Source organism: Pseudarthrobacter sp. AB1, assembly GCF_014926485.1.
Lineage (GTDB): Bacteria > Actinomycetota > Actinomycetes > Actinomycetales > Micrococcaceae > Arthrobacter.
This window is the reverse complement of the sequence record NZ_PZKO01000072.1, coordinates 1-57,008: the sequence shown is the minus strand read 5'-3', so window position 1 is coordinate 57,008 and position 57,008 is coordinate 1. Positions and strand designations below refer to the sequence as shown.

The following is a 57,008-nucleotide window of genomic DNA, read 5'->3' as shown; positions in this document are numbered from 1 at the left end:
GCCGCCGGCGGGCATCTTCATCTGCCCGGCCGTCAAGGTCCCGCACAGGGCAGGGGACGTCGCGGCCAGCGGCAGGGTCGGTGCCAGGTCTGACTTGGCGGCCTGGCCGGCCGCGCTGAGCGCGGCGGGGTCAAGGCCGTGGACCACAACAACGGCCGTACCGGCAGCCAGGGCGGCCTTGGTCTCGGCGTTCAGCTCAAACGTGCGGTCAACGGTGTAGGAGGCGCCCTGCCCGGCGACCTTCAGATCCAAGCCCGCTGCCGGGCTGGTGTCCCCGCTGGTGGAGAGAGTGGTGACGATACCGCCGTAGAACGGGGCACCTTCGGTGGTCGAAACCACCGCGTCGCCGTCCTTATCCGCCGACGGTGCCGGACAGGTGCCCTGGGCTCCGCCATGAATGTGCTGGACGTGCGGGTACGGTGCATCCATAAACGTCGAGGCCAGGCCCGAAACGTTCAGGACAACGTGGGCCTGATTGCCGGTAACGTCAACAGTGACGGTGCCCGAACCTGTGCTGCCGTTAATCTGGCCCAGGGTCGACTGGTAGGACTGATCCGCTGCCATCGCGGGGGAACTGGAAAGGGCCAGTGCGGCCAACGCCAGGGTGGGGACAGCCATAAAGCGAAGTGTCTTATTCATTGAAAGATCTCCTCATACACGCGAGTGTGACGTTGGCACCCCCCGGAACGGGGATACCTGTACTTCGGAACAACACGCGGACCGGATGGGCGCGGATGTGGCAGTTCAGTAAATCCGTGGTGCCCATCGCAGCGTCTGTCGGCGGCGTAGCAGTTCCTGCCGTTATGTATGCGCTGATCAATCTGGCCAGTCCTGAGACCCTGCGGTGGCCTGCGCACCTCGGACTCGCTGAGGCGGTTCCTGCGCAGCTGTTTATGCGCCGCCGACCCTTCACAGAAGGCGACGGTGACGATGAAGTCGAAAGCGTTCAGCTGCCCCAGGGTGCTTTTGCTCGAGGCCCCCAGAAGGGCCACCAAGGTCCCGTACTACACCGAGCCGATGATCATGACCCGCAAGATCTCCGCCCAGGAATCAAGCCACATGCGATTCCTGCCCGGTCTCCAGCACTGCTCGGGCTTCTAATGGCATGGGTACTCCTGTGGCGTTGGAGGGTTTTGGGGTGCTTTATACGGACACCGGGACGTAGTGGACAGTACGCTTAATATTTCCGGTTCGGCGAGCTTCGTTATCAGTACCCAGGGTACTGATAACGAAGAAAAGGACTCTCCGTATCTGATCCTCTGATGGGAGTGAAGACAATGACTGAAGCACCTGTAAGGCTGGGGGCATGTTCCCGATGACTGGGCGTGTCGATCATTGGATGGATGCGTTGCGGACACAGCTGTGGCCTCTTCCGGTGTTGGCGGTTGCGCTGGCTGTGGGTCTCGGGACGGCGGTGCCCGCCCTGGATGCTGCAGTTGACGGCAAGTTGCCAGAAAGTGTCACAGTTGTTCTCTTCAGTGGAGGGCCGGAGGCGGCCAGGGCTGTATTGCAGGCGATCTCGGGTTCCCTGATCACGGTGACGTCCCTGACGTTTTCACTCACCGTGGTCACGTTGCAGCTGGCCAGCAGCCAGTTTTCCCCGCGGCTGCTGCGGACTTTTACCTCGGATCGGTTCGTCCACGGGACGCTGGCCCTCTTTCTGGCTGCCTTTGCTTTCGCGTTGACCGTCCTTCGAAGCGTCCGCGGCGAAGGCAGCGGAAGCAGCCCGTTCGTACCTGAAATTTCCGTCACTGTCGCGTTCGTTCTCGCCATAGGCAGTGTTATCGGGCTGGTGCTCTTTTTGGCGCATCTCACCCGGGAGATCCGGGTGGAAACCATGATGCGCAGGGTCAACGTGGAAACCCAGGAGACCATCGACCGTGTCTTCCCGGCGGACCGCTCCCTGCCGGTACCGGATCCGGTCCCGGCAGAGGGGAAGATCCTCATCAACTCCACCAGTTCCGGATTCCTGACCTCCGTTGACAAGGGCGCACTGAAGCGGGCCGCCGAAGATGCGGGGGCAGTGATAAGGATTGACCGGGAACCGGGCAGTTCCCTGGTGGCTGGTGTTCCCTTCGCCACCGCCTGGCCCGTTCAGCCGGGCACAACGCTCACATCCTCAGCCCGGGAAAGGCTGACTGAGGCGGTTAACGCCGCTGTGGCCACCGGGTTTGAACGCACCAACGTCCAGGACGTCGGATTCGGATTTCGCCAGCTGGTCGACGTCGCTGCCCGTGCACTCTCGCCAGGCATCAACGACCCCACCACCGCAGTGCACGTCATCGGGCACCTTTCCGTACTCCTGTGCCGGCTGGCGGAGCGAAACCCTGGCCCTGAGCAGCTCACGGACGACCGCGGGCGGGTGAGGGTTGTGGTTTCGCTTCCGGAACTCGAGGACCTTCTCGACATGGCGATGAACCAGCCCAGGCAATACGGAGCGGCAGATCCGGCCGTTGCAGGCCGGCTCCTGGGCTTGCTTCGGGAACTCACCTGGTGCGACCGGAAGGACAAATACCGGATGGCTGTCCGAGAGCATCTGGGCCGAATGCGCAACGCGATCGGTGCCGCTGACTATTCGCCGGGAGAACGGCGGAGCCTGCTGGAGCAGGCAGACTCCATAAACCTCTTGCAGACAGAGAATCTGCACCCCGGCAACAAGGAGAGCCCGTGAGATTCCCGGCCCGGAACGGGACAGTCAGTGCCCGGCCGGGGCTTGGTGCCCTGCGCTTGAGATTGCCAAGGCGGCAGCGGTACTCGTCGCAGCCTTGGCATGCTGGCAAGGCGCGTTCCGCAGCGTGGCCTTCCAAGCCGACGCAAAAAGTAATGCACGTGTGATGGTTTGAACGGTGGCCGGAGATTAGTCTGGACAGATGGTGTCCACCAGGAAGTGGAAATGGCCGCGCTGAGTTGGTCTTCACGAGGAATGCTTCGCTGCCCGTTCCCGGTGCGCGGCGTATTCGTGTGGTTCCTTCTGGCCCTCCTCCTTGCGGGGGCTGCCACCTACACTCACGGCAGCCGGTACGCCATCGTCCCGGGTCACAGTTCCTTCCAGTCAATGGAGAAACGGGACGTTGAGGCAATGCCGCCGGAAACCGCAGCCAGCCATGCCGGCCCTTCGGCATCGGCGTCCCAGCCCGTCAGCGTCGTCCTCGAGGCCGGCCCGTCCGTTGAGCCTGAGGATCTGGATCAGGAATGCTGTGAACGGCGTCTGGCTCCCCGGAGCGAACCGGCACCGGTGAGGACTGGCGCAGTGGACCCGCCGTCCTTGACACACCAGGAGCCCGGTGACGGAATTCTTTATAGCGTTGTACCTTCGGAACCGGCTTTGCCGGCGCTGACGGTGGTCAAGCTTTCCATCAGCAGGACGTAGAAACGGTTCGCTGTTCCACTCCGTCACGACCCGCTGTTCAGATCCGGAAAGAGAAACCAATGACACATGTACAGTCCATGCTGGACGCCCATCCTGAGGACCTCGGAAACATTGATAAAGCCAAGCTCGTGGAATGCATCCAGGCGTGCTTTGAGTGCGCTCAGACGTGCACCGCGTGCGCCGACGCCTGCCTCAGTGAAGAGATGGTCGCCGAGCTGACCATGTGCATCCGCACCAATCTTGACTGCGTCGATATCTGCGTGGCGACCGGGAAGATTCTCTCGCGCCACGGCAGCTACGACGCTGACATCACCCGCGCAGTGCTGGAAGCGTGCCGTACCGTCTGCAAGGCGTGCGCCGATGAATGCGGGCAGCATGCGTCGATGCACCGCCACTGCGAGGTGTGCGCCGAAGTCTGTCGCCGCTGCGAGCAGGCGTGCGCTGATCTGCTCACCTCTTTGGGCTGAGGGGGTAATAATGACACATTCACAGACTTCCCGGGCGGATCGTGGTGCCCGGCAGAAGGCGCGGCCAAGCACCGCAGCGCGGGGCGGGCTCTCAGAGGATCCGCAACTGCGCCGGATGCTGATCACACACATCCACTGCGGTGAGCCCATGCAGCCGGTAACCGTGGACCCGGGACTGCCTATTGGGTCCCCAGGAAGGAATGACGGCGGCCTGCTGACGTACAGGTGCGTGTGCGGGTTTAGATTCGATCAACGGCGGGACTGACCGGGCCGGTGTCCAGCGGTCATGGTTGCAGGAGGCTCCTGCCCGGTCGCTGATGGTGAGACGTTCGGGCGGGACCGCCCGCGGGGAAGGAGTGAGGAATGATCCGGCGGGTGTTGACGGTGCTCCTGTGCTTGCTGTCAGCCCTCTTCAGCCTGCCATATCTGATCGGTGGAGGCAGGACATGAAGGCGGTGATTGTCGGGGCAGGCATTGCGGGCCTGGTCGTTGCCCGCCAGCTCGGCGTGGCCGGTTGGGATGTCGAGCTCCTCGAGAAATCGGCCGCTCCGCGCCCCGATGGCTAGGCCGCTCCGCGCCCCGATGGCTACATGATGGACTTCTTTGGCGGCGACCTGCTTGTCGATCCGCTTAAGGTGCCCGGCGAGCAGTTCGGCCTGCTTGAGATCGGCCTGCTAGGTGAACTGCAGCGCCGGTTCTTCAAAGCGCTGGCGGTGCAGCCACAGGCTGTGTTCTTTCGTCCATCTGGTCTCTTTGGGGTAGCGGATGCCGTGGCGCAGCAAGATGGCGTTCAGGTGCCGGCGGGCGTGCGCGAGGTCCCTGGCCGTGCCGGAACGCAGCCGGGACAGGTCCCGGAGGGCTTCTTCCTCGGGGTCAGGGATCCGCACCTCGGTGACCGAGCCGACCGCGAGCATTTCGGCCAGCACCCGGGCGTCGCGCCGGTCGGTTTTAATCCGGTCCCCGGGTGCGCGGAGCAGTTTCGAGGACGCCGTGATCACGCAGCTGATACCTGCGGTCTGCAGGTATCGGGCCAGGACGAACCCGGTGGGGCCGGATTCGTAGACGCGTGAACATCCAGACCGATGAAAGTATGCTGATACATAGCCGGGACCTCCCAAACTTCACATGTGGCACTACCATTGCACCCCCGCCAAGCCGCCGGGCCAAAGGAGCCGTCAATGGCAACCCACGGACCTCTGTGAAACAGAAGGCCCCGGCCCCCTCACACTTCTCCCCGACATCACCTGCCCGTCCGGGATAAAGGACATCACCGCCGGGGATCCGGTCCCGCACCGCCGCATTCCTGAGACCGGAAACGGATCACACCAAGCCGGCGCTGAGGGACCGCCCGGCGATAATGGCCGGCCCGGACGGGCAAGTTCAGCACCACACTTCATATTGTCTAGGGCCGTGCGCTGAGCCTCTGGATGAACTCGTCCGCTTGGGCCAGGTTCCGGGCTATCTTGGCCCGTTGATGGACCGCTTTCTCCAGGAACCCGCAGAGTCGGGCGTGCGCCTCCTCCGTGGCGCCCATGGCCTCGTCCGGGGCCAGGATGCCGAGGATCCCGGCCATTTCCTCCAGCGAAAACCCCAGCGGCTTCATCTGCTTGATGACCATGAGGCGCTCGAAATCAGCCTCCGAATAGACCCGGAAGCCCCCGTCGGTCCGCGCAGTGGCCGGCAACAGACCGACGTCGTCGTAGTGGCGAATGGTCCGCAGGGACAGACCCGTCCGTTCTGCCAGTTCACCAATGTGCATCGTGCCCGTGCTTGTTTTTGCCGTCATCAGGGGCCTCCGTCCTGTTCTGATTTCAAACCCTACCATCACGTTAGGGTAGAGTTTCTGGTGAGTGGTGAGACCTGCAAGGGCAGTTCCCGCTCTTCCCGGCGCGGCGTTGCGCCCCTACATTCTTCGACAAAGCGAAGCCGCATGCGCGCGTCTTCCTGACCATGAACGGAGCCAGCAATGGCCGTCAAGACCGCCGGGGATAACCCGGCCTATACCCCTGAACAACTGCAGTCTGTCCGGGAAACCCTCAAGTCTCCGCGCCGGCTAAAGACCGAAGTCCTCGCCGGACTGGTCGTCGCCCTCGCGCTGATCCCTGAAGCGATCGCCTTCTCGATCATCGCCGGCGTCGATCCGCGGATCGGGCTCTTTGCCTCCTTCACCATGGCCGTGACGATTGCCTTCGTCGGCGGCCGTCCGGCCATGATCTCGGCGGCGACCGGTGCGATTGCTTTGGTGATCGCACCGCTGGTGAAGTCCCACGGCCTGGACTATTTCGTCGCCGCCGTCATCCTGGCCGGAGTCTTCCAGATCATTCTCGGTCTGTCAGGTGTGGCGAAGCTGATGCGCTTTATTCCCCGCTCGGTGATGGTGGGCTTCGTCAACGCCCTGGCCATCCTGATCTTCATGTCCCAGGTTCCCGAACTCATCAATGTTCCGTGGCTGGTCTACCCCCTCGTTGTGTTGGCGCTCGTGATCGTGTTCGGCCTGCCGAAGCTGACCAAGGCTGTGCCGGCCCCGTTGGTCGCCATCGTCGTGCTGACACTCATCACGGTTTTCGTCTCCGTGGCTGTCCCGACCGTGGGAGATAAGGGAGAACTCCCCGAGTCGTTGCCGACCCTGTTCATCCCGAACGTGCCGATCAACCTGGAGACCCTGCAGATCATCTTCCCCTTCGCCCTCGCCATGGCCTTCGTGGGCCTGCTCGAATCCCTGATGACCGCCAAACTGGTTGACGACGTAACCGATACCCGCTCGCACAAGACCCGCGAGGCGTGGGGCCAGGGCGTGGCAAACATCGTCACCGGGTTCACCGGCGGCATGGGCGGCTGCGCGATGATCGGCCAGACCATGATCAACGTCAAAGCCTCCGGCGCCCGTACCCGGATCTCCACCTTCCTCGCCGGCGTTTTCCTGCTCATCCTCGTCGTCGCCCTCGGGGATTTCGTCTCCGTTATACCGATGGCCGCCCTCGTCGCGGTCATGATCTTCGTTTCCTGGGCCACCTTCGACTGGCACAGCATCCAGCCCCGGACCCTGAAGATGATGCCCAAGAGCGAAACCCTGGTCATGGTCGCCACTGTCATCGTGGTCGTCGCCACTCACAACCTAGCCATCGGCGTCGGCGTCGGTGTTCTTGTGGCGATGGTGCTGTTCGCCCGCAGGGTCGCACACCTCGTCACAGTCGAACGCACCGTCAGCTCCGTTGGCGGGCACGAAACCGCGACCTATGTGGTGGACGGGGAGCTGTTCTTTGCCTCCTCGAACGACCTCTACACCCAGTTCGAATACGCTCTGGACCCGGCACACGTGATCATCGATATGCACGCCTCCCACCTCTGGGACGCGTCCACGATTGCGGCCTTGGACGCGATCACCGAGAAGTACCGCCACCACGCTATTGACGTGAAAATCATCGGCCTCAACGATGCCAGCATCCTGATGCGTGAACGCCTCGGAGGCAAACTCGGCGGCCACTGACCCCCGCGGCCTCCCTTACGCAGAGGGTCCCCTACCGCATAGCCGGTAGGGGACCCTTCAGGTGTGTGTTTCGGGTGAGGTCAACGGTGGCGGTCTTCCTGGTAGACGTCCGGGATGCCGTCTTGGTCTGTATCGATGGCTTCTTCGGCCTGCACGGCACGGTACTGACGGTTCCGCGTGACCAGTACTGCCGCCGCCAGGAGGGCGGCCAACAACGACGCGGCGAGGATTCCGACCTTGGCGTGGTCATCATGAGCGCTGCCCTGTCCGAAGCTCAGCTCGGCCACGAGGAGTGAAACCGTGAAGCCGATCCCAGCCAAAAGCGAGACTCCGAATACATCGATCCACTTCAGGGACTTGTCCAGAGACGCGCGGGTGGCCTTGGTGAGGAGCCAGGTGGTGCCCAGGATTCCGATTGGTTTGCCCAGCACCAACGCCACGATGATGCCGATGGCTACAGGATCGGTCAGAGCCGAGATCAGACCGTCCCAGCCACCCACGGAGACACCGGCGGCGAAGAAAGCGAAAACCGGGACTGCGATGCCGGCGGAAATAGGCCGGAACCGGTGTTCGAAGATCTCAGAGAGGCCAGGTCCGGCAGCGGGGCCGCCGCTGGCCTGGGACCGGATGACAGGGATAGCGAACCCCAGGAGTACACCGGCGACGGTGGCGTGGATACCGGAGGCATGCACCAACGCCCAGGTGATTACGCCCAGAGGGAGAAGGATTACCCACGCCGCGGCGGGTCTGGTGCCAAAGAACCGGCGGTACTTCTGAGCCAGGAACGTGTAAACCGCCAGCGGAAGGAGGGCCAGCAGCAGCGGCCCGGCCTGGATATCGGAGGAGTAGAACACCGCGATGATGCTGATGGCCAGAAGGTCATCGACCACGGCCAAAGTCAGCAGGAAGATCCGCAGCGCACTGGGCAGGTGCGACCCGATGATCGCCAGCACAGCCACTGCGAAAGCAATGTCGGTTGCCGTAGGGATGGCCCAGCCCCGCAGGGTCTCAGGACTGGCCAGATTGATCAGCGCATAAATAACGGCAGGAACTGCTACACCGCCGACAGCCGCTGCGATGGGCACCACAGATTTACTGAACTGGCGAAGGTCTCCGGCCACGAACTCACGTTTGAGTTCCAGCCCCACAAGAAAGAAAAAGATCGCCAACAACCCGTCTGAAGCCCAGGCCCCCAAGCTGAGTTCCAGATGCCAGGGCTCGAACCCGACGCGGAAGTCCCGCAACGCGAAGTAGCTATCGGAGACCGGGGAATTGGCCCAGATCAGGGCAATGACTGCTGCGGCGACCAGTAAGATCCCGCCAACGGTTTCCTTCCGCAGGATTTCACCGATTCGCAGGACTTCGCCGTAGCTCCCCCGTCCCAAAACGGAGGAACGCGGAGGAGCAGAAGGTTTTTTACTCATGAAGGTGTCCTAAACTTTGGGGCGACAAAGAACGTGCCGACCAGACTTCCCGGCTCACCTCCAGTAAGTCTACACATTTTGTAATGGTCGCTGACGCACACTGGACCTTGGCCGGCCTCCAACGATATACGGGAACCATGCAGGGACCGGCCGTTACCCGGGACCGTGCCGCGGCCACCAACGCTGTTATACCCGTCGGCCGTGAGAGTGCCGGGGTAGAGGACGAGTGTCTGCGGAAGGAGTACGCTGTGAGATATCCGTCAGGTACGGGACGGACTACTCCGGATTTAAGGGGCTGAAACCGTGGCTGCTAACCCAGCGTCGAATCCTTCAACCGGCCCAGACCACCTCCCGCGCGCGAACAATAGATCCGTACCTTCCAAGCCGAAGCGTGCCCCTCGGAGTCCATTCCCGTCCTCGGCCCGGGTCCGAGGCGCGGTCCGGGATTCGGCAGTGACGCGGGCCGGGATGATCTGGGTTGCTGTCAGCGCCGGGCTGATCCTTCTGACATTGCTGATCATCTTCATCCTGCAGAACCAGGACCGAGTGACCGTACACTACCTTGGCGTGGCCGGGGAGCTTTCCCTGGGTATGGCGCTGTTCATCGCCGCGGTGGCGGGCGGGATTCTGGTGGCCGTTGCCGGAGCAGCGCGGATCCTCCAGCTGAGAAGCCAGTCCCGGTCCCGTCGCGGCCAGCCGCAGGCCGTGCCGGGACCGGGAAGCCCGGACCTAGTAGGACTTAATTAGGTCGTGCCTTGTGGTTGGCAGTACGGGGCAGTCTCAATCCTGATCTCGGCAACCTCATCGGGTTTCATGCCTCGAAAAAGATCAGGATCGATCTGGATTAAAAGCCGCCACGCCGACCAACCTAAGTACTACTAGACCCCTACCGTAAGTCTTCGCCGCCGCTTCGACGTGCAGCGGCGGGAGCAGTGATTTTCCGGCGTGGCCGGTGTCGGCGCGGTTTTAGAGGGTCGCTGGCCTTGCGGCCGCGGCATCGGCCAGCCTGTGGAGGGCTTCGCGGAGTTTGGCGTCGGCTTCGTCGGCGACGGCGCGGACGACGAGGCTGTCGCTGAGCTGGACCATGGTTTGTGGGTCTATGGCTTCGACGGTGGTTTCGCGCGCGTCCTTGCCTCGCCGGACTACGACATTGCACGGCAGCAATGCTCCGAGCGCCGGATCGGCTGCGAGGGCACGGCTCGCCAGCATGGGGTTGCAGGCCCCGAGGATTATGTAGTCACCGACGGCATCCCCGGCGTCGATCCCGAGTTTGGCCTCAAAAGTGGAGCGAACATCAATTTCTGTAAGGATGCCAAAGCCCTGTTCACCGAGCACCGCACGCGTGCGCTGGACTGCGTCCTCCCAGGACAGCGGGACGGTAACGGTATGCGTGTAGCTCATCGGTTTGCTCCTGATGTGTCGTGACATGTTCGGGTCCGGGCCAGTCCGTGGCCGTGCCGTGACAGTTTGGGGGAACTCCCCCGGCACCGGGGTCTTGGGGTCCTGCCTGTCAGGCGAGGGAGAGGAAGAGCTTTTCCAGTTCTTTTTTGTCCATGGTGGTGTCTTCGCGGACGATGCACTGCTCCAGCCCGCTGGCGATGATCGCAAAGCCGGCCCTGTCCAGGGCTTTCGAGACGGCAGCCAGTTGCGTGACGATGTCCTTGCAGTCCTTCCCCTCCTCCAGCATGCGCGTGACAGCAGCGAGCTGGCCCTGGGCGCGCTTGAGGCGGTTGACCACTGGGGTCAGTTCAGTCGAATCGAGTTGCATGAAGTCTCCAATAACGTGAGCATGTGCCATTCACTATATACCCCCTCGGGTGTTTCAGATACCCACTGGGGTATCTATAATACTCAGCAGGTTATACACCGACGACCTTTTCGAGAGGCCCCCAGGACTTCCCATTCCCCCTCCACCGCCTAACGCCCTGGCCCCGGAGAACTTACGCTGCTGGCACGCCGAGCATCAGGACCATATGGGCATCGACGTACGCTCTGCCGCTGAGCTCGAGTCGATGCACATCCGGGAGGGTGAACTTCCCGTCCTCGTCGGACAGGAACCGGTGCCGTAGTCCAGGGCTTTAGCCGCAGTGAGGTCCTCGGCTTCCCCGAAGGAATGGCCGGCCCCTCTTGATAAAGATGAATCTGCTACCTGTCCCTCTATTGTGTGTTCGCCGTTCGTGCGGCCTGGCGTGGACGCTGCTGCCTCCCCTGCCGGCTCGGATTTCGGCCAGCGTCTCGCGCTCGGGGAAGCAGGCCGAGCCGATGACCAAGGCGCCTCCGGAGCTGGGCTGGCCGGAGGGCTGAGGGTTGTTCAGCGGGCTCCGCGCCGGCGCCGCGGGCGGCCAGCCCGAGCGCGAGTCGGGTCCCTGCTGCCGGGGCAACGGTCCCTGTCAGGCGAGGACTCATGTTCATGTTCGTTTTCCTACCCCGGCAGTTCCCGGGCGGGATGTTCGGAGACGTCGACCGTGGGCGCCGGACCGTCAGGTTCTGCCGGTGGCCATGACTGCGGCGGCGGTGTCTCCCGTGGTGGGTCCGTTGGTGCCCGGCGGGTCGGGGATGAACGCCCGCGCGGAGATCGGGATCGTGAGACGAATGGCATCACCGACGCCCAGCAGACGGCCCCAGGGCGCCTCTGCCTGGAGGGCGATACCGGACACATCGACGGTGACCAGCCGGCGGGGTCCCAGCACCCGGATGTCCGTCACGATCGCGGGCACGCCGTGCCCTGCGGGGCCCCGGGCATTCTCCTGGATGCCGATGCTTTCCTGGCGGATGACCATCACGCCAGGGCCGTCTGGCCAGTCGGTGTCCGCCGGCAGGTCAAGGTCGCCCAGGGCCGAGTAGTGGACCCCGTCCCGGACAGTTCCTGCAACTTCGTTTGTCCCGCCCATGAGCCGGTGGACTTCCAGGGACGCGGGCCGGGAGTATACGAGGTCGACGCGGTCGTGCTGGAGCAGCCTGCCGTGGCTGAGGAGCGCGATGTGGTCGGCGACGGCGGCCGCTTCGTCGCGGTCATGGGTGACCATGAGGATGGTGGGGGCCAGCCGCTCCCGCAGCTGTGCCAGCAGCTCGTGCATGCTGGAGCGCAGTTCCTGGTCAAGGGCGCTGAACGGCTCGTCCAGGAGCAGGATGGCAGGCCGGGCGGCAAGGGCACGGGCGATGGCCACCCGCTGGGCTTGCCCGCCGGAGAGGGCCGTCACGGGACGGCGGCCGTACCCTTCCAGCTGGACCAGGTCCAGGAAATGGGCGGCATCGGCGCGGGCGACCCGGCGGCGGACACCGCGGACGGCAGCGGCGAAGGCCACATTGTCCAGGACGCTCAGGTGGGGGAACAGCAGTGGGCGCTGGGAGACCAGGGCCATGCCGCGGTGTTCGGGGCTCACTCGGGCAAGGTCGGTGCCGCGAAGAACGATCCGTCCGGCGTCCGGGGCTTCGAGTCCGGCCACGGCGCGCAGCAGCGTACTTTTCCCTGACCCGGACGGCCCCAGGACGGCAGTGCATGAACCGCTCTCCAGAGTGAGGTGCACGTCATTCAGGACGTGCGCTGACGAGCTACTGAAAGACTTCGAAAGTCCTTCGATAACCAGATCGTTGCTCATGATAGATCTCCCGGGGGTTTGCGGGCGAAGAAGCCAAGACCCAGCAGCATGATCAGGGGTGGAAGGACTGCTGTCGCTGACAGCACCGCAACGACGGAATCGTTGCCCGTGCCCGAGGCGGCCGAAGCGACGAGCAGCGGAACGGTGGTAAATGCGCCGCCGCCGACCAGAAGCGTGATGAGGTAGTCGCTCCAGCCGACCAGGAAGGCCAGGAACGCACTGCGTGCCAGTGCCGGGGCCAGCAGCGGCACCTGCACCCGGGTAAGGACCTGCCACCGGGTGGCTCCCAGGGTGCGGGCCTCGTCTTCAAAGCCACGGTCATGCGCCCCGTAGGCCACACGCATGGTGTACGTCGTGTACGGCAGGGCGTAGGCGCTGAGGATGAGGATCACCCCGGCCAGGGGCGCGACCTGCAGCCTCAGGAGCAGCACGTTGAGCCCGAAGGCCGCCGCGAACGCCGGGAGCGCCAACGGTGCAAACAGCACGGCGTTGACGGCCGCGGGGAAGGGGACCCGATGGTAGGCCAGGGCCCGGGCGGCCAGCGCGCCGAGCGGGGTGGCGACGGCGCTGACCGCCAGTCCCAGGCCCAGGGAACGGGCGAAGGCCGGGACCGCGCCCTGGGCCAGGGCCGACCGGACGCCGTCGAAGCCCCAGACATCGGGCATGGCGGCCGGATAGGACCAGCGGTCCGCGAAGAGCCACAGTCCCAGCGGTGCCAGGGGAAGGAGGAACCACGACGCCAGCGCCAGGGTCAGCACTGTGCGTCCCGCCCGGCCCGGGGCGCGGGAGGCCCGCAGGGCCGAGCCGTCCCCGCGCGGCGGCGTCCAGGGTGTCCGCGGGCCCGCAGGAAGCGTCACCGCCATAGCGGAATCCTCCTCAGGAGGGCGAACGCTGCGGTGGCGGCCCCGAAGGACACGATCGTGGTCACCATCGCGAGGGCTGCGGCCTCGGGCCGGGACGTCAACGACGCGGAGCCGAAGACCCGCAGCGCCATCACCGGAAGAGGTTCGGGATAGGGCCGGCCGAGGAGCCAGGCGACCTCGTAGGAGCCGAAGGTGTAAACGAAGACGATCGTTGCGGAAACGGTCAGCGCCGGAAGGCTCAGCGGCACCAGGACGTGCCGGATGCGCCGGATGCGGCCGGCTCCCAGGAGGGCCGCCGTTTCGTCATAGCCCGTTGAGCGGGTGATCAGGGCGCCGGTGACGACCAGGGCGACGAAGGCTGATTCCTTCCAGCTGTAGTCGGCAATGACCGCGATCCACCAGGGGCCTCCAACCAGCCGCGGCCAGGCCTCCCCCGCCCCGGTCAGCCGGGACAGCAGGCCGGAGTCCGAGAGCAGCAACCCGACGGACGCGGCCCCGACGATGTGCGGAAAAGGGATCGTGAGGGTACTGACGGCGGCAACGACCCGGCCGCACCAGCGGCCCTGGACGATGACCAGGGCCGCCGTGAACCCCACGACGGAAGCGGCGATGGTCGACGCCAACGCGATGGCCAGGGACAGGCCGATAGCGGCTGGAAGGTCCGGGGCCACCGCGGTGTATGCCCCGAGGGTCAGTGACGGGCTGCCGGCCAGGGGCAGCAGGCCCAGGCTTTGGGCAGCTGCGGTCAGCAGCCCGCCCAAAACGACGAAGGATGCCGTCAGCACCGCCGGGGCAACCACCAGCGCCGGCGGCAGGGGTCTGCGCGGGCTCAGCGGGGCACTGCTGGAGACCACTGCGTCACCGGCCCGTGAGGATCTGACGCCGCCAGGCGTCGTCGAGTTCCGGCACCCACGCGGCCGAAAGTTCCGGGTTGGCGTTTTTCGACAGCACATCGTAGGCGGGAACCACCGGCGATGGCGGCAGGGCATCAAACATGGCCCGCTGAGCAACGCTGAGCGCGGCCGGGTCAAGAACCGGGAACTGCCCCCAGATTCGCGGGTCCGCTTTGGCGGCCTGCTGTTCCGGGGAGAGCGCCAGGTTCGCGACTACCATTGCCCCCGCCTGGTGCCCGGAGGTTGACGGGATCGCCAGGAAGCTCGCGTTCCCCACCGTACCTTCGTCCAGGGTGAGGACTCTCGTGGCCGCCGGGTAGGTGCCGTCGGCGACGAGTTTGGTCAGGGTGGCCGGGCCGTAGGTCATGGTGAAATCGACCTGTCCGCCGGCGAACAGGGCGTTCAGTTCCCCGGATGTTTTCGGGTATGTCTTCCCTTCGCGCCACAGCGACGGGGCAAGGCCGGTGAGCGTGTCGAACAGGGCCGGGGTGAGCCTGTCGAATGAGGCCCGGTCGAAGCCCAGCGGCACGTTGGTGTGTCCGCCGGAGACGCTGTAAAGCACCTGCCGGGTGAAGACGGAGCCGGTGAAGTCCGGCGGTGCCGGGTACGTGAAGCGGCCCGGGTGCGTCCGGGCCCACTCCAGCAGCCCTGCCAGGGTCTTCGGCGGGTCGGCGACGGTGGCGGAGTTGTACGCGAAGCTGAACTGGGCCTTGCTCCACGGCGCTTCGCAGCCCTCGACCGGTGTCCCGAAATCGTTGGCCAGCAGCGGATCCGACGGCGCGGTGAGTTTCATATTGGGCAGCATCGGGGTCCAGCCGCACCACCATGCCCCGGCTTGCTTGCCGGTGCCGAAGTTGTCGCCGTTGACCCAGACAAGGTCGACGCCGCCCTCTCTTGTTCCGGCCTGCACTTCGGTCAGGACCCGGTTCAGGGCATCTTTCGTGTCGGCGACCGGGACGCGTTGAAGCGTGACCCCTTCTTTCGCCGCCGCGGGTGCCAGGGTGTTATCGACGTAGGAATTGGCCTGCTCGTCGCCGCCATACATCCAAAGGCTGACGGTCTGGCCCTGGGCAGCTGCGGTGACCTGGTCCCAGCCTGTGAAGTCGGTCTGCGCCGCCGGTGGGGCGGCGCAGCTTGCCAGGGCCAGCGCAGCGACCGCGATCGCGGCCGTACCGGTGAGCATATTTCTGGCGCGGAGGGTAAAAGTCATGGGCGGTGTGACGGTCCTGTCGGGGTGGTGATCGGCTACGGCGGGGCCTCTTCGCCGGGTGTTGGCTGTTCTCACGGCTGCGGCTCCGCGGCCGCCGGTGTGACGGGGCGGAGAGGGAGCATTTTGCGCAGCCCGGCGTTTTCTGCCGCGTCCAGGCTCGAATGCTGGACGCAGGCCGGGACCAGGCGCCCGGTGTCGGGGTGGCTCATCGCGTACATGCAGGAGCCGAGGCGTTCCTGGGTTTCCCGGATCTTGGGGTCAGCGCTGGTCACGCCGCGCTCCATTAGCGCCCATGCCGGTGCGACGTCGGCGGCGTCCATGAAGTTGTGCACCACGAACGTTTTGAACGACAGCCGGTGGCTCCAGGCTGCGGACGCCACCGCACCCAGGCCGCCGGCCCGGCGCACGAGGCGGCGGGCAAAGGACACGATGACGGGAAGGTCGTCCGGGTGGGCCAGGAGTGCCCGGAGGATTTTGGTGCCGACGATCCACGCAGGGGTGCCGCCGAAATACATGCCGCCGTGGTGATTCAGGAGCCTGTCGCGCGCGGCGAGGTCCCGGGGATCGTCCGGGTCCAGCAGTGGGGTGAGCACGGATCCGGTGCTGAGGGCGACGGCGGTCCGGTTGCACCGGGTGTCCCCGAACTGGGTTCCCTGCCACGGAATGGGTTGGCCGGCGCCTGCTTCGATGCGGGACCAGACGGCGTCGATGGTGATCTCCTCGAAGTCCTCGGACCATCTCCGGTCATCCCCGATGTAAGCAGCCGGCTGGAAGGAGAGCATGTCGTACGGCATGCCCAGCACCGCGTGGGTCACCTCGGCGACCTGGTCGACGTTGGCGGGGGTGACGGTCATGTTGTGGGCAATATAGGAGCTGACGCCGTGGTCGTGTTTAAGGGCAACGAACATTTCCGCGAACCGGGCACGGAACGGGTTCAGTTCGGTTTCATTACGGGGGCGTACGGCCCCGCGACGTCCCCGCATCAGGGAATCGAAGTGGGCGGCAAAGGACACTTTCCGGAACCGGGGGCGGCCCTCGTCGTCCAGGACGACGTCCAGGAGGTAGTCGTAGTCGAAATCGCCGTGGGTCATGGACATGGGTTCGCGGCCGTTAGCGTGCATGGCTTGCAGTGCTGCGGCGTGGTCGTTGGCCGGGAGCAGGCTGACTTCTCCGCCGATCAGCTGGGCGTGGGCGCGGGGGCCGCGGACCCGGCGCAGGAACTCCATTTGTTGTGTGACGGCTGTGATGGTGTGTTCGCCGTCGATCCGGACTTTGTTCGCGTCCGCTGAGTGGTAGCACGGTGAGCAGGTCAGATTGCATTTGGGAAACACGCCGTGGGTGCCTTCGCACCCGACGGCGCTTCGTCCCAGCAGCTGCGCCGGGGTCTTCACGTGTCCGGGGAGCCCGGCCCAGCGCTGATCCATCGCGGCCCTGCTCTCCGGGTGGACCGGGCGTGTGAGGAGCTCGACGCTCCGGAGGAGGGCTGCGATCTTCATAGTTCTCCTGCTGTGCTGGTGTGAGGTGTCTTAGGCGGTCAGATCCGGGACGGCCGGCAGGTCCAGTTCGGTTCCGGCGTAGTGGTTGAAATAGTTGGTGAACAGGTTGGCCGCGATGTGGGCGAACGCCTCCGAGAGTTCCGCGGTGCTCCAGCCGGCGTTCAGGGCGGCCTGCCAGGCCGCGTCGGAGACGTTCCCGGTCCTGGCTGCGGCTTCGCGGGCGACCGAGGAGATCGCTTCGAGTTTGTCGTCGAAATCCACTTCGCCGGCGCGGACCGCGATGATTTGCTCATCGTCCAGCCCTGCGCGGCGTGCCGAGAGGGTGTGGGCGGCCTGGCAGTAGTCGCAGCCGTTCTGGTTTCCGACGGCCAGGGCAATCGCTTCGCGGGTGCGGGCGTCAAAGCTGCCGTGTTCGGCGATGGCGGCGGACATCCCCATGTAGGAGGCGATCACGGCCGGTGAGTGGGCCATCCCGGCATGGATGTTGAGCAGTTTGCCCATCTTCTGCTCCAGTTTCCGTGCGTTGCCTTGGGACGCTTCGGGGGCTGTGGCAACGGTGTGGGCGGGAATGCGTGGCATGCGGAAACTCTCTTATCTATTGGGCTTACAGGACAAAAATATGTGGGGCGGAGGAAGCGGCAGACGCGACCGGTCAGGGCCGGGCGCCGCTGACGATGACGCCCCCGCCGGGGGCGAAGGCCACATGCCCTCTGATCATCCGGGCCAGGGGCGTCGGCCGCGGGTAGGACCAGGCGGCGTTCGACGCCCGGTGGTCCCCGGCGCGGACGTGGTGGTAGCGGGCAACACCCTTCCAGAAGCACAGGGTGCGGACCCAGCTGTTTTCCAGCGTGTCCGGCACCAGCGACTCCCGGGGGAAGTAATGGTTGCCCTCCAGATACACCGTCTGGCCGGAGCGGGCGATCACCTGGCCGTGGAACGTGGCGGTGATCATGAGGAGCTCCGGGCCAGTGTGCGCAGGACGTCGCGGTCCTGGATGACGATGCGTCCGCGGCCCTGGCGGATGGCTTTTTTGGCTGTGAGGTCACCCATGATCTTGCTGGTGGCCTCCCGTGAGGCGCCCAGGAGGCCGGCAAGCTGTTCGTGGGTCAGGTGGATGGTCCGGGCCTGCCCGAAGCGCGGCGGCCCCGCGGCGTCACCGAGTTTGAGCAAGGTGGACGCCACCTGGGCCGATAGCGGCCGCAATGCCAGGTCGGTGAGGCGTTCTTCGAGGCGGGCTACCTGTTCGCCCAGGAGCCGCGAGATCCGGATCGCGATGCGCGGATCCGAGAGCAGGAACCGTTCCACCTCCTCCACGCTGAGCTGGCAGATCGCCGCATCTTCGATGGCCTCGGCGTAGTTGTCATACATCCGCTGGCCCACGAGCATCATTTCCCCGAACACCGCGCCTGGCTCCAGGATGGCCATGGTCAGGGCCTTGCCATCCTCGGCCACCCGGAAAACACGCACCCGGCCTGACTTGAGGATGAACAGGGCCGTGACGGGCTGGCTTTGGCTGAACAACAGCTCGCCGCGGCGGAACAGCCGGGCCGGGGCCATAAGGTCCATGGCCTCGATCTCCTGTGCACTGAGGTCAGCGAACAGATCAACTTCATTCAAACAACTGAACGGGTCAGTGGGTCCTGCCATGAGGGAGTCGGCCTCTCGTTGCCGCGGGGCCCACGGTCGCAGGTCTCCGGAGACGGTGGCCCCCACATCGACCCGGCAGGAATCGGTCATGCCCGGCTCTTGAGGACGCGGACCGCCACCACTCCCAGAATAACGCCATAAATCATGTGGCCCATGAGACTCATCAGGGCGGTGAGATCAATAGCAAAAAGGGGCATGCCCATCATGACCGGCATGATCATCAGCGGGCCCAGGACCCACCAGATGGCCCCGTAGCCGAGTCCGACGAGGGCGCCGCGGCCGTACCCGGTGAGAAACCGGTTACCGAAGAGCACCGTCAGGCCGAGCCCGATCATCACCGAAATCATCAGATGGACGCCGAACCCGATCACCGCGGAGGTGGAGCCGACCATGGACGCGATGACGGGCAGCATGCCCATCATGGCCATGAGCATGCCGAAGACGATACCGCCGGAGATGCCTCCGGCGACCCCGGCGAGGACGCGACGTCCAATGCCGGTAGCTGAGGTGGGACGGGAAAGAGCTGATGCAGAAGCCATGACGGCGACCTTCCATGGAAGAGGTTTTGCTGACGTCTTCAAGGTAGGCCCGGGCCGGGACACCGTTCAGTAATCTGAACTACACAGCAGAAACTATGGCGGCAGCGGTACATTGCGCCCTGCAAAGCCGGGATGGGATCGTGGGCGGCAGCTGCGCTTATTTTTCGCGTGTCGTCTTCCCGGCCCGGATCTGGAGGTGTCCGCCCCGGGCGGAGGCGCGCACGACGTCGACGCACCGTTCCTCCACGGCCTGCCAGGGGGCGGCGGTGATGTCGGATCCGCCGACCGCGCACGCCAGCCGCGCCAGCGGAGTCAACCACCGTGCCCATCCCTCAGGTTCCTGCAGGTCCACAACACCGACGCGCGCCTGTGTGGCCAGCAGCCTTGTCATGTTCGTCCACGCCTGCTCCCAGTCCCCCATCAGGGACAACGAATAGGTCGCCAGGGCTGCATCCGAAACCCCGGCTCCCCCGCTTTCTTCAATCCGGGCAGCGATGCTCCCGGGATCGAGCAGCACCATGTCGGCCTGGAGCAGGATCACGTTCTCCCAGCCGCGGGCCTGGGCGCGGCGCCGCGCCTGGCGGAGCATTTCGGCGCTGCGGTCGATGCCGACGATGGTCCCGGAAGAACCAACGCGCTCCTGCAGCAGGGGAAAATTCAACCCGGTTCCGCAGCCGATGTCCAGCACCTGCTGGCCCGTTGTGGGGGCCAGTGCGTCGATGCCCAGCACCCGTCCGGCATGATAGACAGGGTATTCGCCCGAGAAAAGATCATAAAACGGGGCGAACAGCGTGTATTTATCGCGGATGGCGGGCTCCTTCTGGTTTAATCCGCCGGCACGGTCCCGGTAGACCGCTCCGCCGGGCGCTTTTGTTCGGCATTGCACATCACTTACAAGGAGTCCATCATGGCAGTCGAGAACCCGATCGTTGACCTCCTGGTCGTTGGCGGGGGAACCGCGGGAATCGTGGGCGCCAAAACGGCGGCCGGGTTCGGAGCGCAAACCCTGCTGGTCGAACAGGCCCGCACCGGCGGTGACTGCCTGTGGACCGGATGTGTGCCGTCCAAGACCCTCCTCTCGGCAGCCGAACACGCCACGACAGCCCGCGCACTGACCGGCCGCCCCCCGGAATTCGCCGCGGTGCGCAAGCGCATCTTTGCCGCGATCAACACCATCGAACCTGTCGACTCGCCGGAGGCACTCGAAGCCGCCGGAGTTGAAGTCCTCAAGGGCGCGCTGACGTTTCGCTCGCCCGGGGTGGCCGAGGTTGATGGCAGGACGATCCGTTTCCGGCAGGCACTGATCGCCACCGGCGGGGCCCCGGTCAGCACCGGAATCCCGGGCCTGGACCCGGGGGCCGCCGTGACCTCGGACACGATCTGGGAACTCGACACTCTTCCGAGGCGGCTGGCGATTGTTGGCGGCGGCCCGATCGCCTGCGAACTCGGGCAAGCCTTCGCCCGCCTCGGATCCAAGGTCACCATGATCGTCCGCTCCCGGATCCTCTCCAAGGAAGATCCCGACGCCGCGGACCTCGTCCGGGAGAGCCTGGCATCTGATGGTGTCCGCATCCTGGAGAACGCCACCGTCGAGAACGCGGTCACCACGGACAGCGGATCCCGGCTCCTGCTGGCGGACGGCGCTTCCGTTGACACCGATACGGTCCTACTGGCAACCGGACGCGCGCCCCGCACCGCGGGTCTGGGCCTGGAACGGATCGGGGTAGGCCTGGACAAGGCCGGCCAGGTGATCACGGACACCCGGATGATGACCTCCAACCCGCACATCTGGGCCGCGGGAGATGTAACCGCGAACCCCCAGTTCACCCACCTGGCCGGAGTCCACGCGTCTGTGGCGGCGTCGAACGCCGTGCTCGGGCTCAAACGCCAGGTCAGCAGCACCGTGCCCCGGGTGACGTTCACCTCCCCGGAGGTGGCCGCCGTCGGGCTCACCACCCCCGACGGCGGTCTGCAGCACCGCGCCCGGACTGTACGCCATACCCATGTCGACCGGGCCGTCACGGAGGACTCGACGGGCGGGTTCACCCGGCTGATCGTGGACCGGCGGGGAAAAATCCTGGGCGGCACGATCGTCGGCCCGCGGGCGGGGGAATCCCTTGCTGAACTGACCCTGGCCGTCCAAAGAGGGATGACGACGTCTGACATTGCCGGAACGACCCACCCCTACCCGACCTTTTCGGACGGGGTGTGGAATGCCGCCGTCGCCGACGTCAGGGAGCGTCTGGCCTCGCCAATCATGCGCGGGGCAATGGCGGGGCTGGTCTGGTTCCGGCGCCGCTGGCTGGACCGGCCCGTACCCCGCCTAGGGACCGGTAGCCGGCGATGATCCGCTGGACGCCGCTGGCGGTCACCAAAAGCGCCCAGACAGCCGCGATTTCCCAGGCGGCACCCGGCAAGACCAGCCAGAGGCTGTGTACGGCCACGGTCTCGGCGCCTTCGGTCAGGCCGCCCAGGAACGACAAGGACCGGCCGTCCCGGAGCTGGCGCCCGGACTTTTCGGCGATGGAGGAGAAGGCCAGGAACGCCGTACCGTTGATGTAGTAGGCGAAAAGGACCAACAAGAACGGCAGCCACGGGGCACTGAAGCCCGCAGTCGCGCCGATCCCGACGCCGACCACCGTGGCGCCGTAGACGATGAAATCGGCGCAGATGTCCCAGAATCCGCCCCGCCCGGTGTCTTCAGTCCCCGCGCGGGCGTTCCGGCGCCGGGCCAGGGGGCCGTCGAGGCCGTCGGCCACCCGGCAGAGCAGCCACGCGGCCAGGGCCGGCACCCACCATTGCACCGCCGCAAGGACCGCGCTGGCAAGGCCAAGAACAAGGTTAAGGCCCGTCAGCCGGTCCGGAGTGATCCACGGCCGGTCCAGCCAGCCGGCGGCCCGCCCCAGAGCTGGCTCCATGACCCGCCGCAACCGGGCATCAAACATCGGTGGCCCTGCCCTTCCGGCGTCGCCGGACCGCGACCGCCAGCCCGGCCACCGTGAGAATGCCGAGTGCCACGAGGGCGAGGTTGAGTTGCCATCCCGGCTGCAGGCCGAACGCACCCAGGGTCACGAAACTCACCGTTCCCGGAAGTATGCCGATGGCGGTTCCGAGGAAGTAGGGCCACCACCGGATGGAGGTCAGCCCGGCGGTATAGTTGATGGCCGTAAACGGCAGCACGGGTACCAGCCGGACACCGATCATGGCCGCCAGGCCGCGGCGCCGCAGCAGCTCATCGACTTTCTCCACCCGCGCCCCGGTGAATTTCTCCACCGCCTCCCGGCCCAGCCAGCGGCCCAGCCAGAACGCGGCGACAGACCCCAGGATCGCGGCGATAAAGACGACGGCGATGCCGCCGGCGAACCCATAGACCAGCCCCGCGGCTACTGAGAGGACGTTTTTGGGCACCGGCGCCAGCGTCAGCACGGCGTAGCCCAGGATGAAGGCCGCCGGCCCCCACCAGCGGGCGGTTCCGAAATAGCTCCGGATGTCCTCGACCGGCGGAAGCGGAAAAACCAGCGCCACCACGGCGGCGGCGGCGACGAGAACCAGCAGGATTCCGAGCCGAATCACGGCCCTGCGTCTGCTGCCCGGGACAGAACCCGTCACGGGGCGTTACCCCCGACGGCGGCAGTGGCCCGGGTTTTGTCCTCGGCGGTGCGGATGGCCCAGGCGGCATTGACGAGGCCGATATGACTGAAGGCCTGCGGAAAATTGCCGAGCAGCTCGTTGCTGTCCGGGGCAACCTCCTCGGCCAGCAGGCCCAGGTCCGTGGCGTAGCCTGCGGCATGCTCGAAGACAGCGCGGGCGCGCTCAGTCCGCCCGGCCAGGGCCAGGGCGTGGGCCAGCCAGAACGTGCACAGCAGGAAGGTCCCTTCCTCACCGGAGAGCCCGTCGTCGGCCAGGTACCGGTACACCAGGCCCCGGCTGTCGGTGAGCCTTTCTTCGATGGCATCGATCGTCGCGAGCATCCGGGGATCATCGGCGGGCACGAACCCCACGATGGAAAGCATCAGGACCGACGCGTCGAGGTCTTCGGAGCCGTAGGCCTGTGTGTAGGCGTTGACTGTTTCGTTCCAGCCGTTCATCCGGATCGAGTTGGCGAGCTGTGCCCGGGTCTGTTCCCAGCGGGGAACCCGGTCTTCGGCGTTCAGGACCCCGGCGAGGCCGATGGCCCGATCCACGGCCACCCAGCACATCAGCTTTGAGTGAAGGTAGTGCCGGGGAGCGCCGCGGACCTCCCAGATGCCCTGGTCCGTGGACTGCCAGCGTGATGCTGCCGCGTCGGCCGCGTCGGCAAGGAACTGCCGCGTCCCGGGCTCCAGATCGTTCAGATACTCCGGGAGGGTGGCGGCGGCGTCGAGGAGTTCGCCGTAGACATCGAGCTGGCGCTGATCCCAAGCGCCGTTGCCCACCCGGACCGGGGCGCTGTCGCGCCAGCCCGGAAGGTGGGCCAGTTCGCGTTCGGACAGGTCGCGTTCCCCGCCGACACCGTACATGATCTGCAGTTCGTCGCCGCTGCTCAGCCGGCCAGCGGCTGCCGAGGCGAGGAACTGGAAAAACTTTCCGGCCTCATCCGGGCAGGCGGCCACCCACAGGGCCTGTAGGGTCATGCTGGCGTCCCGGATCCAGGTGTACCGGTAGTCCCAGTTCCGGGTGCCGCCGGCGACCTCGGGCAGGGAGGTCGTCGGGGCTGCGACGATCGCGCCGGTCGGATAGAAAGTCAACGCCTGCAGGATCCTGCCGCTGGAAGCGACCAGCTCCTGCCAGGGTCCGTCGTAGCTTTGATGCATCCGGGACCAGCTGCCCCAGCCCTCCAGCGTGTCCTCAAGCCGGCGCGCAATGTCCTCCTGGTCCCAGAACGCCGGCGGTACCGGCCCGGCGTTGCGGTGGTGAAGCGCGAATCCCAGAACGTCTCCTGCCTGGAGAACCGGCTTCGCACGCGCTTCGCCATCCTCGAATTCGAAGGGGACCGGGGTGGAGAAGGCCAGCATGTCGGCCCCGCCGTGGACGAGGATTCCGCCAGCGGTGTCCTCAAGGAGCGGCAGGACGAGGCCGTAGTCCGGCCGCGGCGCGAAGACCACCTCCATCTCGACTTCGCCGGCGAGGCAGGCCACCTGCCGCAGCAGCGTGCCTGGAGCCCCGGCGCCGAGTTCGTGGCCCCGGTTCCCGTCTCCCAACACCAGGGCGTCGGTGACTTTCACGGTCCCGCCGGCTGTGGTGTGGAGTGTTTCCAACACCATCGTCGGCCCGAGGTACCTCCGCTTCGAAGTGTGCGGGCCCGCGGGCCGGATCGACCAATAACCCGCGTCCTCGCCCAGGATCCGTCCGAACACCGAGGGGCTATCAAAACGGGGGAAACACAGCCAGTCCACGGAACCTGCGGCGCTCACGAGCGCGGCTGAGCGGCAATCGGAGAGCATGGCGTAGTTGGCGATGGGCTCACTGGTCATCGGGACACCTGCCTGATTCACTCAAGACGGTCCAGTGCGTCTTCAATGGCGCGGTGGAACGTCGGATAAGCGTAGATCATCCGCCGCAGTGTGCTGACCGGAATCCTGGCGTGGACGGCAAGAGCCAGGGCAGAGAGCACCTCTCCCCCGGCGGGCCCGGCGGATGTCGCACCGACCAGCACCCCTTGATCGGCGTCTTCGACGAGTTTGATGAATCCCTGATTGCCGGACTTGTGGAGCCAGCCGCGGGCGGACGTGGCCAGGTCGGTGAGACCGACACGCACGTTCAGGCCTTTCCCACGGGCCTGGGCCTCGGTGATGCCGACGGAACCGATCTCGGGGTCGGTGAACGTCACCCGCGGAACCGCATGGTATTCGGCCGGGGCCGGGTCCTGGCCCAGGATGTGCGCGGCGGCGATGGATGCCTGGTACATGGACACGTGGGTAAAGGCGCCCTTGCCGGTGATATCGCCGACGGCGTAGACGCCGTCGGCGATCCGCATGTGCCCATCGGGGTCCAGGAAGCGGGCGGCAGGATCCAGGCCCAGGGCGGCAACGCCGAGAGGCTCGAGGTTGGTGGTTCGTCCCGCCGCGACCAGAAGCCGTCCGGCACGAAGGGTTGAACCGCCGAGGTCTACCGTGAAGGTGCCCATGGAGTGCTGGATCCTTTCAATTCGTGCCCCGGCGTGGACGTCAATGCCCTCTCCGCGCAGCACGCTCTCAAGGAGCCTGCCTGCCTCCGGCTCTTCCGGAGGCAGCAGGCCCGGCGCCGCTTCCAGAACGGTAACCCGGGTGCCGAAGCGCGCGAAGGCCTGTGCCAGTTCCGCGCCGATCGCGCCTCCCCCGATGATAATCAGGGATTCCGGGACCTCGACGGCGGCGATGGCTTCCCTGTTGGTCCAGTACGGCACGTCGGCCAGACCCGGAATCGGGGGAAGCATCGGTTCCGTCCCGGTATTGATCACGATGGCGCGGCGGGCGGTGAACTCCCGGCCGGCGGCGCTGACCGTCCGCGGCCCCGTAATTCTGCCCCGGCCACGGACAAAGCGGCCGCCTTTGCCGGTGAAGCGGTCCACGGCGACGGTGTCGTCCCAGTCATCGGTGGCTTCCGAGCGGATCCGGTCGGCCACCGGGGCCCAGTCCGGGCGGACATCGGCATCTCCGGCGAGGCTGTGGATCCTTCGGCCCTCCGCCAGGGAGTTACCGGCCCGGATCATCATCTTGCTCGGAATGCAGCCGTAGTAGGGACACTCCCCACCGACCAGGCGCCCTTCGATTCCCACGACCGAGAGGCCCCCTTCGGCGAGCTCGCCGGCGGCGGCCTCACCGCCCGGACCCATCCCGATAACAACAACATCAACTTCTTCAGCCACGAAATCTCCTTACCATCATCAATCCGATCCTTCTGAAAAGTCTGGCCTGCCAGGCCCGGGAGCGCTGGGACCCTGTGCCTCCGGCCGGGTGGACGCTCACCGGTAGGCCAGATCTGATCCCTACCTCCCAAGCGGGCGCGCAGCCCGGCCTCTGGCCGGGATCCCCTCAGAGGAGGGGACCGTACCGGCGGAGGACCTCGGCCCTTGCTATTCGGTGATGTGGATTTCTCTCCAGAAGGCGACGTAGTTGCTGTAATCCCGGCCCACCCGCTCCAGCGACGTGGGATACGGGTCTGGGTAACTGAAAGCGCGGTCCGGCAGCAGGTTCCCGCCGCTGTCCTTGACACTGAAGTACTGGCACCGGCCCTTCCACCCGCAGGTATACGGTGTTGCACTGGCAATAAGCAGTGCGGAGTCGACGCTCTGGGGCGGGAAGTACCAGTTCCCTTCGATCTTGATCAGCTCGTCCCGGGGTGCTTCCGCAAGCACAGTGCCGTTAAGTACTGCCTTCATGAGGGCGACCCTTTCGTGGTGAAACCGTTATCCCCACGACTCTAGGTGCGATGCTCGTCCGGGTTCTGCGATCCGGGACACACAAGAGATGATCCGTGAGTTAGCCGGTGCCGGTCTCCCCCGCGTGGGCCGCGCCTCGAGACAGGCCGGTCAGAGTATGTAGCTCATCGCGAGCATATATATCAACAGGTTATCAATAATGATCAACTAAGTCTTGGACCCCGTGAATGATGTGAGGCTAATCTCATTTCTACGCAGTCTGCGTGATCCGGCTAACAGGAAAGTTGTCGAGCACACGATGAAGAACCGAATCCAATCTCTGGAGCAGGGAGAACGCCTCCCCGTGGCTTCCGAGGAAACCCCCAGCCGCGCAGCCGGCGAACAATTCAAGCCCGTCGCAGATCGAAAGGTCACGATTGCCAGCCTCGGGATACTGGCCGTCTTCGTGCTCGCCACCCTCATCTTCCCGAAGCAGTCATCCGACGCAATCAACGAGGGATTTGCCTTCTCCGCGAAATGGGTGGGCTTCTACTGGCAAGCGCTTTTGCTGGCAACCTTCGTGTGTTCCATTGCGCTGGCGTTGACGCCTTATGCAAGGGCCAGGCTTGGAGGACACGTTTCTCCGGACTACGGTCGCTTCAAGTGGGTTGCGATGATCATGTGCACCCTCCTGGCCGGCGGCGGCGTCTTCTGGGCCGCTGCGGAGCCGATCTCCCACTACATCGCCAGTCCACCGTATTACGGTGAGCCCAGTGGCGATCCGACCGAAGCGGCACACATCGCGCTGGGACAGACTTTTGTGCACTGGGGCTTTTTGGCCTGGGCCATTTTGGGTTCGCTTGGGGCCATTGTTATGACCCATGCCGTATCCAAAGGCATGCCGCTGCGGCCGCGAACGCTGCTCTACCCCGTCATGGGGCGCAGGGTACTCAAAAGCTGGATCGGCACCGTGGCCGACGTGGTCTGCATCATCGCCGTGGTGGCCGGGACGGTTGGTCCGATCGGCTTCCTGGGGCTCCAGGTCTCCTACGGACTTTCCAGGCTCTTCGGGGTTCCCAACAACTACGGCACGCAGCTGATCATCATCGCGGTGCTCACCGGACTTGCCGCCCTTTCGGTCTCCTCCGGCTTGAGCAAGGGCATCCAGCTGATGAGCCGGCTCAATGTCTGGCTGGCCCTGGGTCTCATGGCCGCCGTGTTGGTATTGGGCTCGGCCGCATACATATTCAAGTCCTTTGTCGGCGGTTTCGGCGTGTACCTTCAGAACTTTGTGGGCACCTCGCTCTACCAGGGGGACCAGGGGTGGGTCTCGGGCTGGACGGTCTTCTTCTTCGCCTGGTTCCTGGGCTACGCGCCGTTGATGGCCATCTTCGTGGCCACCATTTCCCGCGGCCGCACAGTTCGTGAACTCATCCTGTTTACGGCGGTCCTGCCGCCGATCGTCACTTGCTTCTGGTTTACCGTGCTCGGTGGCACCGGCATTATGTTCGAGCAGCAGAATCCTGGCTCCATTTCCGGGCCTCTGGCCAGTGACGGCCTGCCGGCCGTGGTGATGACCATCGCCGAGCAGTTGCCCTTCTCCGGAATCATTGCCACAGCGTTCCTGGTCCTGACCATCATGTTTGTGGCGACCACGGCGGACTCGATGTCCTTCAGCATTGCCCAATCGTGCACCATTGAGGGCGAGCCTTCGACGAAGCTGCGTGCCGCCTGGGCTGTGACCATGGGCGTGGCAGCCGCGGTGCTGATCTCCATTGGCGACGGTGGAATCAGCGCGCTGCAATCATTCATTGTCATCACTGCGGTTCCCGTGGGCTTCATCATCCTGCCGTCCTTGTTCGCGGCCCCGGTGTTCGTCCGGCGTATGGCGCTGGAGCAGGGAGTCCTCGACCGGAAGCCCCGTGGAGTGAGGCCCTAAAGGCGGTACCCGACACGCCCTTTCCTGTGAGCAGGCGATGGGGCCCCGGCATCGGTGCCGGGGCCCCATCGCCTGTCTCGGCGCATGGCAGTCTCACACGCCGCCGGCTTCCATGAATCGTTCCACGAGCGCCGAATCCTGCCGGCCCTCGGCACAAATCAGCGATACCCGTGAATAGGCAGCGGCGTCGGTTAGGTCGAGATAGGCCACGCCGGGGATCTGCAGCGCGCGCAGCGACTCCGGGACGATAGCGATCCCTGTGCGGGCCGCCACGAGCCCCAGGATGGTGGGGAACTGAATGGCTTCCTGGGCGACCCTGATATGAAACCCCGCCTGGATGCACAGGGCGGAAATCAGGTCGTAAAGCCGCGAGACCTGATGGCGCGGGAAAACCACGAAATCCTGCCCCGCGAGTTCCTTCAACGGGACGCTTGCCCGCTGGGCCAGAGGATGGGAATGCGGCACCGCAACGATCAGCGGTTCACGCCTCAGCGCGGTGACATGAATTCCTTCGATGGGCTCGATTTCCCGAACGATGCCGACATCCAGCTGGCCCTCGAGTACCCCCTGGATTTGCCGTTCGGTGGTGTTTTCCTGGAGCTGGAACTGCACCTGCGGCCACTGCTCATGCATGCTGTTGACCATGCCCGGCAACAGGAACAGGGCAGCGGAGCTGACAAATCCAACCCTGAGAAGCCCCGTGCTGCCACGGGTGGCCAGTTCCACTTGGCTTTCTGCGCGCTCCGCTTCGGAGATGACCCGACGGGCTGCCTCGAGGAGCACGCGGCCTGTGTCCGTGATCTCCACCGATCGGGTGGTGCGGACGAAGAGCTGGGTTTTCAGGTTTCTTTCCAGGCGCTGGATCTGCTGGCTCAGCGCCGGTTGGGCGATGTGCAGGCGCGCAGCGGCCCGGTTGAAATGCATTTCCTCGGCGACCGCGATGAAGTAGCGAAGCTGTCTCAGTTCCATAAATACTAAGTGTCTCTGCTTATGAATCAATAGGCAATAAATACTTCTCTATGATAAGCGACCCCCGTATCGTGGATCACAGATTCGATACACCGCAGCTAGAAAGCAGGAACCACACCGTGAACACCACAACCACCCAAACCCTGGAACTCAAACAGCTCATCAACGGCCAGTGGGACAGCGCCACCGGAGCCGAAGCCCAAAGTTTCAACCCGGCCGACCCCGGCGAAGTGGTTGCCCGCTACGCCACAGCCACCACTCAAACGCTGGAAGCAGCCATCGCCGCCGGCCGTGCCGCGCTGGCCGGCTGGGACCGGGTGGGAATCCTGGGCCGCGGACGCGTGCTGCGGCGTGCTGCACAGCTCCTGGAGGAGCGCGGCGAAGACATTGCTGTGCTGATGACCCGCGAACAGGGCAAGACCCTGGCCGACTCCCGAGGCGAAGTCGGTGCCACCGTGGAGACCCTGTACTACCAGGCCGGCTCGGCCCGCCGCGCCGACGGCGTCACCTACCCGTCGGGCAATGCCGATGAACTCGTCCGTACCATCCGCCGCCCGGTAGGCGTGGTCGGGGTCATCACCCCCTGGAACTTCCCGCTGCAGATTCCGGCCTGGAAAATCGCACCGGCGCTGCTCTGGGGCAACACCGTCGTGTGGAAGCCGGCCAGCGATACCCCCGCCGTCGCCCTGGCCTTTGCCGAGATCCTTGTTGAAGCCGGCGTTCCCGCCGGTGTCCTGAACCTGGTCCTGGGCCCGGGCTCCTTGGGATCGAGTCTGGTCGAACACGAGGGAATCGCCGCAGTGACCTTTACGGGCTCCGTTCCGGTGGGCCACCAGATCCGCGAACGTGTGGTGCTTCGTGGCGCGAAGCTGCAGATGGAACTGGGCGGGCACAATGCCGCCATCGTCATGCCGGATGCGGACGTCGCCAGTGCCGCGGCCGCCATTGTGGCGGCCGCCATGAGCAGCACCGGCCAGAAATGCACTGCCACCCGCCGCATCATCGCCGTCGGGGACGTCCACGACCGTCTGGTCGAAGCCCTGGTGCCGCTGGTTAACGCCCTGGTCGCCGGCCCGGGAACCGAAGCAACATCGGACATGGGCCCGGTTGTCTCAGACCGCGCCCGAAGCGACATCGAAGCCGCGCTGTCCCAGGCCCAAGCCGAGGGTGCAACGGTTTTGGCGCAAGGATCAAAGTCGGACGCTCCGGGGCACTACGTCCTGCCCACGCTGCTCGCCGGAACCGATGCCTTGACCATCACCCACGAAGAAGTGTTCGGTCCGATCGTGACGCTGATGCGCGTCGCGGACCTCGACGAGGCCATCACTTTGGCCAATGCCACCGACTTCGGCCTGACCGCATCGGTCTTCACCCGCGACGAGCACGCCATCCGCCGCTGCCTCAACGAAGTGGTCGCCGGATTGATCAAGGTCAACGCACCTTCCACCGGTTCGGAGGTCCATGCGCCGTTTGGCGGACTTCGCGATTCCTCCTTCCCGGCCCCGCGCGAACAAAACAGCGATGTTGTCGCGGACTTCTTCACCGAGACCAAGACCGCCTACGTACGCGTCGCACCGCAGGGGCGTGTCTCGTGAGCGCACCCGCAATGACCAAAGGCATCGAGATGACCACGGAATCGATGTTGCGCCCGCCAAACACCGTGATGGATCCGGCGGACATGGGCGGTGCACGGGCGACCCGGCACAGCTTCATTCGTTCGATGATCCGCCGTGCGGTGCGTGCCGGCTGGCAGATCGAGCGCACCTACTTTGATGTCGACGCCCAAGGCCGCGGCGAGGCAATCTACGAGGTCCGTGCCGAAACCCACCTGTGGAGCTTTGTGGCTTTCTCGCAGCGTCTGAGCGAAGCAGAGCGCACCGACCGGGTGATCGCGAAGGCCTGGGACGTCACCGCTGCACTGGTCGAAGGCAGCGTGGATGCGGATCGCCTGGCCCGGATGCGGACCCAGGTGCCGCTGCAGGAAGCCGGCCGCGCCGAGCAGGGATCCCTGATCTGGACCCGCGCCAACCGGAGCGAACGTTTCTTTGAATACGTCGCGGACCGCTTGGCCCGGGGAGAGCAACCCGAGAGCGAAAAGTTCGGCGGATCGCCCTACATCATTCGCAGCACGGCGTTCTACAGCAACGGTAAGTGCGGACTGGTCGACTACGAAGGTTTTGCGGACGGCCACCCTCTGGCGGTTCCCTACCGGGCACACATGCTCACGGCCTGGCTGATGCGCGAATTCAGCTATGACTTGGTGGAGGCCTGCGCTGCGGCCCGCAACCCGAAGGCGGCAGGGCTCAGCGGACCCTGGCGCCGCTACCTGGGCATGGGCAATGCCACCGGACTGGGCATGGTGCCCTACGCCATCAATCACCCCGAGGTCATCAACTCCTGGGCGCTGCTGCGGGAGCTCCCGTTGGCTTCGGTCATCTCCCGGACCGTGGCACCCGCCGAGGCGGCGGTACAGCGCGTCGTGGACCTACTGCGCGAGTCAATCGACTATCTGGCCGAGCAGGCAGACATTCAGAGCGCGCCCTTCGCGGCCGGCCCCGAGTTGGCCGTACAGCTTGAGGAACTGCTGGTTGAGCTGCGCTCATGGGCCCTGACAGGGCGCTTCGCGGGGAACGAAACCAGCCACATCTGGAGAGATCTGCATGATGCGGCGGCCCTGCGTGGACCGGGGTGCCGCGGCATGGTGGCCTCCGTGCTTACCGAACTCAGCGAGGACCTGGATGAAACAGTCGAAGCGCTGCTGCGCTGCGATGAGTCCCGCCGCATCGCAGCGGGTGACACCTGCGCCCGCCTGGCCGAGAGGATGGAGGATGAATACTCCTGGACCGGGACGTTCGACTTCTCAGACCCTTCGGCGCAGCAGCACTTCTGGTTCTCCTCAGCGGACAACGAGGAGCCCCGGCGCGCACGGCTGGGAGCGGCCCCGGGAGAAAACGTCCAACACCCCGTGGATATTGCCCGGGCCGTCGCCAAACTGCGCGCGGATTTGGCCGGTGCCGATGGAACCATCAGCGTGGGCGAGTTCCTGCTGTCCCATCCTTGGCATCGTGCCACCGTGGCCCGCGTGCAGAAGGTCGGCAAGCTGATCTATGGTGAGGTGCGGGACAACCTGTTGGCCGCCGAATTCCTGCCGCTGAATCTCCAGCGATTCCAGCTGGCGGTCTACGGCATGGAGAATTACACCCCCCAGTCCACCGACTGGCTGCGCGTGACATTGATGGCCGGGGCTCCGCGCATCGCAGACCTGGCTTCCGGGACTGCCGATGATTCGTGGATGTTCACCCGTCGTCCCCGGGGGGCGGCAGATCATGTTTAGCTTCCAAGGTCCGGCCACTGTCGTTGACGGGCCACAAATCGAAACGGTTCAGAGCTCTTCGGTGTTGAACCCGGGGAACGGGCAGAACGTTGCTGAACTCCATGCCGCGGCCACCATCGTCGACGGCCTACAGATTAACAATTGGGACCGAGGCGTCCTGGAGGAATTGCGCGCTGGCGGGATCAGCGGAGTCAACGCCACCTGCGCGGTCTGGGAAGGGCCGGCCGATACCCTGAAGGCCATCGGGGACTGGTATCAGCTTGCCGTACAGAATCCCGACCTGATGGTGCTGGCGCAGAACAGCCAGGATATCCGCCAGGCGAAACTGGACCAGCGTGTCGCGGTGCTGCTGGGATTCCAGAACACGAGCTCCTTCGGGGACGACTTCCGCCTGGTGGAGGTCTTCCACAAGCTGGGAGTGAAGGTTGCCCAACTGACCTACAACATCCAGAACCTGGTCGGTGGAGCCTGCTATGAACCCGAGGATTCCGGGCTGACTCGGTTCGGTCGAACCATCGTGTCCGAAATGAACCGTGTGGGCATGCTCATCGACCTCTCACACGTGGGCAACCGGACCTCCCTGGACGCGGTCGAGGCTTCGATTGCCCCAGTGGCAATCACCCACTCGAACCCCACCTGGTTTGTGGAGAATCCGCGCAACAAGCCCGACGAGGTTATCCGTGCGGTTACCGACAAGGGCGGGATGCTGGGCTGCTGCCTTTACCCGCTGGTCATCGGCGGGAAGAAGACGACCCTGGAACAGTTCTGCCAGATGATCGCGCGCCTGGTTGATGACCTCGGACCCGGGCGGGTTGGTTTGGGCAGTGACTGCACGCGCAACTGGGACAACGAGTATGTTGGCTGGTTACGCAACGGCCGCTGGCAACCACCGGGGGAGCACAAGGCCGCGTGGCCCGAGTGGCCCGAGTGGTTTGTGGGACCCGAGGACTTCCCCCGCTTGACCGATGGCCTGGTCAAGGTAGGACTCGACGAAAAAACCATCCGCGGTGTGCTCGGCGAGAACTGGCTGAGCCTCTTCGACGATGTATTCCCCGGAAGGAAAATCTGATGACCGTTATCACCGAGAAAGTAGCAACCATGGAAAGCAGGGGTTCGACGCCCACGGTGCGTCTGGCCATGCGCGAAGTGCGCGAGGCCGCATACCGTGCACTGATGGCCCGCGGCGCAAGCAATGCCGAGGCGCAGGCCGCGGCTCGGCAGGTACTTTTCGCCGAGGTGCATTTTGGCACCGGACTGGCCACCCTGGGCTTGTGGCTGCGCGAGGCATCGTGGGCGCTGGGCGCATTGGCATACACCCGTTCGACCACGCCCGACGGTCAGAGCTTCGCGGTGGACTCCGGTTCAGTCTGCGATGCGCTGGTCCACGGGGTATTGCTGGTTGACGTAGCCAGCACGGGAGTCGGAAGCGAGGTCTTGTGCAACGGGGTGGAACACGATTCGCATCTCCTTGACGAGGCCCTGCTGAATGCCGCCGCGAGCTCAGGCTTCACCGTGGTGCACCGCAGCGCCGGGGACGCGAACCGCACCACGTTCGCCACGCCCACCGGAGACCTCGGCACCGGTTTCAGCACGGCCGGCCAGGCCGCACCGCACAACGACCTGCTGGCCGGGCACGGTTCGCGCTTCTATACAGCCGAAACCGCACCGGAAGGGACCTTCATCGTGTCGACACCAGAGGAACGGGACCGGAAGCGGGCCGACACCGCCCATGCCGGAATAATCGTGGACGCCGAGACCTGGGCCGAAGTCCGCACCGTGGCGGCAGGCTACTTGGTGGCTGACGCATGAGCGGGATCCAGCGTCGGTGGCACGAAGACGGTAAGCCGCGCCCCTACACCGCATCGGCAACATTTGGCGGAGTGGTGTGGGCCTGTGGGCAGGTTCCGACTAGGGCGGACGGTTCCACCCCCCAATCGCTGCGCGACCAGGTTAACGTGGTGTTCGACAACCTGGAGAAGGTCCTGGCCGATGCCGGAGCCGATCTGTCGAGCGTCCTCAAGATCACCGTGTTCCTTGCCAACCTGGACGAATTCGACGAATATAACAGCGCCTACCTGGCGCGTTTCGGCGATCTCACGCTCCCGCCACGCACCACGGTTGAGGTTGCACGGTTCCGCGGAGGAAAACGCATTGAAATGGACGTCGTCGCAGCAGCTATTTAACTCACCATTCCGTAACGGTCTCCTTTGCAGGCAAAAGGTGCCGCAGCCCTCCGGCGTGATCGACCGGTGGCCGCCAATGGGACGGCCACCGGCTTCCAGGCACGCCGGACGAAGATCAGTACGGTGTTGTCACCGCGATCGGGAGGTCTTGGTCAAATTGCCAGTCCAGCCAGCCTCGTTGCCCTGTAACGCGCTGATAACGCTGCGGTAGCAGGATTAAGTCAGCAAACACTGTAGAAAAGTAAGCTCAGGAGCCTTCGTCAGTATGAGAACCGCGGTCGTCATGCTCAGGACAACAGGCGCGTCTGGGCCGTCCGGTCCACCGCGCGGCTCCGTCGCTTCAGGCGGGACGTCGCTCTCGCTTCTGGCCCCGGGGGCTATCGACAACGGAGGCTGGACGGCCAACGTGGCCGGACCCCTATCCCAAAGATGGAGTGATCGGGATCGTGCTGGGGTCGCTGCGATTTCAGAATCGCTGCTGAATTTCGTGGCCCCGACGATTTCCACTTCCACTTGACCAATGGAGTCGCGATGACATACGTCGGCCACATCCTCCTCGATGTGCCCGCGAAGAATCCATCCCTCGGATTCACTCAGATTGCGCAGGCACTTTCCCAGATCGTTCAAACCAGTGAGCCTCGTTTCGCCGTTGGCATCTTCGGCGGCTGGGGTTCTGGTAAGAGCACGCTTATGGATGAGATCGAACAGCTCATTGCGCAAGATGAGACTGCGATCATCGTCCGATTCAACGCCTGGCGATATGAACGCGAATCGCATCTCATCGTTCCGCTCCTCGACACGATAAGGTCATCTCTCGCTGAATGGGCAACCCAGGTGGAGCACGCAGCGCAGCAAACCAAAATGAGGGAAATTACGCGGCAGATCGGGCAGGTTGTGAGGGCCCTCGTTCGCTCAACAAGAATTGAAATTGGCGTTCCCAGTGGGCCCACGTTATCCCTTGATCCGGGAAAAGCCCTAGACGAGCTCGTGACTCACCCTGACGATATTGGCGCCACCGCACAGTCCCTCTACTTTGGAGCCTTTCAACAGCTGACGTCGGCTTTTTCTGAAGTGCGGGAAGCTGGGCTGTCGCGGATTGTCGTGTTTGTCGATGACCTCGACCGCTGCCTCCCGCAGCAATCACTAACTGTCTTGGAGTCGATGAAGCTATTCTTCGACATGCCAGGCTTCATCTTTGTCGTTGGGCTTGATGAACGCGTGGTCGAATCGGCGGTCAGGACAAAGTTCGCAGGGCAACCTGGAGGACTGAACATTGATCGACAGCTGGAGCGGGACTACCTGAAGAAAATGTTCCAAGTCCCATACACACTTCCCCCTTTGATGGCTGGCCAGCTGGACGACCTTCTGCAATGGCTCATCGTTCACGGCAAGCTGGCTGCTGAGCAACAGATCGACCTCAACGTACGGGTACGCAAATATCTGAGGTATGTAGCCACAGAAGGCCGAATCAATCCTCGAGAAGTCAAGCGCTACATCAATGCCTACACGCTCAACCGAATGGTCCGCCCGGATCTGGAGCCCGACACAATGCTCGCACTTCAGACAATTGACTTCCGCGGCGACTGGGAGCAGATCTATGAAGAGGTGGTACTGGCTGAACCAGATGTATTTGTCGACACGCTGAAGAGGTTCCGATCCGGTGAGGATACCGCTTTCGAAGACATCTGGCCCGACGTCGGAGTATTACCCCATGAATTCTCTAGTTTCCTTCGGTCCGGCGAGGCGCAGACTCTGTCGGATACACCCGATTTAGGACGCTACCTGTCGTTGATGGAAACAACCAGGAGTACTGCGCCGTGGATTACTGATGCAATGCGCGACGTCGGATTACTAAGGGCGCATGTCAGAGACCTCGACTCTGGCCTGATATTCGGCTCTGCAAGCGCCCGCGATACCGCTGTGCAGGTGAAGGACACTCTTGGGCGGCTGTCCAGCTACACGTCTACAATGACGCCGGACCGCCGCAGCCGGCCTCTGGACAGGTTGTATGAACTGATCAACATTCTTGCCCCATCCGGCAGCTCCGATAGTCCACCCCAGGGGACAACATCCCAACAAATTGAAGATTGGCGCAAAGCGGCGGGCGCGGCGATCGACGCCATGCAAACGGAACTCCGCGACATTAGGCAGGCATCGGCTTTTAGCCGCTGACCAACACCCGGGGGTTTGAACCCGCCACCCACTCAAACTCGCCAGCTACTTTAAAGGATGAGCTTCCGTGGGGTAACGGTGAGGCGGATGCCTGCGTTGACTCCAAGCAGGGCTTTAGCGAATTCCGGGACGTCGATGCGTCCTTGCCAGCGTTCGGGTGTGCTGTCGGTGTCCTTCAGCTGATCATCGTGGCCGGGGTTCCAGTCACGGAGAGCGGTAGGAATGGTACTGTTCCACGCGGCCCATGCTTTGGGCAGCGGCCGGCCTGCCGAGGGCGCTTCGATGTCAACTAGCAGGGTGTCCTGCCAGTCCTCGGTCTGTTCCATATGGTCGTCAAAGAAGAAACGTCCTTCCTTTTCGGTGATGGACATCAGCCGGAGTTTGAGCGCATGACGCAACCGGGGCACTTCCTTGCCTCCCACGCGCGGACGGGGTGCTTTCGACGAAAGGAAGGTCGTCAGCAGCGGCACGGGTGAGTCTATGGGGTCCCCTTCTTTCCAGTGCTCGATCTGGACGGGACAGAAGTGGGCGGCGCTTTGCTCATGGACCAGGACGGGTAGACCCCTTATGGCCAGTCCGACGTCGAGCTGGAACTCGACCTCGGGTGGGGCGGCCCTGCCGACAGTAAAGCCCACGAGCTCCACCTGGATTTTGAGGTCCCCGAAGAGGAACCGCTGAAGGTTCTGGTAGCCCTCCTCTGAGTTAACGATGCCGTAGCGTCCGCTGTGACTGCGATGCACCACGGCCAGCGGTGCCCCGCGAACGGCGGCGTTGTCGATCTGGACGAGGCCGTCGCTGCGGGCTCCTACCGCCTTAGAGGACAGACCGAACGCCACGTCATAGTCCTCTGGATTCGAACCGACCAGGCAGAACAGTTCGTCCACCGGAAACCCGTCATCCGGGAGTTCAGTCGGTTTGAAGTCGTCGCGCGTCCGCGCCCGTCTCAATGCTGCCGGTGTGAGGTAGTCATACATCCGGTCGGGGCCGAAGATGTCCGCCCCCTGGATTCCTGTGGCGTCGCGGATCCGCTCAAAAATCCCGAAACCTATTGCGAAGCGGATTCCCCCATGCGGCGTGGCGTACGTGAATACCCTTGCCACATACCTGTTCCCAGCGGCGGGGTCGATCTCCCCGCCTACGTCGGCGACGGCTTCCGGGATGACCCGCTGCAGGAGTGAGCGGCAGATCAGCCCACCCATGGAGTGCGCAACGAGAAAGACCTTTGGCGCTCCCGTCTTCTCCAACACGAGCTTGATCAGGTTGAACAGGCTGCGGGCGGCGTTCTCGAATGAAAAACTCTCCGGCTCGTCAGAAAACGAATCGGCGGATCCATCATAAAAACGATGGATCCACACGGACGCCGAATTTACAGTGCCGGCTTCCACGCTGTTCAGGAAAGCCAACTGATCCCCGTGAACGGGTACCTCATATTTGTGGTCCGTTACCAGCCGCAGCATCGGGGATTCAAACTGGTGGAATTTCGCCCTTCCGTTGCTGTCAGCACGGACGTGTACCGATCCCTGGCTGAAGCCATAAAAGGGATCGTCCACGGCGCTGTTTATAGCCGATCCGCTGCCTGCGAAGCCCCGGACATAAATCACTGGGAGCCTGCCGTCGTCGCCCGGATAGCCCATCTTGTGTTCCTTTTCCAAAAACGGATGCACCTGCCAGGAAGCACTGAGGCGCACGGTTATGTGGTGAGTCGATCATGGAGGCGTTACGGCGGCGTTACCGGCAGACCTTGGAGGCAGCGTTAATGAACCGTGAACCCTGCCACAAGACGTGTCTCCAGCTCAGGGTCGTAACGCAGCAATAACGAGGTCACGCTGTACTGGGTTCAAGGGTGAGCTCAGCTCAATCTTGAGCCATTATTTCGTAAAGGTAGGCCAACTCCTGATACTTCTGCAGCAGGATCGTAACAACCAGAAGAAGTGCACTACTTTGAACCGGTCAGGCATCTCGCAGGCTGGTAGGGATTGATTTGGGTGCCTGAAAGTCCGGACGCTCCAAATGGATGAGGGTAAAGACGGGGAGTGGATGGCTATCATGATCAAAGACGACCGTTTGTCAGGCTCCGCTGATGAAGCTGGTGACCCCTACCCCGATATGCCGGTAGTACAAACGATGATCATCAGCAAATGGCTTGAGTCCGGTCACACAAAGAGTTTCCGGGCGAGAATAACTTACAGAGAAACTCCGGGTATTGCCCAAAGCGCGGTGTCCACCGCTGACCCCGACGAGGTCCTACGAGTGGTGCAAGGCTGGCTCGCCGGTCAGCCAGGAAACGCTGGCCGGTAGGCGCTCCTCCCTTGCCCGGGATTGGCGGTCAAGGGCGCCAGCTATGAGACTTTTGACGGAATCGGAAGGCAGGAGACCCATGTCCTCCTCAAGTTTCCCCCGGTACCGTTCGTAGGCGCTAAGCGCAGCGGCGGGATTGCCCTGCCGCATCTCCGCAGCGATGAGAAGCCCCACCGCTTTCTCATATAGCGGCTCAATTTCCAACGCGGCTTCTGCAGCTGCCCCTGCCACCTCAGAATTACCCCGGGCGAGTGACAGACGCGAAATTGCCGTGAACGCGCGAAGCCGATCTTGCCGCAGCCTGCTCTGTTCAAAAATCACCCAGTCCTCATACCAGCCCGGAAGCACCTCCGCATCACGCAACTCATGCAACGAGGAGGCAACGTCGCCGTCAAACCCGGCCTGGCCCAGGGCACGGATCCGGGCACGGATCCGATGCAGGTCCACCTCAACGTGATCGGTCAGGGACAGCATCGCGCCCGCATTGACCATCAAACCGGGCACCTGCCGTGAAATCAGGTGAACAGTCACACGCAGACTCTCCAGCGCCCGGGCATCAGGATACTCCGGCCACAACTGACCAACGAGATAACTGCGGAGGCTCGGTCCCCGGATGGCCAGCGCCGCGATAAGGCGTTGCTGACGTGTTGCAACATGTAGGACCACCGCGCCCCGGCGAAGCCGCCACGACCCAAGTAGATCCAATTTCAATTCTCCATAGCCGTCGTCGCCCATGGAAGCCTGATTCCGGTTCGGTCTGAAGTGTTTAGAGCAGGTAAAACGAGGATCCCCAAAACGCTGGATAATGTCAATATGCTTGGCTTCCAATTTTTATTGTCGAGAGCTGACTATCCGAAAAAACCATCTTCAAGCCAGTCAACGGAAATGGATGTTGACCCGCGGTCGCCAAGGAGCCGAACGGCTGGGAATCCGTTCTGGATATATACATCCAATGCAGGCGACGCCTAATCCGCTCACGCAAATAGGTTCGCGAACGCCGGCCGATGCGTTAGCAGTCTATTATTACCCCACCCTCTTGAAAGTCCGACGGCGGATCAGCAGTCCCCTGCGACGGGGCGCCTACCTGCCACTTCGGGACAGCAGTAACGCCCGGGTAACGCGCGATGCCCGAGATTGAGGACGGAGCAGCCGACGGTGAATGCTTCATGCGTTGGGTTCTTGAACTACATGGACTACCCCGACGACGTTGCCATGTTGATGTTCACCAAGGGCCAGTCGAGGCGGATGGACGCATGCATGGAGCGTGCCCGGGCTTCCTTCCTGGCCGCACCGGCCTTCGCGCTGACGCGCGCCGGAACAGGGCCTGCTCCCGCATCAACCACGGCGGCCCCCACGGTAACGCCGTCCCCGCACCCTTCCACGCCGGAACTGGCTGCCGGGCCGCGGCTGCTTCGCCTAAGCCCCGCGGGGAAAGGGAGTTGCTCCGTCTCCGGCACGGTCGAACGGCTCCGCCAAGACAACCACAACGCGATGTTGATGCTGGATGACATCCGGGCCGCGCTCAACGGTGACAGCGTCAACACTACGGGTGGATGATGACTCCAGCCGGGCGGTGAGAGCCATGACCGGTCCTTCAGCTGAAATCACCGGTATCTGGCTGAACTGTCACGAGGAAGTCGCTCCCTCATCGATGGTCATCCGCCCCCGCGACTACCCCTTACGCCCGGCGCGTTGGCGGGACGCATGTGAGCTGATGGTTGAGAAGCACCACGACGCAGTAACGGCTCCGTAACGCCTCCCGGACCATACTGCGGCCGAAGGCGGATACGATTCAACGCCCTTAATGATGCGAAGACTCAACCAGGAAACGGATGGTGCATGATGGCTGGACCACGGGACGGACGCACAGCGGTAGCCAAAGATGGCGTAGCAGACCGCCTCAGCGAGGGCCTCGACATTGACACTCGCAGGCTGGGCGAGACGCTCGAAGCGCTTCCGGACGGGGTGGTGGCTGCCCTTGAAGTCCGGGATGCCTGGCGTCGGGAATTGGCAGAGAACATCGAAGCTCTTGAGTTCATAGTTGCAGATCTGCAGAGGTGGCCGGTGGGATCGGTGGTGCGGGTCGCGTTCCTCGACGGAGACTCCGCACTCCACGCCGATGTCGCAACAGCGACAGAACAACTTTCCGCCGCCATGAATCTCACACTCGATTTCGGGTTCGACGCCGGAACGTACAGACGATGGACGCTGAGCGATAACCAGCTGAAGGCTGAGATCAGAGTGAGCTTCGACACGAACGGCTACTGGTCGCTGGTGGGCACCGACAGCACTGACAGCACGATAGACCCGTCCGGTGGGCCGATCGGCGGCATGCCGAATCAGCGAAGCCTGAACCTGGGCGGCTATAAGGTGTCCAAGCCCCAGGGCTGGGAGGGAACCGTCCGGCACGAGTTCATGCACGCTCTGGCGTTCAAGCACGAACACCAGAACTTCCGCGGCCCCTGCGAGGCGGACTTCCGCTGGGAAAACGACCCCGGATACGTGCCGACGACCGACCCAAGGGGCGTGTTCGTCCCCGATGTTGCAGGCAAAAGGCCAGGTATCTACACCTACCTCGCCGGACCGCCCAACAGGTGGTCGAAGGCCAAGGTGGACCACAACCTTCGCACAACGAATGACCCAAATTCGGTGATGGGCGAATTCGATTCCTCTTCGGTGATGCTCTATCGCTTCGCTCCGTTCTTCTACAAGTCGAGTCCCAGCGCGTGCGCTCCCGCTGGCCCCGGGAATGATCTGTCGGCGGGCGACAAACGAGGGCTTCATTTGCTCTACCCGGAGGCCGCCGAAGAGGTAGCCAAGATGGCTGAGCAGTCGCTCCGTGGACTGGAGATCGTCAATTCGGAAAGCCAGCGTAACTCCACTTCCGTGTTCAACGATCGGCTCGTAGAACTCCTTACAGCCCACTCGGCAGTCGCCGACTGAGCAGGGTCACAGCACTATTTGGTGGACTGCGTCGAGCGGGAGGTAGCGCGGCTCGACGTGGGCTGCTTCTTCTTGGGCGGCCACCGCTCCTAACGGATCAAACGGCACATACCGGGAGAAGTCGTGTCCGGTCGATTCGGCGAGGTCGGCGATCGCGATTTGGAACGTGCGGTACGCGCCAAGGACGAATCCCTCCACGGCCTCCGTCCGCGCGCGACGTTCGAGCAACTCCCGAATCATTTCTCCTTGGCTGATCACGTAGGCCGTCGCATGCAGCGCGCGCGTCCCGGAGGCCTCCATGACCACAAGCTTCCAGAACTCCCGTGGCGCGATCACGCCCGGTGCGATCTGTTGGTCGTCTTCCCGCATCACCGGCCCTGTGAAGACGCACGCCTTGAAGCCGTGCGTCTTGATGCTCGTCAGGATGTAATTTTCAAGTCCGAGCCAAAGCTGGGAACTGGAATTGAAGTCACCGTGCTGGACGGCGGCGTTCGTATAGTGGAAAGTGTCGTCGTTGGCCCTCCGGGCGAGCCCGTTCGCTTCCTCCCCGGGGCCACCGGCCGGCGGTGTGTCGTCCCAGTTCGGATCCTCGCGCCGGACCAGATGACCGCGGTCAATGTCCGGGTGGGCGTAATCCTCCTTGCGAAGCTGGATGGTGAGGGGGATCCGCCCGTCCTGGAACCATCTATCGTCCCCGCGCTTGATGGCAACGTGATGCTGTCCGTCGATGTTGACCGCCGTCATTGCCGGCTGGCTGCGGCTGCGGGAGAACTTCACCCCGAAGTGTGTGTAACGGATCTCGGACGGCTGGCTCGGGAGTTCGTCGCTCGGCGTTGCCAGATCGGCGGCGAGGGTACTCGATATGACCGGCCACGGAGCCGCGAGGTCACCCGTACCCAGGAAATGGGGATCGTAGCCGGCGCGACCCGCAAGGTCTGTTGGGTTATGGATTCCGTCCCGGCGTGCCTCGGCAGTCCCCGCGTCGGCGGCAGTGATCGAAATGGGACGCCTGCCGTCGAGCAGGTCCCGCAGCGTCCTAACCCCCACCGCGCTGTTGAAGCGCCCATAAATTCCGGAGTAGTGCAGGCCCACCACCTTGCCATCCACCAGACGGATCAGCGGCGAGCCTGAGTTGCCCCCGAGGCTGGTGCAGTCGTAACGCAAGGCAACCCCGGGCGCCAGGGCCTGCAGGATCTTCCCGGGTGCATATCGCTTAACGTCGTACAGATCGCGGAAATACCTCGCCATGTCAGAGGCGTCATTGCGGTCGTCATACGCAGGGTAGCCAACAAGTGCAACGAGATCGCCGACGGCGGCATCACTGTCCGCGAGCGCCAACGGTGATGGCAGGTTCTTCCCCGTGATCCGCAGGAACGCCACATCGGGAGACGTTGTGTCGGCGAGGTAGGGGACGTCGACAACAGCGAAGGGCGTCGCCTCGCTGGCGAGGCTGCCGAACTCTTCGTTGAAGTCGAGCGACGCTCCATAGCGAATCTGGGATGGGTCGCGCATGAAGATCCCCTGCCCGTCGGCCGTGCGACGTGCCACAAGCGCGGCCACATGACGGTTGGTGACCACGATCCGATCGGCGCCTTCCGCCGCAATGACCCAACCTGTTCCGCCCCAGGCCAAGCGGAAATTGGCGAACTCAACCCGGCCGACCGATGGGATGGTCTTCTCCGTGCCGCGGATCCGGGCGTCCGTTCCGGGCGGGAAATCGTCCAGGCTGTCGTCCTGCCCCGCGCCGAGGACCACTTGGTTGTTCTTGATCAGCAGGGGTGGACGGCCCACGCGCTGCACAATCGCTTCGAGGTCGTCCATTGAGCTGACGTTTTCGAGTTGGTCGGCCGTGCTTCTGGCCGGGTGGCTGCCAAGGCCGGTTACGGCGAGGCTAGAGAGCCCCATTCGTGCGAGGAGGCCGCCGGCGACCTGTTTTTCGAGGGCGGCCCTCAGCATTGGGGATTCTTGCAGCCGCTGTTGCGCCGTTGTCATAGTGACCATTTCCTTTCGAACGAATAGAGAACCGCCATGGGTGGCACGAATGCAGAGGGGACATGGCGCGCGAGCAGAGCCGCCGCGGCATCGTCCGGCGCCGAGCGTCGCGCTTCTCGATCGGCGGCCGGGTAGCGCCGGCGCAGGCGTTGGAACTCTTCCCAGGCTTTCCCAGGGTTCACTGCGCCTGACCAGATCCGGATTTGTTCGAGGCAGGCCTCTTCCGAGTCGAGCTGGGCGATACGGTCCACCATTGTTTCGTCCGGGCGTCGCGTCCAAGACGGAGGGTGGCTGGTCAGCCGTGATGGATAGGCCCATTGGCCCGCTGACGTGCGTCGCCATCGTTCGGAACTTCGAGCGAGCAGCCGGAGGTCTGGACGACGGAGCGCGACGGCGGCTGCCCCTAGCCACTCGGCGAGCAGACCGAGCGCGGCAAGGTTCTGGATTGACCCGCCCGGGGAAGCCGCAGGAGAGATACTCCAGTCCCCCGCACCCCTGGGCGGCAGGCCGCCGGCCTCGGCCAGCTCAAAGTCCGTGCGCGCGAGATGACGGAGCATGGCATCGCCCGGATCCAACTGCTGCATCGTCTCTGTGACCGGACCGTAGGGCGTCGCACTGGCGAGGACACGTGCTGCCCCGGCCGGCGTGGCAAGGTCGGGTGCCCTTGGGACCGGCAAGTTCGTCTCCCTGACCGTGGTGGTCGGTGAAGACACGTTCGCCGCGAACCGGCTGGCCTGCACCGCCAGCGAATCGAGCACTTGCGGTGACGGCACGCCGGACACCCACGTCGTCGTCGGCGACCAAACCACGGCCGCGGCATCGACGGGATCGCTCACACCCCATGAAGATCGCAGTTCTGGTGCGCCGGTATGCACCAGTGCGAACCCGAGGGCTCCGTTGGCCAGCGAACCGTTGAACCCCCGTTCACGCAGCTCGGTGGCGAGTTCAGCCAGCCCCGGGTCCGCCGTGAATGCACTCTCGAGGGCTGCGAATCCCGACTCGGCCCACATCTCGAGGTGGGCAAGGGTAGTTGTCGGCGCCCTCTCGCGAAAGCGGCCATCGAAGTACCGGTGCGGATCGAACCCGTGCAGGGCATCTGACCAGCGGCCCGCGCGCCACAAGAAGGAGCGGGCCACGTCAGAGGCCGGTGAGTGAGGGGCACCAGGGCTTTGGCCGAAGGACCTCCCGTAAACATAGGCGGCTTCCCGGACATCCCCACGCTCAAGGGTCGCTTCGAGTTCGCGGGCGGCACCCTCGTGGTCCACAGAGAGAGCAGATTTCGAGCCGCGCCGGAACTTCGACGTTCGCAGGCCGATGGAGTCCCGTACGAGGTCCTGTGCGGCCGCGGGCAGTTCCGAGACGGATTGGCGGTCCAGCTGTTGAAGAATCTCCGGTGCGATACGAGGAGGCCGTCCGCCCGAGCGCATCGCTTGAAGGCGGTGGTAGGCGGCCTCGAGCTGCGCGAACGGTTCGGGGCGTCGCTCAAACCATCTCGCGGCCCTCAGGTTCAGGCCGGCCGTTGTGGAAGGTTCCCCGGCGTTGTACAGCAGTTCGAGCAAGGAGGCCCGCACGTCCGGCCGGTGGCGGACCCAGCCTGGCACGGCGTCAGGCTCAACCAGCCAGTGCTGAGTGGCCAGCGCCTCGAAAGCGGCGACTGCATCGGGCGCCCGCATGTCATCCAGCCCTACGTGCGGCGCCAGCACCTCGGCGATGACGTCGGGGTTGAGCCTGCGTATCAGGAGGCCGGGCTGCGCGAGTAGGCGCAGGTTCTCATCACCGGTTCGGGACAGCAGGAAGCGGTAGAGATAGACGGCCGCGAGGTCTCCTCGTCCGGAGACGCCCTCTAGCGCCATCGGTCCGGACTGGCGGACAGCCAAGGCAGCCAGCCGGAGCAGGAGCGGGATTCCATCGGATACTTCACGTATGCGCTGGAACATGTCGGACCCCGCGTCGTAGCGGCTGAGCAGGCGGTCGGCGTTCTCGTCGTCGAGTCCGCCCAGCTCGATCCGTTCGCCCACTCGTTCCGGCACACTCTCGAGTGCTGGCCCCCGGCCGGCCGCGATGACCGCCAGCGGGCGCAGCCCTTGTCTGCACAATTCGTCGATAGTCTCGAATAGGCGAAGCGGGTGCGTCTCTCCCCGGCCCCCAAGCACCTCAACCGTGTCGAGGATCAGCAGGACCGGGCGGCCGACGGCGCGGACGGTCTCGCCGAGCACCCGCGACAGTTCCTGGGGAATGTGCTGGCGCCCGGAACCCTTGATGTTTCCGTCCGGAGACGACCCGGCTCCCGCCGCTGCCAAGCGGGCTTGACGAAGCGGCGACGTGGTCGGACCCGACTCAAGCGCGACCTGGCGGCTTATCTCTACAGTGAGACCGACCTGGTCCTGAATGTCCAGTCCCCCACGGTCGAAGTCGAGCCGGACGACCAGCCACGGCGGGGCCTGGATGCCTGCGCGGCGGGCCGTCTCGTCGATGAGCGTCGATTTCCCGATTCCGGGAAGTCCGGTGATGTAAAGGGCGGCTACCGGCCCATCTGTGAACGGTCGGCTGAGCCAGCGTTCGGCCTGCGCAATCTCGGCGTGCCGGCCGTAGAAACCTCTGTCCTGCATCAGCTGCGCACGGGCGTCCGCATCAAAACGCCCCAGCGCAGAGCGGACGGATGCCAGGGCCTGGTGGGCGGCCGCCTGCGGGCCAGCGCGATCAAGCGCCGTGGCCACACGCGCGAGCGAGTCACGGTCCAGCGGTGGCTCCAGCAGGTGTGTGATTCCTGCTCCAGTGTAGGGGGACACCCCCGCGAGGGCGTCGAGTAGTGCCTCGGTAGCGGGATCCCGCGGATATTGGCGCCGCAAACGGATCTCCGAGTCGAGGGCCCCTCCGGCTTTCAACGCCGCAAGTTCGCGACGGCGCACGGTGCCGCGCATCAACCACCCGCTCGGTTTGCTCGTGTCACACGCGTTGGCCAGGTTGACGGTGACAGCCAGGGCGGCGTCTGCTGAGACATCACCGAGCATGTTCAGCAGCGCTCCCGGGTCGAAGGGACCGGAGAGCGCAGCAAACCTGCGGGCGCGTTCGATGAATGGGCGGGCCTCTTCGATGCTCATCCGCCGCCGCCCGTGATGAGTCGCAGGTCGGCCCTAAGGCGTTCGCTGACGGTAGCGAGCAGTTCCTGAGCGTAGAGACCGTTGACGTGAGGGAGGTCAAACAATGCACGATCGGTCGCGTACGCGACCCGGCCCTCCTCGACGGCGCCGGTCAAATCCATCGATGCGACGGTGAGCAGATCGAGGATGTCGGCGCGGCGGAAGTCTCCGATGAACTCGACGACGAGGCCGGGCGAGCGGTCAGTCTCAGTGGCCGGCAAACCTGCGAATTCGGGTCCTGGAAGGGTAAGCGTCTCGAGTCCTGCGATGACGAGCCGCAGCCGGGGTTTGGTGAGGGAGGCGCCGACGAGGCCTTCGATTGTGACGCGGGCAGCTTCCGTCAATGGCACCGTGGGATTGTCGATAAATAACCACACTGTCCTTCCTGCCTTGGCCGCTGCCGCCTCAATGGCTGCAGCAAGATTCTCTGCCCGTTCCCTGACAGCCGCTTCCGGTGGCGCCTTACCTGCTGCCGCGCTGGCTTGTTCGGCAAGGGGTTCGGGAAGGTCCAGTCCTTCGAGCCGCACTCTGCGGCGGATGTCGTCCACCAGGTCATCCACGATCTGATCCTGCATGATGCGGACCAGGCAATGCTCGGGGCCTCGGCGGACGAGGAGTTGTTGAAGGATGTCGTGGCTGAATCCGAGACCCGTCGAGGTGGATTCGATGACGGCCCGCTTGATCCGCACGCCACGGACGCGACCGGCGGCGTGGCCGGCCTCGGCGATGGCTTGGAAGAACTGGTTGCGGCCGATGACGAGAGGTCCGCTGACCGTCCCATCCAGCGACCAGAGCGTCAGTGGTGCTACATCGTTACGGACGTGGTCCACAATCGAATTGATAAAGCTCCCGGCGGGGATAAATCGTGCGCCGGCGTCGAACTCACCTTGATGGATCCCAATGAACTGGAGGTCTTTGTCAAAACACGCTCCGCCCGACGAGCCACCTGCCGTAGGGACGTTGTGACGCCATCGGGCTGTGACGTTACTGATCCTGGCCGCGAAGCCGAAGTCGATGACATGGTCCGTTCCACCCGGGAAGTGGATCAGGACAACTCGGCCCCTGTTTCTGGGCAGGGGTGGGGGCGACATGAGTCTTATGTGCCCGAGGTGGGTCGCAGCAGGCAGGACCATCTTCAGCAGGGCTACGTCGTGGCGGTCATTGACATCCGAGTCCTTGAGGGGTGCGCGGCTCTCATACTCAGCATCGCCGCATTCTGACTGAAATATTGTGGGGACCTTGATGGCGAACTTCATGTTGTCGGCAAGCAGGACCTCCAAGTTCGGCGCGGGTTCCTGCGGTTTCCCCGGTCCAGCGACGGCGATGACATGCCAGGACGTAAGGACCAGGCTCGGTCCAACGAGTACGCCGCTGCCGGCCACACGATTGTTCTTAAGTACCCTGCAGCGGAAGGCCTGGGCCTGGGCGAGGAACCGCCGCAGCTCCTCAGTGGGTATGACGCCGTCGGGATCGTCCAGGACGCTGTCTTCGAGCTGAAGGCCACGGGCGCGAAGGGCACCGACGAATGACGCCACGAGTCCCATGGCCTCAAGTTGTTCCAGCCAGAACTTGGCTGGATCCTTGTTCACGCGGGCAGCCACGACATTGATCGCCTCGACAGTCAGCGGGCTGTCTCCGGACTGGACCGCGAGGAGGGCGCCGGCCGCCTCTGCCGCATGATGACGGATGGTGTCCAGGATCGCATCTTCATCCACGTGCGGGACTCCTCAGATATGCGAACACGTTCCTTCCAATAATGGGTCACCCGGGCCAGTTGCTTTGGCCGTGTCGGACCAGGTCCACGAGCGCTCCACCGCCCGCGTAAACCAGGCGCGTAGGGTCCAAGCCGTCCTTTTCCTGACCGCTCAGAACCCCGACGCAGTAGGGGTTAGCGGTGTGGGGCCACAACGGACCACCGGACCAACCTGGACCGAGATCAGCACGCAGGGCGAATTCAATCTCTTTGCCGGGGCTGTCGTTGTCGATGTCGCGAACACCCATGTCGAGTTCCACCGCGGGCCTATCACCGTAGGTGCCAGGGTAACCGGAAGAGACGAACCGCTTGTTGTAGTACTCGTCTTCGTTGCTGAACGACGCCGCCCCCATCCACCCCAAAGCCCTGCCCAGCGGGTTGAACAGCTTGCAGATGATGTAGTCGTACCCGGTGACGCTTCCGTTCGTGTTGTAGCCGTGATAGGTCTGAACGAATGAGCTGCCGAAAGGCCGGGCGCCGTTTCGGTAGGCGGGAACGAACTCCATGCTCCAACTGGCGGCTCCCCACGGCGCAACGTGACCGGCCGTCAACAGCAGATTCGGTCCCACGAGTACGCCACTCCCCCGGCGGCCGTTGCTGTTATAGACGATTCCGACAGTGCACATCGGGTACAGCATGGGATTAGGCTCTTCGTGCACCGCAGGCGCGATGAACCGCTGCCCCTCCACCGAGAATGACTCATCAGAAGCCGGGTCGGTGACGGTAGCCCACGGTGGACAGTACGGCTCCGTCGTTTGCCCTTCATCAGGCGCCGTTTCAGGGGGACCCTGTTCGGTCTGTTCTTGTCCCGGAATCACCCTGAGCAGCATCTTGACGTCCTCGGGAATCTCCGGTCGGTCCAGAAGGTTCAGCGTAGGCGTGGTTTCAGTCATTGGATTTCCTGTCTCGTTTGCCTTGTTTTCCAACAAAGCCGGCAGCGCTCGGGGCCGGCTTCGAGGCGGTAAGCAGCCTCAAGCAGCGGGGGGCTGAGTGGGTCCGGCCCGGTCCGGGGGGTTCGAATCGCCCGGTGCAGGAAGCCGGACGTGCCAAGCGCTCACGCAGGTCATATCGCCTCACTCGGACGGGCTCATGCAGTGTTTCCAGTAGACGCCCATGGCGTTACCGCCGCGTTATTGGGAGGCCCGCTATGGGGAGGTGGGTTGCCCTGCGGTGCTACTTTACCGCAGGGCCAGCCCCGTTCCGCGATTCGTATCAGGTGCTGGATGCGGGTTCATTCCGGCGAGGCATCGTCATTGGGCGGCCGGGCCATAGGCGCGCACTCCAACCTGTGCATGGGTGCCTTGAACATGCTGGGCTACGAATCAGCGGCAGAGCTATCTCCCTGAAGCGTAAGGGTTCGTCGTCCAGGGTTTCCACCGGTTTCCCTGAGTACAGCCGGCGGCGCGTTCGCCAGGATGACGATCCACTGTCTCTCCCCAGAGCAGTTACAGCCGCCGGCCGCGCCCCACACCTACCGGGCGCGGCACTTCTTTAGGCTGACACACTTGATGCTGACACTCTCGGCCGGTGTCTTCCTCAAACTCTGTGTGACTCGCAGCGCTAAATGGTGGTGTTTTCGCAGCGCTATTTGTCATCCGCTCACGCGCAACCTCGATCAGACGGATGCCAACACCCTGGCGGCGGACTCGTACCGCGACGATGGTGTCCTCGACGAACGCGTGGACAAGTCCGTCCCAAATGATATTGACGATGCCGACCAGTCCGTGGTCGTCGCGCGCGGTGACCCAGCCGAGGCTGAGTCGATCGAGTTGATCGTTCCAGTCATCATCGAAGAGGCGGTGTTCAAACGCTTCGGCATGTAGCGCATTGACTTCTTGATTGGTGAACGATCCGCGCCATTCATAGAGGAAGGGATAGAGATCAGAACTAGGCAATGTGAGTGGCTCCTGGGAGAGGAGGCCACAAACAGGTGGCCTCTAGTGAGTGCGGTGGGAAGGGCGAGACATATTCATCAGCTGCTCCCTTCGACTTCTCGCAACGAGCCGTTGCTGCCTCGAGAATAGCACCGCTTCTGACGCCCTCAAGCCGGTCGCCCACCGGGGCAAGTGATACCCAAAATTTCCGAATCAGGATTGTCAGTTTCAGAAGTCGTCTGCACACGCGCCCGCGGAATTCCGGGGTAGTGCAGACGATTGTGGACATGAAAATGTCACAAGTCCCCTGCCCGATAATGCATTCCGCTCAATAGTCGCCTGCACTAACCGTCACTTTTCAGAAGTCGACTGCACCAGCCAGCAACAACTACTGCGCGAAGCCCGCCGTAGCGCCTGCAGCCGGCTCCCCGGCAGAGCATCGGCATGGAGACAGTGTCTGAAAGGACGGCGCTGTAATGCGCACCAAGGACGAACCACTCGTCATTCCGGCATGGATCCAGACAGCGATGTCGCCGGCTCGTTGATGTCGCGGTAGACGGTCGAGCGCGCGACGGAGAAGAGCTCAGCTAATTCCGCCGTCGCGTGTGTCCCCGCCCGGTAAACGGAGACCAGGTGTGCTTCCTGTTTCTTGGAGAGCTTGGGTTGTTTCCCACGCAGGCGGCCCTTTGCCTTGGCAACGGCCATGCCTTCGCGGGTCCGTGCCCGGATCAGGTCTGCTTCGAATTCGGCGTCCATGGCCAGAACATTGAAGAGGAGCCGTCCTACGGGATCGGTGGGGTCGTGGACGGAGCCGCCGAGGCTGAGCTTGACTTCGCGGCGGGTGAGCTCATCCACTATGTCCTTGGCGTCGCGCAGGGACCGGGCCAGGCGGTCAAGTTTGGTGGGTCACGACCAGGTGTCCCCGTCCCGGCAGGCTGCCAGCGCTTCCCGGAGTCCGGGCCGTGCCCGGTTGGTGCCGGTCAGGCCTTGGTCGGTGAAGGTCTTGTCCGGCGACACCCCCAGAGCGGCCAGGGCGTTCTTCTGGGCGGTGAGGTCTTGGTCGTTGGTGGATACGCGCGCGTATCCGATCAGGAGTCCGGTCATGGTCTTGAACGTACCGTTTATCCCCCCGCGTCACCGGGCATTTTCTCGGGCGGGTGTTACGGGAATCGGCCGACCCCGGAAAGCCGGTGAATCATGATTCGGAAATTTTGAGTATGCCTTGCCCCGGTGGGCGACCGGCTTACGGGCACGGTTCGTGAGCGTCGCTATGCGGAGGCTCTTAGGGGCTCGAGGGCGGCTAGGACGAGGTCGAGGCCGAAGATGAACTCCTCTGCCGGGTCGTAGCCGGCGGCGACGAGCGCCGCGGCGGACTCGTTGAGGTAGGGGAACTCGTCAGGAGGAAGCTGGGGCAGGTAGACGTCCTTGGCCATGTCCGCGAGCTCGTCGGCGGTGTCGAACGGCAGGCTGGCTGCCTGCAGGGCGTAACCGTAGACATAGCTGTCGAGCAACCAGTTGGCGTGCGTCGCCATCAAGACCGGGAAGCCGGCCCTTCGCAGGCAGGCAGTGACCGCCTCGTGGTGGCGGAGGTTCGCGGGCCCCGGCGATGTCCGCGACTCCAGCAGGCCGATCGCCCACGGGTGGCGTGCAAGAACCTGTCGGGCAGATACTGCCCGCCGTCGCATCGCCGACTGCCAGTCGGCCTCTTCGGGCGGGAGCTCGATCTCCTCGAACACGATGTCGATCATGGCGTCCAACAACTCCTCCTTGCTCGCCACGTAGTGGTAGAGCGACATCGCGCCCGCGCCGAGCGCGCCAGCCAGCCGGCGCATGCTCAGCCCGTCGATCCCCTCGCGGTCGGCGAGCCGGACCGCCTCGACCACCACCCGCTGCTTGCTCAGCCCCGCGTCTGACGCGACCTGGCGTTGTTCCCTCGCAGACACGGTTCTCCTCGCTCTCTCGTACCTCTTGACAATCGTACATCGTACGCTCACGATCATAGTACGCCGTACGACGTACGGTGTACGAGCCGGCGAGAGTCGCGGCTCGGACGTGAGGAGGCTTCTGTGCGAATCGAACAGCGATCGAATGCCGGAGCAGGCCTGGTGCCGTGGGCGTGTCCGGCCGGGGCGGCGATGATGCGGGCCGCCGTACAGCACCGCTACGGCCCGCCCTCAGTGCTCGAGTTGTCGGAGGTCGGGGTGCCGCTGCCTGATCGGGGCGATGTGCTCGTCCAGGTGGGCGCGGCCGCGGTACATCCCGGCGACTACTTCGTCATGACCGGTGAGCCGTACGTGGTGCGCCTGGTGTTCGGGCTCCGCCGGCCGCGCCACGGCATTCCTGGCAGGGATCTCGCCGGCGTGGTGGCAGCGGTCGGGAAGGATGTCACCGCTCTGCGCCCCGGCGACGAGGTGTTCGGCTGGAACACCGCTGGAACGCTCGCGGAGTTCGCCTGCGTCCCGGCGGACAACCTCGTGTCCGTGCCTGCCAACCTCTCGGTCGTGGATGCGGCAGCGGTGCCCACGTCGGCCATGGCGGCATTGCAGGCACTGCGCGAGATCGCGAACGTTCTACCGGGCCAGACGGTGCTGGTCACGGGCGCGTCGGGCGGCGTGGGCTCCTTCGCCGTGCAGATCGCCAAGGCGTTTGGCGCCGAGGTGACGGGTGTGTGCAGCACCGGCAACGTCGGCTTGGTCCGGTCGCTCGGTGCCGACCACGTCGTTGACTACACAAGGACCGACTTCACCCGCACCGAGAAGCGCTACGACGTCATCCTCGACAACGTGGAAGCCCAGCCCCTGGCGGCTGTCCGCCGAGCGCTGACGCCCACCGGCACCCTCATCCCTAACAGCGGACGCGGCGGCCGCTGGCTCGGCCCCCTCGGCCGGATCGTCAAAACGCGCGCGCTGTCCGGGTTCACCCGTCAGCAACTGAAGCCCTTCTTGTCGGTCGAGAAGCGCCAGGACCTGCTCACCCTGGCCGACCTCCTCGCGACCGGGCAGGTCACGCCCGTCATCGACCGCACCTACCCCCTCGACGAAGCAGCCGACGCCCTCCGCTACGTCGCGGCCGGCCACACCCGGGGGAAGGTCGTGATCACCGTCTGACGACCGGACCAACGAGAACGACCCAACCCGTGCGTATGCACGCCCAGACCTGCCGCCACTCCGGCGGACAGACCGCTCCTCTTGAAAGACGAACCGATGACCATCCGAATGAAAACCTCGAACCTGCTCGACAACCCACCGATCCCCTTGCAGGCCAAGCTCGCGGCAGCCTGGACCAGCTTGATGTTCTTCGTCATCTACATCGACTACTTCCATCTCTACCAGCCCGGCGAAATCGACTTGATTCGCGGTGGCGTCATCTTCGAGTTCGACATCAGCGGGACATTGATGTCCATTTTCTTCGTGATTATCGCGATCCCGGCCCTGATGATCATGCTCTCCATGACGCTGCCCGCCCGTGTGAACCGCGCCACGAACCTCGTCGTGGCATCACTGTACATCCCCGTCATGGTGTTCAACGCGGCAGGGGCGTCCTGGGAGTATGCGTTTTACTACGCCCTCACTATCGGAGTCGAGGTGCTGATCCTGGCCTTCATCCTGCACTCCGCCTGGACCTGGCCCCGAACCCCCGCCGTCCCAGCAGGTCCCGCGACGACCGACCTTCGACAGGACCTTCGACAGTAGGTATCCGTGTAAAGTTCTACGGCGTGAAGCCCGCCGCCGCAGGCACCGGGCCGACCGTGACCAGCTCAGTCGCGGTATGCGCAGAGAACCTGCTCACGAACGGTCCGGCGTCCGCCGCTGAACGGGTCCGGTTAATCGACATGCGTCCCAGTTGGGGATCGGTCTACGGTGCGCCTCAGTCAGACGCCAGCGGCTCTGTCCATTCATCTGCTGGCAGCCTTTCTCCCAGCAATGCGGATTGACCTGATCCAAGAATCATCGCGGTGTCGGTCGACTTGTCTGACGAGCTCGCGACAGCGTCAGCAGGGAGGTAAAACGCAGCGCAAGCCGTCACCGTCTCGCCAAACGGCGACGATCTTTGGCGACCTGGTACTGGCCGCTGTGTGCTGGCCAAGTCTCGCCCGCACCTCAACATCCCTGGTGGCTGCACCATCGAGTTTCACGAGGCGCAGCCAGTCCCCGGATGGTGAGCCCACGCCACGTAGCTGCAGGATGCGCGCCGATTCGGCTCCGCCTGCACTGCAGCTACGGGGCTCGGATCCCGTCCGGATCTACGACCCACCAGAGCCCCCCGTGGGTCGAGACGTTGTGGCACTTCACCTCGCCAGGCCCCTCGTGCGCGTAGAAGTAGAGCGGATGCCCGTTGTAGGTGACTTGGGTCGTGCCGTCCCGCCGCTTCGTCGTCCCCAGCAGTGCTGAGTCGACCTCGCCGCTAGCGGTCGGCGCTCCGTCAGTCAGCACGGGTGGCCACGCTTCAGCGCAGTCGTCGTAACACTCCGGCGTGATGCTCTCCTCACTCTCCCAGATATAGATGGCCTGCTTTTTGGCATCGAAGAGCATCTGGCCGAAGTCGCTCGCGGCTGTGGTGATCGTGGTGCCCGGCTCTCGCGCGCTGGATGGCTGACTCGGCGGGGGTTGAGGGCTCTCAGGTGTCGTTGTGCTCGCGCTCGGCGGCGGGGTAAAGTCCGGGGCCTCGCTCGGGGTGTTGCTTGCGCAAGACGACGCGACGAGTGCGAGGACCACCGCAGCCGCCGCTCGCAGTCCGGGTCTGGACACGCTGTGCTCCTATCGGCAGGAGCGGGCGCCCCCGGCCAGGTCTTCGGGGTTGGTGATGATCAGACAGTGGGGCAGTTCGGTTCCCATCATCTCAGCCTTTGTCGAAAATCGGCGGGCGGAAGGCGGCGAGTCCGGTCGCGGGGGACTGCCACCCGACTCGCCTCTGTCAGTGAGCGGCTGTGGCCCTCAGTGTGCGGGGCGACGGCGCCCGGCAAGCAGGACGGTGCCGAGCAGCAGCTTCAGGACGACGAGGCCGAAAATCGCGCCGTACAAGGGGTCGCTTCAGAAAAAGGAAAAAATCGTACGCTAAGGCCGCGTGGAGAAAAGTAACGGCTGGAGCGCAGCTTGTCGATGGAAGCGGGCCAAAGTCCGCCCGTAGGGGGAACGCTCAACGGGAATCTGCAAGACTTGCCCAATGATTACCGAACACGCGCTGCTGCCCGTCATTTCCGGCCAGGAAGAAGACTTCGAGGCAGCAATCGATCGCGCTCGTTTGATAATTTCGTCAATGCCCGGCTTTGCCTCGTTGTCGCTCTCGCGCTCGATTGAAACTCCCAACACGTACTTACTCCTCGTGGAGTGGGACAGTTTGGAGGACCACACTGTTGGCTTCAGGGGATCCCCGCAGTATCAGCAGTGGCGGGAAATCCTGCACAAGTTCTACGAGCCGTTTCCTTTAGTCGAACACTACGAGCTCGTGAACTCTGCTCCTCGGTAGAGCGCTCACAGGCTGGCCGTCGTCCCGGTAGGGGGATCTTCAGGCGGGACAACCTGGGTGCAGCGAATTTGTCCCGCTCAAGGATCTCCTAGTGGACCGTGCCGCGGAGGGTCCCCACGCAGAACTGGCCTTAGCTTCCATATCAAGTGGCAGGCAACAGCGTGTCCCTGTTCCAAGAACTGGCACGCACTGTTGCCTCATGTTCGTTGTGGGTCGCGCTCGGCCGCGGGTCCTAGGGCGCGGTGTCGGCCTGGTGGAGGTCGGCCGGATTTGGTGGTGCGTCATGGTGTGGGTGGCGGTTATCTATTGTTGAGGTTTGATTGTCGGCTTCCAGCTAGTTTCTGAGGGGCGCTTCGCTCCGCCGTGGGGACGGAAAATTTGGCCGTGTCAGGTCTGTTCCCAGGGATATCTGGTGCTGGCGGCCGCTCAGGGGACAGACTTGATGTGTGTGTTTCGGTCGACCCCGATTCGTCTATGGTGCCGGTGAGCCTGTCGGCTAGTTTGGTGGTGGAGGGCACAGCTTTGTTGTCCGCGGGACCGTGGACTGTTGCCTTTGAGCACGAATGTCAGATTTGTTGTTTTATCCGCCTTCCCCGGAACGCATGCACCTTGATTCCTGCCGGAATGACTGG

Annotated in this window: 51 protein-coding genes and 2 pseudogenes; 21 read left to right on the top strand and 32 right to left on the bottom strand. The window is 64.2% G+C overall.

What is annotated here, in order from left to right; translation table 11 throughout:
* Nucleotides 1-639 (bottom strand): CHRD domain-containing protein (locus tag DAD99_RS20590; protein WP_193343037.1); only part of this gene is annotated, 639 nt, incomplete at its 3' end.
* Nucleotides 640-930: 291 nt separating this feature from the next.
* On the opposite strand from DAD99_RS20590, the gene DAD99_RS20585 reads away from it, so the two are divergent.
* From DAD99_RS20585 to DAD99_RS20565, 5 genes are all read left to right on the top strand, one after another.
* Entirely contained in the window at nt 931-1,101 is a 171-nt protein-coding gene (locus DAD99_RS20585) for a hypothetical protein (protein ID WP_193343036.1), read from the top strand.
* A gap of 205 nt (nt 1,102-1,306) precedes the next feature.
* Entirely contained in the window at nt 1,307-2,671 is a 1,365-nt protein-coding gene (locus tag DAD99_RS20580) for a DUF2254 domain-containing protein (protein WP_227008332.1), read from the top strand.
* Nucleotides 2,672-2,893: 222 nt separating this feature from the next.
* Nucleotides 2,894-3,370 carry a hypothetical protein gene (locus DAD99_RS20575; protein WP_193343035.1) on the top strand — a complete coding sequence of 159 codons (477 nt, stop codon included), beginning with the start codon at nt 2,894-2,896 and terminating at the stop codon, nt 3,368-3,370.
* Nucleotides 3,371-3,429: 59 nt separating this feature from the next.
* Complete coding sequence (locus DAD99_RS20570; protein WP_185263464.1) at nt 3,430-3,837, top strand: four-helix bundle copper-binding protein; 408 nt, start codon at nt 3,430-3,432, stop codon at nt 3,835-3,837.
* Between the two features lie 446 nt (nt 3,838-4,283).
* Nucleotides 4,284-4,403: an FAD-dependent oxidoreductase gene (locus tag DAD99_RS20565; RefSeq protein ID WP_227008331.1), complete on the top strand. Its 120-nt coding sequence runs from the start codon at nt 4,284-4,286 to the stop codon at nt 4,401-4,403.
* Nucleotides 4,404-4,511: 108 nt separating this feature from the next.
* On the opposite strand, the gene DAD99_RS20560 is transcribed toward DAD99_RS20565, so the two are convergent.
* Together DAD99_RS20560 and DAD99_RS20555 are read right to left on the bottom strand one after the other, a co-directional pair.
* A complete protein-coding gene (locus DAD99_RS20560; RefSeq protein WP_193343034.1) occupies nt 4,512-4,955 on the bottom strand; it encodes a transposase in 444 nt (147 codons plus the stop codon).
* Between the two features lie 284 nt (nt 4,956-5,239).
* Nucleotides 5,240-5,623: a MerR family transcriptional regulator gene (locus DAD99_RS20555; protein WP_185263462.1), complete on the bottom strand. Its 384-nt coding sequence runs from the start codon at nt 5,621-5,623 to the stop codon at nt 5,240-5,242.
* A 180-nt stretch (nt 5,624-5,803) separates the two neighbouring features.
* Here DAD99_RS20555 and DAD99_RS20550 point away from each other — a divergent pair, with 180 nt between their 5' ends.
* Nucleotides 5,804-7,324: a SulP family inorganic anion transporter gene (locus DAD99_RS20550; RefSeq protein WP_193343033.1), complete on the top strand. Its 1,521-nt coding sequence runs from the start codon at nt 5,804-5,806 to the stop codon at nt 7,322-7,324.
* A gap of 80 nt (nt 7,325-7,404) precedes the next feature.
* Here DAD99_RS20550 and nhaA read toward each other — a convergent pair whose 3' ends face one another.
* Entirely contained in the window at nt 7,405-8,748 is a 1,344-nt protein-coding gene (nhaA, locus tag DAD99_RS20545; RefSeq protein ID WP_193343032.1) for a Na+/H+ antiporter NhaA, read from the bottom strand.
* A gap of 453 nt (nt 8,749-9,201) precedes the next feature.
* Between nhaA and DAD99_RS20540 the strand changes: the two genes are divergently transcribed.
* On the top strand, nt 9,202-9,495 hold the full coding sequence (locus DAD99_RS20540) for a lipopolysaccharide assembly protein LapA domain-containing protein (RefSeq protein ID WP_309233447.1): 294 nt from the start codon (nt 9,202-9,204) through the stop codon (nt 9,493-9,495).
* A 219-nt stretch (nt 9,496-9,714) separates the two neighbouring features.
* On the opposite strand, the gene DAD99_RS20535 is transcribed toward DAD99_RS20540, so the two are convergent.
* The gene (locus DAD99_RS20535) at nt 9,715-10,149 is read right to left on the bottom strand and encodes a DUF302 domain-containing protein (RefSeq protein WP_193343031.1); all 435 of its coding nucleotides are present in this window, start codon (nt 10,147-10,149) and stop codon (nt 9,715-9,717) included.
* A 109-nt stretch (nt 10,150-10,258) separates the two neighbouring features.
* Nucleotides 10,259-10,516, bottom strand: coding sequence for a metal-sensitive transcriptional regulator (locus DAD99_RS20530; protein WP_144662938.1), 258 nt, complete (start codon nt 10,514-10,516; stop codon nt 10,259-10,261).
* 133 nt (nt 10,517-10,649) lie between these two features.
* Here DAD99_RS20530 and DAD99_RS20525 point away from each other — a divergent pair.
* Nucleotides 10,650-10,772, top strand: a pseudogene (locus DAD99_RS20525) (sulfurtransferase); the annotation flags it as partial.
* Between the two features lie 456 nt (nt 10,773-11,228).
* Here the strand turns inward: DAD99_RS20525 and DAD99_RS20520 are convergent.
* The 10 genes from DAD99_RS20520 to DAD99_RS20475 form a co-directional block, all read right to left on the bottom strand.
* Nucleotides 11,229-12,347: an ABC transporter ATP-binding protein gene (locus DAD99_RS20520; protein WP_193343030.1), complete on the bottom strand. Its 1,119-nt coding sequence runs from the start codon at nt 12,345-12,347 to the stop codon at nt 11,229-11,231.
* Nucleotides 12,344-13,210 (bottom strand): ABC transporter permease, encoded by an 867-nt coding sequence (locus DAD99_RS20515; RefSeq protein ID WP_193343029.1) that lies wholly within the window; start codon nt 13,208-13,210, stop codon nt 12,344-12,346. The genes DAD99_RS20520 and DAD99_RS20515 overlap by 4 nt, the downstream gene beginning before the upstream one ends.
* Nucleotides 13,201-14,064 carry an ABC transporter permease subunit gene (locus tag DAD99_RS20510; protein WP_309233445.1) on the bottom strand — a complete coding sequence of 288 codons (864 nt, stop codon included), beginning with the start codon at nt 14,062-14,064 and terminating at the stop codon, nt 13,201-13,203. Before DAD99_RS20510 ends, DAD99_RS20515 begins: the two co-directional genes overlap by 10 nt.
* A 4-nt stretch (nt 14,065-14,068) precedes the next feature.
* Complete coding sequence (locus DAD99_RS20505) at nt 14,069-15,313, bottom strand: ABC transporter substrate-binding protein (protein WP_193343027.1); 1,245 nt, start codon at nt 15,311-15,313, stop codon at nt 14,069-14,071.
* 71 nt (nt 15,314-15,384) lie between these two features.
* Complete coding sequence (locus tag DAD99_RS20500; protein ID WP_193343026.1) at nt 15,385-16,809, bottom strand: radical SAM domain-containing protein; 1,425 nt, start codon at nt 16,807-16,809, stop codon at nt 15,385-15,387.
* Nucleotides 16,810-16,839: 30 nt separating this feature from the next.
* Complete coding sequence (locus DAD99_RS20495) at nt 16,840-17,388, bottom strand: carboxymuconolactone decarboxylase family protein (protein ID WP_193343025.1); 549 nt, start codon at nt 17,386-17,388, stop codon at nt 16,840-16,842.
* A 73-nt stretch (nt 17,389-17,461) separates the two neighbouring features.
* On the bottom strand, nt 17,462-17,761 hold the full coding sequence (locus DAD99_RS20490; protein WP_193343024.1) for a DUF427 domain-containing protein: 300 nt from the start codon (nt 17,759-17,761) through the stop codon (nt 17,462-17,464).
* Nucleotides 17,758-18,546 (bottom strand): Crp/Fnr family transcriptional regulator, encoded by a 789-nt coding sequence (locus DAD99_RS20485; RefSeq protein WP_227008330.1) that lies wholly within the window; start codon nt 18,544-18,546, stop codon nt 17,758-17,760. Before DAD99_RS20485 ends, DAD99_RS20490 begins: the two co-directional genes overlap by 4 nt.
* Entirely contained in the window at nt 18,543-18,995 is a 453-nt protein-coding gene (locus tag DAD99_RS20480) for a hypothetical protein (protein ID WP_193343023.1), read from the bottom strand. Before DAD99_RS20480 ends, DAD99_RS20485 begins: the two co-directional genes overlap by 4 nt.
* Nucleotides 18,996-19,152: 157 nt before the next feature.
* Nucleotides 19,153-19,881, bottom strand: coding sequence for a methyltransferase domain-containing protein (locus DAD99_RS20475; RefSeq protein WP_309233444.1), 729 nt, complete (start codon nt 19,879-19,881; stop codon nt 19,153-19,155).
* 21 nt (nt 19,882-19,902) lie between these two features.
* On the opposite strand from DAD99_RS20475, the gene DAD99_RS20470 reads away from it, so the two are divergent.
* Nucleotides 19,903-21,342 carry an NAD(P)/FAD-dependent oxidoreductase gene (locus DAD99_RS20470; RefSeq protein ID WP_193343022.1) on the top strand — a complete coding sequence of 480 codons (1,440 nt, stop codon included), beginning with the start codon at nt 19,903-19,905 and terminating at the stop codon, nt 21,340-21,342.
* Here DAD99_RS20470 and DAD99_RS20465 read toward each other — a convergent pair.
* The 5 genes from DAD99_RS20465 to DAD99_RS20445 form a co-directional block, all read right to left on the bottom strand.
* Nucleotides 21,251-21,913, bottom strand: a complete 663-nt coding sequence (locus tag DAD99_RS20465) for a CDP-alcohol phosphatidyltransferase family protein (protein WP_227008328.1) — start codon at nt 21,911-21,913, stop codon at nt 21,251-21,253. The two genes, DAD99_RS20470 and DAD99_RS20465, sit on opposite strands and share 92 nt — an antisense overlap.
* 19 nt (nt 21,914-21,932) lie before the next feature.
* Complete coding sequence (locus DAD99_RS20460) at nt 21,933-22,568, bottom strand: TVP38/TMEM64 family protein (protein WP_193343020.1); 636 nt, start codon at nt 22,566-22,568, stop codon at nt 21,933-21,935.
* Between the two features lie 32 nt (nt 22,569-22,600).
* Nucleotides 22,601-24,448, bottom strand: coding sequence for a glycoside hydrolase family 15 protein (locus DAD99_RS20455; protein WP_193343019.1), 1,848 nt, complete (start codon nt 24,446-24,448; stop codon nt 22,601-22,603).
* Between the two features lie 17 nt (nt 24,449-24,465).
* Nucleotides 24,466-25,821 (bottom strand): NAD(P)/FAD-dependent oxidoreductase, encoded by a 1,356-nt coding sequence (locus DAD99_RS22215; protein ID WP_193343018.1) that lies wholly within the window; start codon nt 25,819-25,821, stop codon nt 24,466-24,468.
* Nucleotides 25,822-26,028: 207 nt separating this feature from the next.
* On the bottom strand, nt 26,029-26,334 hold the full coding sequence (locus DAD99_RS20445; protein ID WP_185263446.1) for a DUF427 domain-containing protein: 306 nt from the start codon (nt 26,332-26,334) through the stop codon (nt 26,029-26,031).
* Nucleotides 26,335-26,632: 298 nt separating this feature from the next.
* Here DAD99_RS20445 and DAD99_RS20440 point away from each other — a divergent pair, with 298 nt between their 5' ends.
* A complete protein-coding gene (locus tag DAD99_RS20440) occupies nt 26,633-28,252 on the top strand; it encodes a BCCT family transporter (protein WP_193343017.1) in 1,620 nt (539 codons plus the stop codon).
* A gap of 93 nt (nt 28,253-28,345) precedes the next feature.
* On the opposite strand, the gene DAD99_RS20435 is transcribed toward DAD99_RS20440, so the two are convergent.
* Nucleotides 28,346-29,221, bottom strand: a complete 876-nt coding sequence (locus tag DAD99_RS20435; RefSeq protein WP_185263445.1) for a LysR family transcriptional regulator — start codon at nt 29,219-29,221, stop codon at nt 28,346-28,348.
* Nucleotides 29,222-29,340: 119 nt separating this feature from the next.
* On the opposite strand from DAD99_RS20435, the gene DAD99_RS20430 reads away from it, so the two are divergent.
* From DAD99_RS20430 to DAD99_RS20405, 6 genes are all read left to right on the top strand, one after another.
* Nucleotides 29,341-30,816, top strand: coding sequence for an aldehyde dehydrogenase (locus DAD99_RS20430; protein ID WP_219729691.1), 1,476 nt, complete (start codon nt 29,341-29,343; stop codon nt 30,814-30,816).
* Entirely contained in the window at nt 30,813-32,555 is a 1,743-nt protein-coding gene (locus DAD99_RS20425) for a hypothetical protein (RefSeq protein WP_255527510.1), read from the top strand. Before DAD99_RS20430 ends, DAD99_RS20425 begins: the two co-directional genes overlap by 4 nt.
* Nucleotides 32,548-33,624 (top strand): membrane dipeptidase, encoded by a 1,077-nt coding sequence (locus DAD99_RS20420; protein WP_193343016.1) that lies wholly within the window; start codon nt 32,548-32,550, stop codon nt 33,622-33,624. Before DAD99_RS20425 ends, DAD99_RS20420 begins: the two co-directional genes overlap by 8 nt.
* Nucleotides 33,624-34,364 carry a hypothetical protein gene (locus DAD99_RS20415; protein WP_193343015.1) on the top strand — a complete coding sequence of 247 codons (741 nt, stop codon included), beginning with the start codon at nt 33,624-33,626 and terminating at the stop codon, nt 34,362-34,364. Before DAD99_RS20420 ends, DAD99_RS20415 begins: the two co-directional genes overlap by 1 nt.
* Nucleotides 34,361-34,738, top strand: a complete 378-nt coding sequence (locus tag DAD99_RS20410; protein WP_193343014.1) for a RidA family protein — start codon at nt 34,361-34,363, stop codon at nt 34,736-34,738. Before DAD99_RS20415 ends, DAD99_RS20410 begins: the two co-directional genes overlap by 4 nt.
* Nucleotides 34,739-35,269: 531 nt before the next feature.
* A complete protein-coding gene (locus DAD99_RS20405; protein WP_193343013.1) occupies nt 35,270-36,910 on the top strand; it encodes a P-loop NTPase fold protein in 1,641 nt (546 codons plus the stop codon).
* A gap of 50 nt (nt 36,911-36,960) precedes the next feature.
* Here DAD99_RS20405 and DAD99_RS20400 read toward each other — a convergent pair whose 3' ends face one another.
* On the bottom strand, nt 36,961-38,544 hold the full coding sequence (locus DAD99_RS20400) for a triacylglycerol lipase (protein WP_193343012.1): 1,584 nt from the start codon (nt 38,542-38,544) through the stop codon (nt 36,961-36,963).
* A gap of 610 nt (nt 38,545-39,154) precedes the next feature.
* Nucleotides 39,155-40,036: a BTAD domain-containing putative transcriptional regulator gene (locus DAD99_RS20395; protein ID WP_227008327.1), complete on the bottom strand. Its 882-nt coding sequence runs from the start codon at nt 40,034-40,036 to the stop codon at nt 39,155-39,157.
* 351 nt (nt 40,037-40,387) lie between these two features.
* On the opposite strand from DAD99_RS20395, the gene DAD99_RS20390 reads away from it, so the two are divergent.
* The gene (locus DAD99_RS20390) at nt 40,388-40,765 is read left to right on the top strand and encodes a hypothetical protein (RefSeq protein ID WP_193343011.1); all 378 of its coding nucleotides are present in this window, start codon (nt 40,388-40,390) and stop codon (nt 40,763-40,765) included.
* 282 nt (nt 40,766-41,047) lie between these two features.
* Complete coding sequence (locus DAD99_RS20385; RefSeq protein WP_193343010.1) at nt 41,048-42,151, top strand: hypothetical protein; 1,104 nt, start codon at nt 41,048-41,050, stop codon at nt 42,149-42,151.
* Between the two features lie 6 nt (nt 42,152-42,157).
* On the opposite strand, the gene DAD99_RS20380 is transcribed toward DAD99_RS20385, so the two are convergent.
* The 7 genes and pseudogenes from DAD99_RS20380 to DAD99_RS20350 all read right to left on the bottom strand — a co-directional run bounded on the left by DAD99_RS20380 (nt 42,158) and on the right by DAD99_RS20350 (nt 52,853).
* Nucleotides 42,158-44,143 carry a DNA/RNA non-specific endonuclease gene (locus DAD99_RS20380; protein WP_193343009.1) on the bottom strand — a complete coding sequence of 662 codons (1,986 nt, stop codon included), beginning with the start codon at nt 44,141-44,143 and terminating at the stop codon, nt 42,158-42,160.
* Nucleotides 44,140-47,244, bottom strand: a complete 3,105-nt coding sequence (locus DAD99_RS20375; protein ID WP_193343008.1) for an ATP-binding protein — start codon at nt 47,242-47,244, stop codon at nt 44,140-44,142. The genes DAD99_RS20380 and DAD99_RS20375 overlap by 4 nt, the downstream gene beginning before the upstream one ends.
* Nucleotides 47,241-48,998, bottom strand: a complete 1,758-nt coding sequence (locus DAD99_RS20370) for a serine protease (protein ID WP_193343007.1) — start codon at nt 48,996-48,998, stop codon at nt 47,241-47,243. The genes DAD99_RS20375 and DAD99_RS20370 overlap by 4 nt, the downstream gene beginning before the upstream one ends.
* 46 nt (nt 48,999-49,044) lie before the next feature.
* Complete coding sequence (locus tag DAD99_RS20365; RefSeq protein ID WP_193343006.1) at nt 49,045-49,929, bottom strand: serine protease; 885 nt, start codon at nt 49,927-49,929, stop codon at nt 49,045-49,047.
* Between the two features lie 552 nt (nt 49,930-50,481).
* The gene (locus DAD99_RS22370; protein ID WP_375372284.1) at nt 50,482-50,931 is read right to left on the bottom strand and encodes a GNAT family N-acetyltransferase; all 450 of its coding nucleotides are present in this window, start codon (nt 50,929-50,931) and stop codon (nt 50,482-50,484) included.
* 480 nt (nt 50,932-51,411) lie between these two features.
* Nucleotides 51,412-52,014 (bottom strand): annotated as a pseudogene (locus DAD99_RS20355) (recombinase family protein).
* A 164-nt stretch (nt 52,015-52,178) separates the two neighbouring features.
* On the bottom strand, nt 52,179-52,853 hold the full coding sequence (locus DAD99_RS20350; protein WP_193343004.1) for a TetR/AcrR family transcriptional regulator: 675 nt from the start codon (nt 52,851-52,853) through the stop codon (nt 52,179-52,181).
* Between the two features lie 123 nt (nt 52,854-52,976).
* On the opposite strand from DAD99_RS20350, the gene DAD99_RS20345 reads away from it, so the two are divergent.
* Nucleotides 52,977-54,017 carry an NAD(P)-dependent alcohol dehydrogenase gene (locus DAD99_RS20345; protein WP_309233441.1) on the top strand — a complete coding sequence of 347 codons (1,041 nt, stop codon included), beginning with the start codon at nt 52,977-52,979 and terminating at the stop codon, nt 54,015-54,017.
* A 96-nt stretch (nt 54,018-54,113) separates the two neighbouring features.
* Entirely contained in the window at nt 54,114-54,602 is a 489-nt protein-coding gene (locus tag DAD99_RS20340) for a DUF6326 family protein (RefSeq protein WP_193343003.1), read from the top strand.
* A gap of 525 nt (nt 54,603-55,127) precedes the next feature.
* Here DAD99_RS20340 and DAD99_RS20335 read toward each other — a convergent pair.
* Nucleotides 55,128-55,442 (bottom strand): hypothetical protein, encoded by a 315-nt coding sequence (locus DAD99_RS20335; protein WP_193343002.1) that lies wholly within the window; start codon nt 55,440-55,442, stop codon nt 55,128-55,130.
* 631 nt (nt 55,443-56,073) lie between these two features.
* Here DAD99_RS20335 and DAD99_RS20330 point away from each other — a divergent pair.
* Nucleotides 56,074-56,376 (top strand): antibiotic biosynthesis monooxygenase, encoded by a 303-nt coding sequence (locus tag DAD99_RS20330; protein WP_193343001.1) that lies wholly within the window; start codon nt 56,074-56,076, stop codon nt 56,374-56,376.
* The last annotated feature ends 632 nt before the right edge of the window (nt 56,377-57,008 follow it).

Bases quoted from the DNA above. Each gene is read 5' to 3' on its own strand.
- DAD99_RS20585 (WP_193343036.1), top strand. From the start codon at position 931: ATGAAGTCGAAAGCGTTCAGCTGCCCCAGGGTGCTTTTGCTCGAGGCC.
- DAD99_RS20580 (WP_227008332.1), top strand. From the start codon at position 1,307: ATGTTCCCGATGACTGGGCGTGTCGATCATTGGATGGATGCGTTGCGG.
- DAD99_RS20575 (WP_193343035.1), top strand. From the start codon at position 2,894: ATGGCCGCGCTGAGTTGGTCTTCACGAGGAATGCTTCGCTGCCCGTTC.
- DAD99_RS20570 (WP_185263464.1), top strand. From the start codon at position 3,430: ATGACACATGTACAGTCCATGCTGGACGCCCATCCTGAGGACCTCGGA.
- DAD99_RS20565 (WP_227008331.1), top strand. From the start codon at position 4,284: ATGAAGGCGGTGATTGTCGGGGCAGGCATTGCGGGCCTGGTCGTTGCC.
- DAD99_RS20555 (WP_185263462.1), bottom strand. From the start codon at position 5,623: ATGACGGCAAAAACAAGCACGGGCACGATGCACATTGGTGAACTGGCA.
- DAD99_RS20550 (WP_193343033.1), top strand. From the start codon at position 5,804: ATGGCCGTCAAGACCGCCGGGGATAACCCGGCCTATACCCCTGAACAA.
- nhaA (WP_193343032.1), bottom strand. From the start codon at position 8,748: ATGAGTAAAAAACCTTCTGCTCCTCCGCGTTCCTCCGTTTTGGGACGG.
- DAD99_RS20535 (WP_193343031.1), bottom strand. From the start codon at position 10,149: ATGAGCTACACGCATACCGTTACCGTCCCGCTGTCCTGGGAGGACGCA.
- DAD99_RS20530 (WP_144662938.1), bottom strand. From the start codon at position 10,516: ATGCAACTCGATTCGACTGAACTGACCCCAGTGGTCAACCGCCTCAAG.
- DAD99_RS20520 (WP_193343030.1), bottom strand. From the start codon at position 12,347: ATGAGCAACGATCTGGTTATCGAAGGACTTTCGAAGTCTTTCAGTAGC.
- DAD99_RS20515 (WP_193343029.1), bottom strand. From the start codon at position 13,210: ATGGCGGTGACGCTTCCTGCGGGCCCGCGGACACCCTGGACGCCGCCG.
- DAD99_RS20505 (WP_193343027.1), bottom strand. From the start codon at position 15,313: ATGACTTTTACCCTCCGCGCCAGAAATATGCTCACCGGTACGGCCGCG.
- DAD99_RS20500 (WP_193343026.1), bottom strand. From the start codon at position 16,809: ATGAAGATCGCAGCCCTCCTCCGGAGCGTCGAGCTCCTCACACGCCCG.
- DAD99_RS20495 (WP_193343025.1), bottom strand. From the start codon at position 17,388: ATGCCACGCATTCCCGCCCACACCGTTGCCACAGCCCCCGAAGCGTCC.
- DAD99_RS20490 (WP_193343024.1), bottom strand. From the start codon at position 17,761: ATGATCACCGCCACGTTCCACGGCCAGGTGATCGCCCGCTCCGGCCAG.
- DAD99_RS20485 (WP_227008330.1), bottom strand. From the start codon at position 18,546: ATGACCGATTCCTGCCGGGTCGATGTGGGGGCCACCGTCTCCGGAGAC.
- DAD99_RS20480 (WP_193343023.1), bottom strand. From the start codon at position 18,995: ATGGCTTCTGCATCAGCTCTTTCCCGTCCCACCTCAGCTACCGGCATT.
- DAD99_RS20470 (WP_193343022.1), top strand. From the start codon at position 19,903: ATGGCAGTCGAGAACCCGATCGTTGACCTCCTGGTCGTTGGCGGGGGA.
- DAD99_RS20465 (WP_227008328.1), bottom strand. From the start codon at position 21,913: ATGGAGCCAGCTCTGGGGCGGGCCGCCGGCTGGCTGGACCGGCCGTGG.
- DAD99_RS20455 (WP_193343019.1), bottom strand. From the start codon at position 24,448: ATGACCAGTGAGCCCATCGCCAACTACGCCATGCTCTCCGATTGCCGC.
- DAD99_RS20445 (WP_185263446.1), bottom strand. From the start codon at position 26,334: ATGAAGGCAGTACTTAACGGCACTGTGCTTGCGGAAGCACCCCGGGAC.
- DAD99_RS20440 (WP_193343017.1), top strand. From the start codon at position 26,633: ATGAAGAACCGAATCCAATCTCTGGAGCAGGGAGAACGCCTCCCCGTG.
- DAD99_RS20435 (WP_185263445.1), bottom strand. From the start codon at position 29,221: ATGGAACTGAGACAGCTTCGCTACTTCATCGCGGTCGCCGAGGAAATG.
- DAD99_RS20420 (WP_193343016.1), top strand. From the start codon at position 32,548: ATGTTTAGCTTCCAAGGTCCGGCCACTGTCGTTGACGGGCCACAAATC.
- DAD99_RS20415 (WP_193343015.1), top strand. From the start codon at position 33,624: ATGACCGTTATCACCGAGAAAGTAGCAACCATGGAAAGCAGGGGTTCG.
- DAD99_RS20410 (WP_193343014.1), top strand. From the start codon at position 34,361: ATGAGCGGGATCCAGCGTCGGTGGCACGAAGACGGTAAGCCGCGCCCC.
- DAD99_RS20405 (WP_193343013.1), top strand. From the start codon at position 35,270: ATGACATACGTCGGCCACATCCTCCTCGATGTGCCCGCGAAGAATCCA.
- DAD99_RS20400 (WP_193343012.1), bottom strand. From the start codon at position 38,544: ATGGGCTATCCGGGCGACGACGGCAGGCTCCCAGTGATTTATGTCCGG.
- DAD99_RS20385 (WP_193343010.1), top strand. From the start codon at position 41,048: ATGATGGCTGGACCACGGGACGGACGCACAGCGGTAGCCAAAGATGGC.
- DAD99_RS20380 (WP_193343009.1), bottom strand. From the start codon at position 44,143: ATGACAACGGCGCAACAGCGGCTGCAAGAATCCCCAATGCTGAGGGCC.
- DAD99_RS20375 (WP_193343008.1), bottom strand. From the start codon at position 47,244: ATGAGCATCGAAGAGGCCCGCCCATTCATCGAACGCGCCCGCAGGTTT.
- DAD99_RS20365 (WP_193343006.1), bottom strand. From the start codon at position 49,929: ATGACTGAAACCACGCCTACGCTGAACCTTCTGGACCGACCGGAGATT.
- DAD99_RS20340 (WP_193343003.1), top strand. From the start codon at position 54,114: ATGACCATCCGAATGAAAACCTCGAACCTGCTCGACAACCCACCGATC.
- DAD99_RS20335 (WP_193343002.1), bottom strand. From the start codon at position 55,442: ATGCTCTTCGATGCCAAAAAGCAGGCCATCTATATCTGGGAGAGTGAG.
- DAD99_RS20330 (WP_193343001.1), top strand. From the start codon at position 56,074: ATGATTACCGAACACGCGCTGCTGCCCGTCATTTCCGGCCAGGAAGAA.